At 73.1% G+C, this 49,324-nt stretch carries 52 protein-coding genes and 1 riboswitch; of the genes, 27 read left to right on the plus strand and 25 right to left on the minus strand.

Annotated features, from left to right (window positions below):
* The 7 genes from QR78_RS32325 to QR78_RS33760 form a co-directional block, all read right to left on the minus strand.
* The coding region (locus QR78_RS32325; RefSeq protein ID WP_048425709.1) for a twin-arginine translocase TatA/TatE family subunit at positions 1–163 on the minus strand (163 nt) is incomplete at its 3' end.
* A gap of 210 nt (positions 164–373) precedes the next feature.
* The gene (gene scpB, locus QR78_RS01475) at positions 374–1,021 is read right to left on the minus strand and encodes an SMC-Scp complex subunit ScpB (RefSeq protein WP_048425710.1); all 648 of its coding nucleotides are present in this window, start codon (positions 1,019–1,021) and stop codon (positions 374–376) included.
* Positions 1,018–1,797, minus strand: a complete 780-nt coding sequence (locus tag QR78_RS01480) for a segregation and condensation protein A (protein ID WP_048425711.1) — start codon at positions 1,795–1,797, stop codon at positions 1,018–1,020. The genes scpB and QR78_RS01480 overlap by 4 nt, the downstream gene beginning before the upstream one ends.
* 12 nt (positions 1,798–1,809) lie before the next feature.
* Positions 1,810–2,823 (minus strand): beta-N-acetylhexosaminidase, encoded by a 1,014-nt coding sequence (nagZ, locus tag QR78_RS01485; protein WP_048425712.1) that lies wholly within the window; start codon positions 2,821–2,823, stop codon positions 1,810–1,812.
* A gap of 250 nt (positions 2,824–3,073) precedes the next feature.
* Positions 3,074–4,435: an SPOR domain-containing protein gene (locus tag QR78_RS01490; RefSeq protein WP_048425713.1), complete on the minus strand. Its 1,362-nt coding sequence runs from the start codon at positions 4,433–4,435 to the stop codon at positions 3,074–3,076.
* Positions 4,436–4,619: 184 nt separating this feature from the next.
* The gene (gene argS, locus QR78_RS01495; RefSeq protein WP_048425714.1) at positions 4,620–6,377 is read right to left on the minus strand and encodes an arginine--tRNA ligase; all 1,758 of its coding nucleotides are present in this window, start codon (positions 6,375–6,377) and stop codon (positions 4,620–4,622) included.
* A gap of 336 nt (positions 6,378–6,713) precedes the next feature.
* Positions 6,714–7,010, minus strand: coding sequence for a hypothetical protein (locus tag QR78_RS33760; protein WP_125901012.1), 297 nt, complete (start codon positions 7,008–7,010; stop codon positions 6,714–6,716).
* Positions 7,011–7,500: 490 nt separating this feature from the next.
* Here QR78_RS33760 and serS point away from each other — a divergent pair, with 490 nt between their 5' ends.
* The 4 genes from serS to QR78_RS01515 all read left to right on the plus strand — a co-directional run bounded on the left by serS (position 7,501) and on the right by QR78_RS01515 (position 12,012).
* The gene (serS, locus tag QR78_RS01500; protein ID WP_048425715.1) at positions 7,501–8,817 is read left to right on the plus strand and encodes a serine--tRNA ligase; all 1,317 of its coding nucleotides are present in this window, start codon (positions 7,501–7,503) and stop codon (positions 8,815–8,817) included.
* Complete coding sequence (gene surE / locus QR78_RS01505) at positions 8,817–9,578, plus strand: 5'/3'-nucleotidase SurE (protein ID WP_048425716.1); 762 nt, start codon at positions 8,817–8,819, stop codon at positions 9,576–9,578. The genes serS and surE overlap by 1 nt, the downstream gene beginning before the upstream one ends.
* An 89-nt stretch (positions 9,579–9,667) precedes the next feature.
* Positions 9,668–10,279, plus strand: coding sequence for a protein-L-isoaspartate O-methyltransferase family protein (locus QR78_RS01510; RefSeq protein ID WP_048425752.1), 612 nt, complete (start codon positions 9,668–9,670; stop codon positions 10,277–10,279).
* A 155-nt stretch (positions 10,280–10,434) separates the two neighbouring features.
* Positions 10,435–12,012 carry a peptidoglycan DD-metalloendopeptidase family protein gene (locus QR78_RS01515; RefSeq protein ID WP_244276377.1) on the plus strand — a complete coding sequence of 526 codons (1,578 nt, stop codon included), beginning with the start codon at positions 10,435–10,437 and terminating at the stop codon, positions 12,010–12,012.
* An 83-nt stretch (positions 12,013–12,095) separates the two neighbouring features.
* On the opposite strand, the gene QR78_RS01520 is transcribed toward QR78_RS01515, so the two are convergent.
* The 3 genes from QR78_RS01520 to cobU form a co-directional block, all read right to left on the minus strand.
* Positions 12,096–12,857, minus strand: coding sequence for a prephenate dehydrogenase/arogenate dehydrogenase family protein (locus tag QR78_RS01520; protein ID WP_048425718.1), 762 nt, complete (start codon positions 12,855–12,857; stop codon positions 12,096–12,098).
* A 205-nt stretch (positions 12,858–13,062) separates the two neighbouring features.
* On the minus strand, positions 13,063–13,668 hold the full coding sequence (gene cobO / locus QR78_RS01525) for a cob(I)yrinic acid a,c-diamide adenosyltransferase (protein ID WP_048425719.1): 606 nt from the start codon (positions 13,666–13,668) through the stop codon (positions 13,063–13,065).
* Entirely contained in the window at positions 13,665–14,177 is a 513-nt protein-coding gene (gene cobU / locus QR78_RS01530) for a bifunctional adenosylcobinamide kinase/adenosylcobinamide-phosphate guanylyltransferase (protein ID WP_048425753.1), read from the minus strand. Before cobU ends, cobO begins: the two co-directional genes overlap by 4 nt.
* Positions 14,178–14,298: 121 nt before the next feature.
* Positions 14,299–14,502, plus strand: a riboswitch (cobalamin riboswitch).
* A 31-nt stretch (positions 14,503–14,533) separates the two neighbouring features.
* On the opposite strand from cobU, the gene QR78_RS01535 reads away from it, so the two are divergent.
* The 9 genes from QR78_RS01535 (at position 14,534) to cobJ (ending at position 24,267) form a co-directional block, all read left to right on the plus strand.
* The gene (locus tag QR78_RS01535) at positions 14,534–14,710 is read left to right on the plus strand and encodes a CbtB domain-containing protein (RefSeq protein WP_048425720.1); all 177 of its coding nucleotides are present in this window, start codon (positions 14,534–14,536) and stop codon (positions 14,708–14,710) included.
* Positions 14,711–14,794: 84 nt separating this feature from the next.
* The gene (locus QR78_RS01540; protein WP_048425721.1) at positions 14,795–15,562 is read left to right on the plus strand and encodes a CbtA family protein; all 768 of its coding nucleotides are present in this window, start codon (positions 14,795–14,797) and stop codon (positions 15,560–15,562) included.
* Positions 15,559–15,936 carry a DUF1636 family protein gene (locus QR78_RS01545; RefSeq protein ID WP_048425722.1) on the plus strand — a complete coding sequence of 126 codons (378 nt, stop codon included), beginning with the start codon at positions 15,559–15,561 and terminating at the stop codon, positions 15,934–15,936. The genes QR78_RS01540 and QR78_RS01545 overlap by 4 nt, the downstream gene beginning before the upstream one ends.
* On the plus strand, positions 15,933–16,967 hold the full coding sequence (gene cobW / locus QR78_RS01550) for a cobalamin biosynthesis protein CobW (protein ID WP_048425723.1): 1,035 nt from the start codon (positions 15,933–15,935) through the stop codon (positions 16,965–16,967). Before QR78_RS01545 ends, cobW begins: the two co-directional genes overlap by 4 nt.
* 320 nt (positions 16,968–17,287) lie before the next feature.
* On the plus strand, positions 17,288–20,554 hold the full coding sequence (cobN, locus tag QR78_RS01555) for a cobaltochelatase subunit CobN (protein WP_048425724.1): 3,267 nt from the start codon (positions 17,288–17,290) through the stop codon (positions 20,552–20,554).
* On the plus strand, positions 20,551–22,095 hold the full coding sequence (locus QR78_RS01560) for a hypothetical protein (RefSeq protein WP_048425725.1): 1,545 nt from the start codon (positions 20,551–20,553) through the stop codon (positions 22,093–22,095). The genes cobN and QR78_RS01560 overlap by 4 nt, the downstream gene beginning before the upstream one ends.
* Positions 22,092–22,724, plus strand: coding sequence for a precorrin-8X methylmutase (locus tag QR78_RS01565; RefSeq protein ID WP_048425726.1), 633 nt, complete (start codon positions 22,092–22,094; stop codon positions 22,722–22,724). The genes QR78_RS01560 and QR78_RS01565 overlap by 4 nt, the downstream gene beginning before the upstream one ends.
* On the plus strand, positions 22,724–23,515 hold the full coding sequence (locus QR78_RS01570; protein ID WP_048425727.1) for a precorrin-2 C(20)-methyltransferase: 792 nt from the start codon (positions 22,724–22,726) through the stop codon (positions 23,513–23,515). Before QR78_RS01565 ends, QR78_RS01570 begins: the two co-directional genes overlap by 1 nt.
* Positions 23,512–24,267, plus strand: a complete 756-nt coding sequence (cobJ, locus tag QR78_RS01575; protein WP_048425728.1) for a precorrin-3B C(17)-methyltransferase — start codon at positions 23,512–23,514, stop codon at positions 24,265–24,267. The genes QR78_RS01570 and cobJ overlap by 4 nt, the downstream gene beginning before the upstream one ends.
* On the opposite strand, the gene QR78_RS01580 is transcribed toward cobJ, so the two are convergent.
* Positions 24,240–24,995 (minus strand): cobalt-precorrin-6A reductase, encoded by a 756-nt coding sequence (locus QR78_RS01580; RefSeq protein WP_089504248.1) that lies wholly within the window; start codon positions 24,993–24,995, stop codon positions 24,240–24,242. The two genes, cobJ and QR78_RS01580, sit on opposite strands and share 28 nt — an antisense overlap.
* Here QR78_RS01580 and QR78_RS01585 point away from each other — a divergent pair.
* The 4 genes from QR78_RS01585 to QR78_RS01600 all read left to right on the plus strand — a co-directional run bounded on the left by QR78_RS01585 (position 24,994) and on the right by QR78_RS01600 (position 28,394).
* Positions 24,994–26,238: a bifunctional cobalt-precorrin-7 (C(5))-methyltransferase/cobalt-precorrin-6B (C(15))-methyltransferase gene (locus QR78_RS01585; protein WP_048425729.1), complete on the plus strand. Its 1,245-nt coding sequence runs from the start codon at positions 24,994–24,996 to the stop codon at positions 26,236–26,238. The genes QR78_RS01580 and QR78_RS01585 overlap by 2 nt on opposite strands.
* On the plus strand, positions 26,238–26,726 hold the full coding sequence (locus QR78_RS01590) for a cobalamin biosynthesis protein (protein WP_082172041.1): 489 nt from the start codon (positions 26,238–26,240) through the stop codon (positions 26,724–26,726). The genes QR78_RS01585 and QR78_RS01590 overlap by 1 nt, the downstream gene beginning before the upstream one ends.
* Positions 26,723–27,511, plus strand: coding sequence for a precorrin-4 C(11)-methyltransferase (gene cobM / locus QR78_RS01595; RefSeq protein WP_048425730.1), 789 nt, complete (start codon positions 26,723–26,725; stop codon positions 27,509–27,511). The genes QR78_RS01590 and cobM overlap by 4 nt, the downstream gene beginning before the upstream one ends.
* Before the next feature lie 349 nt (positions 27,512–27,860).
* Complete coding sequence (locus tag QR78_RS01600) at positions 27,861–28,394, plus strand: GNAT family N-acetyltransferase (RefSeq protein WP_158004004.1); 534 nt, start codon at positions 27,861–27,863, stop codon at positions 28,392–28,394.
* Between the two features lie 73 nt (positions 28,395–28,467).
* On the opposite strand, the gene QR78_RS01605 is transcribed toward QR78_RS01600, so the two are convergent.
* Positions 28,468–29,571, minus strand: a complete 1,104-nt coding sequence (locus QR78_RS01605; RefSeq protein WP_048425732.1) for a cobalt-precorrin-5B (C(1))-methyltransferase — start codon at positions 29,569–29,571, stop codon at positions 28,468–28,470.
* Between the two features lie 54 nt (positions 29,572–29,625).
* Between QR78_RS01605 and QR78_RS01610 the strand changes: the two genes are divergently transcribed.
* On the plus strand, positions 29,626–30,963 hold the full coding sequence (locus QR78_RS01610) for a cobyrinic acid a,c-diamide synthase CobB (RefSeq protein ID WP_048425733.1): 1,338 nt from the start codon (positions 29,626–29,628) through the stop codon (positions 30,961–30,963).
* Between the two features lie 28 nt (positions 30,964–30,991).
* Here the strand turns inward: QR78_RS01610 and QR78_RS01615 are convergent, their stop codons facing one another.
* Positions 30,992–31,417 (minus strand): helix-turn-helix domain-containing protein, encoded by a 426-nt coding sequence (locus tag QR78_RS01615; RefSeq protein WP_048425734.1) that lies wholly within the window; start codon positions 31,415–31,417, stop codon positions 30,992–30,994.
* A gap of 490 nt (positions 31,418–31,907) precedes the next feature.
* Between QR78_RS01615 and hmuQ the strand changes: the two genes are divergently transcribed.
* Complete coding sequence (gene hmuQ, locus QR78_RS01620) at positions 31,908–32,228, plus strand: heme-degrading protein HmuQ (protein WP_048425756.1); 321 nt, start codon at positions 31,908–31,910, stop codon at positions 32,226–32,228.
* A gap of 47 nt (positions 32,229–32,275) precedes the next feature.
* Here the strand turns inward: hmuQ and QR78_RS01625 are convergent, their stop codons facing one another.
* Positions 32,276–33,580, minus strand: coding sequence for an MFS transporter (locus QR78_RS01625; RefSeq protein ID WP_048425735.1), 1,305 nt, complete (start codon positions 33,578–33,580; stop codon positions 32,276–32,278).
* Positions 33,581–33,842: 262 nt separating this feature from the next.
* On the opposite strand from QR78_RS01625, the gene QR78_RS01630 reads away from it, so the two are divergent.
* Positions 33,843–35,339, plus strand: coding sequence for an undecaprenyl-phosphate glucose phosphotransferase (locus tag QR78_RS01630; protein WP_048425736.1), 1,497 nt, complete (start codon positions 33,843–33,845; stop codon positions 35,337–35,339).
* Between the two features lie 43 nt (positions 35,340–35,382).
* On the opposite strand, the gene QR78_RS01635 is transcribed toward QR78_RS01630, so the two are convergent.
* Positions 35,383–35,835 (minus strand): BLUF domain-containing protein, encoded by a 453-nt coding sequence (locus tag QR78_RS01635; protein WP_048425737.1) that lies wholly within the window; start codon positions 35,833–35,835, stop codon positions 35,383–35,385.
* A gap of 239 nt (positions 35,836–36,074) precedes the next feature.
* A complete protein-coding gene (locus QR78_RS01640; RefSeq protein ID WP_048425738.1) occupies positions 36,075–36,629 on the minus strand; it encodes a Fur family transcriptional regulator in 555 nt (184 codons plus the stop codon).
* A 195-nt stretch (positions 36,630–36,824) separates the two neighbouring features.
* Here QR78_RS01640 and QR78_RS34790 point away from each other — a divergent pair, with 195 nt between their 5' ends.
* The 3 genes from QR78_RS34790 to QR78_RS01650 are packed head-to-tail and all read left to right on the plus strand — an operon-like array spanning position 36,825 to position 38,718.
* Positions 36,825–36,986, plus strand: coding sequence for a hypothetical protein (locus QR78_RS34790; protein WP_158004005.1), 162 nt, complete (start codon positions 36,825–36,827; stop codon positions 36,984–36,986).
* Positions 36,986–37,855, plus strand: coding sequence for a zinc ABC transporter ATP-binding protein AztA (aztA, locus tag QR78_RS01645; protein WP_048425739.1), 870 nt, complete (start codon positions 36,986–36,988; stop codon positions 37,853–37,855). The genes QR78_RS34790 and aztA overlap by 1 nt, the downstream gene beginning before the upstream one ends.
* Before the next feature lie 38 nt (positions 37,856–37,893).
* Positions 37,894–38,718: a metal ABC transporter permease gene (locus QR78_RS01650; RefSeq protein ID WP_167349664.1), complete on the plus strand. Its 825-nt coding sequence runs from the start codon at positions 37,894–37,896 to the stop codon at positions 38,716–38,718.
* Between the two features lie 6 nt (positions 38,719–38,724).
* Here the strand turns inward: QR78_RS01650 and QR78_RS01655 are convergent, their stop codons facing one another.
* Together QR78_RS01655 and QR78_RS01660 are read right to left on the minus strand one after the other, a co-directional pair.
* Positions 38,725–38,904, minus strand: coding sequence for a DUF2256 domain-containing protein (locus tag QR78_RS01655; protein ID WP_048425741.1), 180 nt, complete (start codon positions 38,902–38,904; stop codon positions 38,725–38,727).
* 4 nt (positions 38,905–38,908) lie between these two features.
* Positions 38,909–39,775 (minus strand): methionyl-tRNA formyltransferase, encoded by an 867-nt coding sequence (locus tag QR78_RS01660; protein ID WP_048425742.1) that lies wholly within the window; start codon positions 39,773–39,775, stop codon positions 38,909–38,911.
* Between the two features lie 119 nt (positions 39,776–39,894).
* Here QR78_RS01660 and QR78_RS01665 point away from each other — a divergent pair, with 119 nt between their 5' ends.
* Positions 39,895–41,544 (plus strand): cryptochrome/photolyase family protein, encoded by a 1,650-nt coding sequence (locus tag QR78_RS01665; protein ID WP_179945833.1) that lies wholly within the window; start codon positions 39,895–39,897, stop codon positions 41,542–41,544.
* Here QR78_RS01665 and bcsS read toward each other — a convergent pair.
* The gene (gene bcsS, locus QR78_RS01670) at positions 41,467–42,150 is read right to left on the minus strand and encodes a cellulose biosynthesis protein BcsS (protein WP_244276451.1); all 684 of its coding nucleotides are present in this window, start codon (positions 42,148–42,150) and stop codon (positions 41,467–41,469) included. The genes QR78_RS01665 and bcsS overlap by 78 nt on opposite strands.
* A gap of 483 nt (positions 42,151–42,633) precedes the next feature.
* On the opposite strand from bcsS, the gene QR78_RS01675 reads away from it, so the two are divergent.
* The 3 genes from QR78_RS01675 (at position 42,634) to QR78_RS01685 (ending at position 44,656) form a co-directional block, all read left to right on the plus strand.
* Positions 42,634–42,903, plus strand: a complete 270-nt coding sequence (locus tag QR78_RS01675; RefSeq protein WP_048425743.1) for an usg protein — start codon at positions 42,634–42,636, stop codon at positions 42,901–42,903.
* A gap of 369 nt (positions 42,904–43,272) precedes the next feature.
* Positions 43,273–43,893 (plus strand): exopolysaccharide biosynthesis protein, encoded by a 621-nt coding sequence (locus tag QR78_RS01680; RefSeq protein WP_048425744.1) that lies wholly within the window; start codon positions 43,273–43,275, stop codon positions 43,891–43,893.
* A 133-nt stretch (positions 43,894–44,026) separates the two neighbouring features.
* On the plus strand, positions 44,027–44,656 hold the full coding sequence (locus QR78_RS01685) for a LysE family translocator (RefSeq protein WP_048425745.1): 630 nt from the start codon (positions 44,027–44,029) through the stop codon (positions 44,654–44,656).
* Between the two features lie 4 nt (positions 44,657–44,660).
* Here the strand turns inward: QR78_RS01685 and QR78_RS01690 are convergent, their stop codons facing one another.
* The 6 genes from QR78_RS01690 to QR78_RS01715 form a co-directional block, all read right to left on the minus strand.
* Positions 44,661–45,254, minus strand: a complete 594-nt coding sequence (locus QR78_RS01690) for a nucleotidyltransferase family protein (RefSeq protein ID WP_048425746.1) — start codon at positions 45,252–45,254, stop codon at positions 44,661–44,663.
* Complete coding sequence (locus QR78_RS01695) at positions 45,247–46,281, minus strand: molybdopterin-binding protein (RefSeq protein WP_048425747.1); 1,035 nt, start codon at positions 46,279–46,281, stop codon at positions 45,247–45,249. The genes QR78_RS01690 and QR78_RS01695 overlap by 8 nt, the downstream gene beginning before the upstream one ends.
* Entirely contained in the window at positions 46,278–46,976 is a 699-nt protein-coding gene (locus QR78_RS01700) for an XdhC family protein (RefSeq protein WP_048425748.1), read from the minus strand. The genes QR78_RS01695 and QR78_RS01700 overlap by 4 nt, the downstream gene beginning before the upstream one ends.
* Positions 46,973–47,296 (minus strand): XdhC family protein, encoded by a 324-nt coding sequence (locus QR78_RS01705; RefSeq protein ID WP_048425749.1) that lies wholly within the window; start codon positions 47,294–47,296, stop codon positions 46,973–46,975. The genes QR78_RS01700 and QR78_RS01705 overlap by 4 nt, the downstream gene beginning before the upstream one ends.
* 46 nt (positions 47,297–47,342) lie before the next feature.
* Positions 47,343–48,551 carry a vWA domain-containing protein gene (locus tag QR78_RS01710; RefSeq protein WP_048425750.1) on the minus strand — a complete coding sequence of 403 codons (1,209 nt, stop codon included), beginning with the start codon at positions 48,549–48,551 and terminating at the stop codon, positions 47,343–47,345.
* Positions 48,548–49,324 (minus strand): AAA family ATPase (locus QR78_RS01715; RefSeq protein ID WP_048425751.1); only part of this gene is annotated, 777 nt, incomplete at its 5' end. The genes QR78_RS01715 and QR78_RS01710, both read right to left, overlap by 4 nt.

Genomic DNA, 49,324 nt, shown 5'->3' on the forward strand with positions numbered 1-49,324 from the left:
CGGCGCGAGTATCTGGCACTGGATCGTCGTCGGCCATGCCCTTCTTGAAGGCCTTGATGCCCTTGGCGACGTCGCCCATCAGATCGGACACCTTGCCGCGCCCGAACAGCAGCATGATGATCACGCCGACGACGATCCAGTGCCAGATACTCGCGCCGCCCATGGTTCTCTCCCGCGCAGCGTCAGCTTCGCTGCCGCACTCGTCACGGGGCGTTCTCGCACGCCCCAAACCTCTGATCCCGCACGCTCATCGTCGCCGCACCGGCTGAGCCGAGCGCGTACGGTCCGGCCGGAACCTAAGGACGCGAAGAGGCGAAAACAAGCGTTTCCTCCGGCGCTTCCTCAGAGACGGACGGAATGACCACCGGGGATTTCATGCGATCGGCTCGCCCTCGCCGGACGGCGGATCGTCGTCCGGATCGGCGCCGTCGCCCGGCTGCGGCACCCGGAAGCCGGCCGGCAGCCGTCCCTCGATCAGGCCGAGGCCCTTCAGCTCGTCGAGGCCCGGCAGGTCGGAAATCGCATCGAGGCCGAAATGGTCGAGGAAGGCCGGGGTGGTGCCGTAGGTCACCGGTCGCCCCGGCGTGCGGCGCCGGCCGCGCAGGCGCACCCAGCCGGTCTCCAGCAGGAGGTCGAGGGAGCCCTTGGAGGTGGTGACGCCGCGGATCTCCTCGATCTCGGCCCGGGTCACCGGCTGGTGGTAGGCGACGATCGCCAGGGTCTCGAGGGCCGCCCGCGACAGCCTGCGCGGCTCGGGCGCGTCGCCCCGCAGGGCGCCCGCGAGGTCGGGGGCGGTGCGGAAGGCGTAGCCGCCGGCCACCCGGACGAGCGTGAGCCCGCGCGTCGCGTAGGCCCGGGCGATCTCGGCGACGACCGCCGGCACGTCGGTGCCGGGCGGCAGCCGGGCGGCGAGCGCGGCCGGCCCGAGCGGCACCGGCGCGCTGAAGATCAGCGCCTCGGCGAGGCGCACGGCCTGCGAGGGAACGGGCGGCTCGGTCGGGCGGGGAGGTCTTGCGCTCACGGCCCGGCCGCGCGGATCTGGATCGGCGCGTAGGGGGCGTCCTGGCGCAGGAGGAGCCGGCCCTCGCGGGCGAGTTCGAGCACCGCCGAGAGCGAGGAGGCGCGCACCGTGGCGCGGCTCTTCGGGTCGGCGAGGTACCGGGCGAGGCAGGAATCGAGATCGGTCCAGTCGTCCCAGGGGCCGATCAGGCGCTCCAGCGCGGTCCGGGCGTCGATCAGCGACCACACGTTGCGCGGCGGCAGGGTGACCTGCGCCCCGGCCCGCTCCTGGCACTGGCGGGCATAGGCGGCGATGAGGTCGTGCAGGGAGACGGCGAAGGACCCGCCCTCCCCCGCCTCGGGCTCCGGCAGGGGGGCGGCGCGGCCGAAGACGTCGCGGCCGAGCCGGGTACGCTCCGAGAGCATCAGGGCGGCGGCCCGGATGGCGTCGAGCCGGCGCAGCCGCAGGGCCAGGGCCTCGGCGAGATCGCCGGCCGCGGGCTCGGGGCCGCGGGGCGGGGCCGGCAGCAGCAGCCGCGACTTGAGGTAGGCGAGCCAGGCCGCCATCACCAGGTAATCCGCCGCCAGTTCGAGCCGCAGGCGCCGCGCCTCGTCGATGAAGGCGAGGTACTGCTCGACGAGCGCCAGGATCGAGATCCGGGCAAGATCGACCTTCTGGCGGCGCGCCAGTTCCAGCAGCAGGTCGAGGGGGCCCTCGAAACCGTCGACGTCGACCACGAAGGCCGCGCCCTCGGACGCGTCCTCGTCGATCTCGCGCGCGGTCTCGTCCGCCCTCATCGCCGCGTCCCGTCAGGCCGCGGCGGCGAGCCCGGCATCGAGGCGGGCGCGGGCTTCCATCGGGTCGAAGGACGCCGTGTCGGGGGCGAGGCGCGCCAGGGCGGCCTCGGCCCGGCGCAGGGCCTCGCCGGCGAGGGACGGCGCCGCCGCCACGACCTCCTCCATCTCGGCCCGGACGCCGTTGCAGTGCAGGCCGACGTCGCAGCCGGCCCGGAAGGCCGCAGCGGCGCGGTCGCGGAACCCGCCGGCGAGCGCGTTCATCGAGAGGTCGTCGGTCATCAGCAGGCCGTCGAACCCGATGCGGCCGCGCACGATCTCGCGGATCACCGTCGCGGAGGTCGTGGCCGGGTTGTCGGGATCGAGGGCGCGGAACACGACGTGGGCCGACATCGCCATCGGCAGGTCGGCGAGTGCCCGGAACGGCTGGAAGTCGTGGGCGTCGAGCTCGCCCGGGGTCGCCTCGACCACCGGCAGGGCGTGGTGGCTGTCGGCCCCGGCGCGGCCGTGGCCGGGGACGTGCTTCATCACCGGCAGCACGCCGCCGGCCATCAGGCCCTCGGCCACCGCGCGGCCGAACGCCGCCACCACCGCCGGCTCGGTGCCGTAGGCCCGGTCGCCGATGACGTCGTGGGCGCCCGGCACCGGCACGTCGAGCACCGGCGCGCAATCGACGTTGATGCCGACCGAGGCGAGATCGTGCGCCATCAGGCGGGCGCCGAGATGGGCGAGCGCCGGGCCGTTCTCCGGGCCGCCGGCGCGCAGGTAGGTCCGGCCGGCCGGGTAGGCGTTCCAGTGCGGACGGGTCATGCGCTGCACGCGCCCGCCCTCCTGGTCGATCAGGATCGGCGCATCGGCCCGGCCGATGGTCTCGCGGAGCGCCGCCGTGAGGGCGCGGACCTGCTCCGGGCTCTCGATGTTGCGCTTGAACAGGATGAAGCCCCAGGGCTGCGCCTCGCGGAAGAAGGCGGCCTCGTCGGCGCTCAGGGTCGGGCCGGCGCAGCCGAGGATCAGGGCAAGGCTCGTCATCGACGGCGATTCTCGTCGGTTCGGGGGCTGGAACGGGGAGCCCACCCCGCCCGCAGCCAGGGGCATCGGGGAGCGGGACGGGCGATTCGAGGACGCGGAATCTAGCGCGCTTTTCCGGTGCGGGGCTGTCGGCGGAGCGCCACAGAAGCGGGGTTTCCCCCGGCCCGGCCGAAGCGGGAAGCCTCCCTTCGGAGGCATCCGGCTCGGGCGCTCGACAGGCTCAGTTCTTGCCGGCTCAGTTCTTACCGGTTCAGTTCTTGGCGACGAAGCAGGCCGCGCCCGCCGACTTGAGCTTGCCGCACAGGCCGTCGGCGCTCTCCTTCGACATCGGCCCGACGCGGACGCGATAGATCGACTTGCCGTTGACCTCGGCCTGGCGGATCAGCGGCGACTGGTTGCCGAGCACGGCGGCGTAGCGCTCGCGGGCCTGCTTGAAGGCGACCTCGGCCTCCTTCTCGGTGGCGCGCACCGAGAGCTGGACCGAGAAGCCGCCGACCGGCGCCTGGGGCGTCGGCATCGCCTGGGTGGTGGTGGGCGGCTCGGCGGAAGCGACGCGCTGCGGCGGCCTGGGCGCCGGTGTCTCGGGCGCCGGGGCCTCGGCCGCCGCGGCCGGGGTCTGCGGGGCGATCGGTACGACCCGGGCGCTGCTGCGCGGCGTCACCGGGGCCGGGGCCGGGGTCGAGCCGGTAGCCTCGGTCGGCAGGGTCATGGTCGGGATCGGCGAGGCGGCGGCGCCTTGCGCCTGCGCGGCCTTCTGCTGGGCCTCCTGGGCGGCGCGCTGGGCCTCGGCCGGCGACGGCTCGGGCCGCACCGAGACGGTGCGCACCCGGCGCGGCTCGCCGAGCGATTCGGTCAGCGCGTTGCCGGGGGTGGCGGGCGAGGCGGAGGGGCCGGCCTCGGCCACGAGGGCCCGGGCCGCCTGCTTCACGTCGAGGGGCTGTTCCTCGCGGTTGACGATGCGGATCTGCCCATCCTTGGCGGTGGTGCCGCGCTCGTAGATCTGCTTGTTCTGGTCCGGGATCTCGACGCCGCCGGCATTCTGCGGCGCGACCTTGAGCGGCGCCTGATCGGCCATGACCAGGATCGGCGCGCCGGAGCGGCCGTGATGGAAGGCCTTCCAGGTCAGGGCGCCGCCGATCGACGCCGCCACGATGCCGAGCGCCGTGCCGACGAGGGCGATGCGCCGGCGGCCGCGGGGCCGCGGCTCGGCGGCGAGGGCGGGCTCCGCCTCGCCGGCCGCGGGGACCGGATCGGCGACGGCCTCGTGCTCGGAGGCGGCGAGGTACTGGTTGAAGGCCCCGGCCGGCGGGTGCGACGGGGCGGCCATCGTGGGCTCGGACCGGCCGGCGGCGAGGGCGCCCGCCGGTGCGGCGAAGCCCGCCTCGCCGTAGCTCGGCAGCACCGGCTCGACGCGGCCGCGGCTTTCCGCGTTGCGGGTCGCCTCCTTGGCTTCCTTGGCCTCGAGCAGGGCGCGGAACGGATCGTCCTGACCGACGATGCGGGCGAGTTCGGCGAGCGGATCGGGCCGCGCGCCGGGCTGGGCGGGGGTCGGCTGCCGATCGTGCTCGAAGCCGTCGTAGTCGACGGGAACCCGGGAAGCATTCGTCGTCATGGCAGCACCATCCTGTTCGCCCTCACGTCACCTCGCGGCGCTGCAGCAGGCCGGCTCGGCGACATCGGCCGCCCACCCCGATATGGGGAGGGCGGCCGGCAGATCCCATCGCTCGCGTCCCGCCGCGAAGGCGCCTTCGCACCCTCCGCGGCGTCCGGTCGCGCGCCGATCCCGGCGCCGAGCCTCAGCGCATCTCGTCGGGTGCACCGACGCCGAGGATCCCGAGATTGGACGCGACCACGCCCTTGAGGGCGGCGACGAGGGCCAGCCTCGCCTCCGTGGACTTTCTGTCGGTTTGATTAACAAACCGTAATTGCGGCAAGTCTTTGCCCTTGTTCCAGAAACTATGGAACGCGCTGGCCAGCTCGTAGAGGTGGAAGGCGAGGCGATGCGGCTCGTGGGCGGCGGCCGCCGCCTCGATCACGCGGGGCACCTGGGCGATCAGGCGCATCATGTCGAGCTCGCCCGAATCGGTGAGGCCCGACAGGTCGGCCCGCGCCAGGGCGGCCGGCGACAGGTCGAGATCGGGGAAGGCCTCGCGGGCCTGGCGGAACACGGATGCGGCGCGGGCATGCGCGTACTGGACGTAGAAGACCGGGTTGTCCTTCGACTGCTCGACCACCTTGGCGAGGTCGAAATCGAGGGTGGCGTCGTTCTTCCGGTACAGCATCATGAAGCGCACGGGGTCGCGACCGACCTCGTCGATCACCTCGCGCAGGGTGACGAACTCGCCCGCGCGCTTGGACATCTTCACCGGCTCGCCGCCGCGCAGGAGCCGCACCAGCTGGCACAGCTTGACGTCGAGGGCCGCCTTCCCGTCCGAGACCGCCTTCACGGCGGCCTGCATGCGCTTGACGTAGCCGCCGTGGTCGGCGCCGAGCACGTCGATCAGCTCGACCGCGCCGCGCTCGACCTTCGAGCGGTGATAGGCGATGTCCGAGGCGAAGTAGGTGAAGCTGCCGTCGGACTTCAGCAGCGGCCGATCGATGTCGTCGCCGAAGGCGGTGGCCCGGAACAGCGTCTGCTCGCGGTCCTCCCAATCCTCCGGCAGCTGGCCCTTGGGCGGGGGCAGCCGGCCCTCGTAGACGAGGCCCTTCTCGCGCAGGTCGGCGATCAGCGCCGCGACGGCACCGCCCTCGCCCCCGGCCTGGAGCGTGCGCTCGGAGAAGAAGACGTCGTGATGGATGCCGATGGCCGCCAGATCCTCGCGGATGCGGTCCATCATCCGGTCGATGGCGAAGTCGCGCACCAGCGGCAGCCACTCGGCCTCGGGCTTGTCGCGCAGCGTGTCGCCGTACTGCGCCTTCAGGGCCTCGCCGACCGGCACGAGGTAGTCGCCCGGATAGAGCCCCTCGGGGATCGTCACCGTCTCGCCGAGGGCCTCGCGGTAGCGCAGGAAGGCCGAACGGGCGAGCACGTCGACCTGGGCGCCGGCATCGTTGATGTAGTACTCGCGGGTCACGTCGCGGCCGGCCGCGACGAGGAGGTTCGCCAGCGCGTCGCCGAACACCGCGCCGCGGCCGTGGCCGACATGCATCGGCCCGGTCGGGTTGGCCGAGACGTACTCGACGTTGACCCCGCCCGGCACCGCGGCGCCGCGGCCGTAGGCGTCGCCGTCGCGCAGCGCCGCCCGCACCACCTCGCCGTAGATCGAAGGGTTCAGCCGGAGGTTGATGAAGCCCGGCCCGGCGACGCTGGCTTCCGTCACCCTGGGGTCGGTGCGCAGGTCGGCGGCGAGCGCCTCGGCGAGCGCCTTCGGGTTGGTGCGGGCCTCCTTGGCGAGGACCAGGGCGGCATTGGTGGCGAGGTCGCCGTGGCTCGAATCGCGCGGCGGCTCGACCACCACGCGGGCGCGGTCCAGCCCCTCCGGGAGGGTGCCGGCGCGGGTGAGCGTCTCGAGCGCCTCGCCGATGCGGGCCTCGAAGGCGGCGAAGATGTTCATGCGTTGACCAGTTCTGCAAAGTTCGGGCCGGCCGGGGCGGAGGGCCCCCAGCCTGCACGGGGCGCTCTTCTCACGCCGGGGCGGCCGGCTGCAAGCGGGGCTGAGATGGGATCGGGTCGCCACGCCGGACGCATGGCACATCGCTCCCCCGCAGCCGCATGGGAATGGTGGCGCGGAACCAGAGCCGCATCTCTCAAGGTCGCTCATGCGCCGCAGCGCGAGATTTTTCGTAAACGCCTTGCGCTACGTCGACAAGTTCATCGAACTGCACCGGTACGATTATTGATCTGTTGATTTGCGCTCAAAATGCGTTCCAGATCAGGGAAAAATGGTTAATCAATCGTTAAATATCGTGAAATCCCTGTTAAGACACCACAATGCATTATGCGGCACAATTTTTTTCTGAACCTTGAAGCAGGCGGCGAGAATGTTATCGTCTTTGCAGGCGACACACCCTTCCAGTCGCGACGGCTCCGTGGCGAGCGGAGCTTGTGGCGGATTTTGCCGGACGTCACCGAAACCCGCGAGGGCTTGAGCAGGCATGGCTGGAAGGGAGGTGAACGGCGTGATCGGATTTCCGATGATCACCGTCATCGTTGCCAAAAACCCGACCGGATGGTCTGTGACCATCACGATCGGGCTCTGGTAGCGGCCTAGCAAGTCGCCTAACGAGGGTCGCGGCTGCCACCGCGGCCCTCACTCGCTGAAGATAGGCCCGGTGGGCCATCCGATCAATTGTTTGACACGGCCATCGCGCAAGAAACATTTGGCTGCCAAATAACCGCTGGCTGAATTTGGTCGGCCGGTTTCTCTGGCTGGCAAACGGGACACCCAAATGAAGCGTCGGCACATCGACCTCAAGGGGCTTGCCTGCGCGTCGATCTCCCCCGAATCTCGTCTATGAGTGCACGGCGATCTCGGCACCGTGAACGGAGCGGCCGCGGCCGACGATACCGTTCATGACGACATGAAAAAGGGTTGGCTGTCGGCGCCAACGTGTGGGTTGGTCGTAGCCGTGGGCGGCAGGCTCCTCCCTTGTCGCGGCGTAGCCGATGCTGCAAAGCGTCCTGGCGTCATCGCCGGACTCTCCGGCCCTTCAGAGACAAACGATTCGGACCGCGCCATGCACGACATCCGGGCCATCCGCGACAACCCGGCGATCTTCGACAAGGGGCTGGCGAGCCGCGGGCTGGAGCCGCTCTCGGCCGAGCTGATCGGCCTCGACGATGCCCGCAAGGCCGCGATCTCGGCGGCGCAGGGCGCCCAGGAGAAGCGCAACGCCCTGTCGAAGGAGATCGGCGCGGCCAAGAAGGCGAAGGACGAGGCCCGGGCCCAAGCGCTGATGGCCGAGGTCGCCCGCCTCAAGGAGGAGGCGCCGGCGCTCGATGCCGCCGCCGACGCGGCGGGCAAGGCGCTCGCCGAGCGCCTGGCGGCGATCCCCAACCTCCCGGGTCCCGGCGTGCCGGAGGGCCGCGACGAGCACGACAACGTCGAGAAGAGCCTGTTCGAGGGCCGTGGCCTCGCGCAAGAAGGCCGCCAGCATTTCGAGCTCGGCGAGGCCACCGGCCTGATGGACTTCGAGGCCGCCGCGAAGCTCTCCGGCTCGCGCTTCGTGGTGCTCAAGGGCCAGCTCGCCCGGCTGGAGCGAGCGCTCGGCCAGTTCATGCTCGACCTGCACACGGGCGAGCACGGCTATACCGAGGTGGCGCCGCCGCTCCTGGTGCGCGACGAGGCGATGTTCGGCACCGCGCAACTGCCGAAGTTCCGCGACGACCAGTTCGCGGCGGTCCAGGGCACGCCCGAGATCGCCCAGGAGAGCGGCGCGCCGAACCGCTGGCTGATCCCGACCGCCGAGGTGCCGCTCACCAACCTCGTGCGCGAATCGATCCTCGCCGAGGACGAGCTGCCGCTCCGCTTCACGGCGCTCACCCCCTGCTTCCGGGCCGAGGCCGGGGCGGCGGGCCGCGACACCCGCGGCATGCTGCGCCAGCACCAGTTCAGCAAGGTCGAGCTCGTCTCGGTCACTGCGCCCGAGCGCTCGACCGAGGAGCACGAGCGGATGCTGTCCTGCGCCGAAGCCGTGCTGAAGCGCCTCGACATTCCGTTCCGGGTCGTCACGCTCTGCACCGGCGACATGGGATTCGCCGCCGCCAAGACCTACGACATCGAGGCCTGGCTGCCGGGCCAGAAGACCTATCGCGAGATCTCGTCCTGCTCGGTCTGCGGCGACTTCCAGGCCCGCCGGATGGAGGCGCGCTACCGCCCGAAGGAGGGCAAGGGCGTGGCTTACGTCCACACCCTGAACGGTTCGGGCGTCGCGGTCGGCCGCGCGCTGATTGCCGTGATGGAGAACTACCAGAACCCCGACGGCAGCATCACGGTCCCGTCGGCCCTCGCGCCCTACATGGGCGGCCTCACCCGCATCGAAGGACAGCGCTGATGCGCATTCTCGTCACCAACGACGACGGCATCCACGCGCCGGGCCTGCGCTGCCTGGAGGAGATCGCCGGGCAGCTCTCGGACGACGTCTGGGTCGTCGCGCCGGAGACCGACCAGAGCGGCGTGTCGCACTCGCTGTCGCTCAACGATCCCCTGCGCCTGCGCCAGGCCGGCGAGAAGCGCTTCGCGGTGAAGGGCACGCCCTCCGACTGCATCATCATGGGCATCCGCCATCTCCTGAAGGATCACGGGCCCGACCTCGTGCTGTCCGGCGTCAACCGCGGCCAGAACGTCGCCGAGGACGTGACCTATTCGGGCACCATCGCGGGCGCCATGGAGGCGACGATCCTCGGCGTGAAGGCGGTGGCGCTGAGCCAGGCCTACGGCATCGGCGGGCGCGCCAACGTGAAGTGGCACACCGCCGCCCGGCACGGCGCCGCGACGGTGCGGCGGATCCTCGATGTCGGGATCGAGCCCGGCATCCTGGTCAACGTCAACTTCCCCGATTGCGAGCCCGACGACGTGAAGGGCCTCGCGGTGGCGGCGCAGGGCGTACGCAATCAGGCCCTGCTGTCGATCGACGAGCGGATGGACGGGCGCGGCAACCCGTATTTCTGGCTCGCCTTCGCCAAGGCGCGGTTCGAGCCGGGCCACGGCACCGATTTGAAGGCGATCGCCGACGGCTTCATCTCGGTAACCCCGCTGCGCCTCGACCTCACCGACGAGCCGACGCTGACGCGCTACGCCCAGGCCCTCGCGTGAACGCCGCGCCGCCGGCCGGAGAGCCCGGGACGGAACCGGGTCGAGAATCGGGTGAGGCTTCGGCCGGCGCGGTCGAGACCGCGGCCTTCGTGCTGGGGCTCCGGGCCCGCGGCGTGCGCGACGCCGCGGTGCTCGGCGCGATGGAGCGGGTGCCGCGGGAAGCCTTCGCCCCCCTCGCCTTCCGCGACCTCGCCCGCCGCGACCTCGCCCTGCCGCTCCCCTGCGGCCAGACCATGACGGCGCCGAGCGTCATCGCCACGATGCTGGCGGCGCTCAACCCGCAAGGAGCCCGGGTGCTCGAGATCGGCACCGGATCGGGCTACGCCACCGCCCTGCTGCTGCGCCTCGGGGCGGCCGAGGTGGTGAGCCTCGAGCGCTACGCGACGCTCGCGCGCAACGCCCGCTCGCGCCTCGACGCGCTCGGCTTCGACGCCGCGATGGTGGCGCTCGCGGACGGCCATGCGCCGCCGGAGGAAACCGGCGGGTTCGACCGCATCCTCGTCAACGGCACGCTGCGCGACCTGCCCGACTCGCTGCTGGCGCGCCTGAACCCGGGCGGGCGCCTCGTCGGGGCGCTCACGACGCCGGCGGGGCCGCGCCTCGTCGCCATCGCCCAGGAGGCGGACGGCCCGTGGCGGCAGGTGCGCGAGACGCCGCTGCGCATCGGCCCGCTGACGCCCGGTCTCGCGGCGGCGCTCTGACGCGCCGACGCGTCCACTCCCGCCACGGCCCCGCTTGATGAGCCCGAAACATCGCCCCGCAACGGAAGCTTAACCTGAATCCTGTTTGAATCCCGGTCATAGGGTTGCGTGGATGTACGGGTGCGTCGATGCGGGATCGCGGGGCAGGCAAGGGGATGCGGAGGCTGTCGCGCTTCGCCCTCATCGGGCTGATCGGGGGCGCCACGGCGGCCTGCAGCACCGATGCGGTGCGGCTCGATCCGTTCTCGAACCCGTTCTCATCGAGCGCCAGCGGGGAACCCGGGGCCACCGGCAGCCTGCCCGAGGGTGAGGCGCTGACGGCGCCGGTGCGCTCGGCGCCGATCCAGTCGCGGCCGCTGGCCGCCCCCCTGGCGTCGCCGGTCACGAGCCGCCCGCTGGCCGCCGCCCCGGTCCTGACGCCCCGCGTCGCCGCCGCGGCGCCGGTGACCGGCGGCCCGGCCGGCTGGTCGCCGACCGGCGGCACCACCATCACGGTCGGCGCCAACGACAGCCTGAACCAGATGTCGACCCGCTTCGGCGTGCCGGCCGCCGCGATCCTCCAGGCCAACGGCCTGTCGAGCGCCGCGCAGGTCACCGCCGGCCGCCAGATCGTGATCCCGGTCTACCACGCCGGCGGCGCGGCGATGAGCGCCCGCACGGTGCCGCCGGCGCCACGGATGCAGGTCGCCGAGGCCCGCCCCGCCGAGACCCGCGCCCCCGAGCCGGTGCGTCGGGTGGCCGAGGTCGCGCCCCGTCCCGAGCCGGTCCGGGCCGAGCCCGCCCGCCGCGAGCCGGAACCGGCCCGCAAGGCCCCCGTCCGCCCCGGCCAGGCCGAGGCGAAGCCGGTGGCGCCCGCCGCCGCCGAGCGCGCCGCCAAGCTCAACCTGCGCAAGCCCGAGCCGCGCGAGGAGGAGGAGCGGGTCGCGAGCAAGTCGCAGGCGAAGGCCACCGCCAAGGTCGCTGCGCGCCAGCAGGACGACGACGAGGACGAGAAGGCCGCCGTGAAGCCGAAGGCCGCCAAGGTCGAGGCCCGGAAGCCCGAGCCCAAGGTCGAGCACAAGCCGGAGCCGAAGGTCGCCGAGAAGGCCAAGCCCGAGGTGAAGAAGGTCGCCGAGCTGCACAAGCCCGAGCCCAGGAAGATCGAGGCCAAGGCCGAGACGAAGCCCGAGCCCAAGAAGCCCGAGCCGAAGCCGGTCGAGGCCAAGGCCGAGATCAAGAAGCCCGAGCCGAAGAAGGTCGCCGAGGCGAAGCCGGAGCCGAAGCCCGAGCCGGCCAAGCCCGTGAAGGTCGCGGCCCTGCCCGAGAAGGCGCCCGAGCCCGCGCCGGCTCCCGCCCCGGCGGTCGCCCCGGCGGCGCCCGATCCGCAATCGACCTTCCGCTGGCCGGCCCGCGGCCGGGTGATCAACGGCTACGGCTCGAGCGGCAACGAGGGCATCAACATCGCGGTGCCGGAAGGCACGCCGGTCAAGGCCGCCGAGGAAGGCACCGTGGCCTATGCCGGCAGCGACGTGAAGGGCTACGGCAAGCTCGTCCTGGTGCGCCACGCCAACGGCTACGTGTCGGCCTACGCCCATAACGGCGAGATCGACGTGCGGCCGGGCGAGAAGGTGAAGCGCGGCCAGACCATCGCCAAGTCCGGCGCGTCGGGCAACGTGACCTCGCCGCAGCTGCACTTCGAGATCCGCAAGGGCGCCACCCCGGTCGACCCGATGCCGCACCTCGCGAGCAACTGAACGTCGATCGAGGGTGAGGAAGAGCGGGGCGCGCGAGCGTCCCGCTTTTTTCGTGACCGACATCCACTTCGTCGGAAAATGCTCTAGCGGGACGCGCCCTCCCCGAGTTCCGCGTCCATCCGCGCCGCCAGGGCGAAGAACCGCCGCCGCACCTCGGCCGAAAACGGGTTCTCGCGCTCGATCGCGTGGTAGACCTCCGGGGCGTCGTGCCGGACCATGCCGACCGCCTGCATCACCAGGTCGAAGCTGCGGGTCGTCATCCGGGTCGGCAGCGGCTCCATCGCCACCAGCACCTTGGCGATGAGGTGCGTCAGGCCCTGCACCGCCGCCGCCTCGCGGTCATGCGCCTCCGGCGTGGTCAGGATCACGGTGAGGCCGAGGGCGCGGCGCAGGAAGGCGCCGACCCGTCGCGTCCGGCCGCCCCGCACCGGGCAGAGCGCGATCTTGAGCCCGCGCAACCCGTCCCGCGCGCTCTGCGGCCCGAAGAGCGGATGGGTGGCGACGATGTCGATGTGGGCCGGCAGCCCCGCCCGCATGATCTCGGCCGGCCGCACCTTCACCGAGCCGACATCGAGGACGAGGGCGCCCGGCCGCAGGTGGGGAGCGATGTTCTCCACCACGGCGGCGAGGGTCGCGACGGGGGTGGCGAGGATCACCACCGGGCAGGCGGCGGCCTCGGCGAGCGTGGCGGGCGCGGCGCCCGTTTCCGCGATCGCACCCGCGGGCACGAACGGGTCGTGGACGCGCAAGTCGGCGTGCGGCCCCAGATGCGCGGCGACGAGGCGTCCGAAGGCGCCGAAGCCGATCAGGCCGATCGAAACGGGAGGATCGAGGGAAAACGGCACGGGAAGACCTCGGGGATGGGCGAGGTCGGCGGGCCTGGACCTTGGGGGGAAAGCCTCAACCGCCGACACGTCGCAGCGGTTGAGAAATGACGAGCACTCCGCCGCTTAAGGCTGCGGCGCGGGATAGAGTCCGGTCGGGAGGGCGCTGGTCATGGCCGAGCCTGTAGCTCCCGCCGGCCGGCGCCGTCAATCGGGCTCTGCCCCGTTAGAACTCGATACCCTCCTGCGCCTTCACACCGGCCGTGAAGTGATGCTTGACGAGGGTCATCTCGGTCACGAGATCGGCGGCGGCGATCAGCTCCGGCTTGGCGTTGCGGCCCGTCACCACGACGTGCAGGTCGGGCCGGCGCCGGCTCAGGGCCTCCACCACGTCCGCCAGCGGCAGGTAGTCGTAGCGCAGCGCGATGTTGAGCTCGTCGAGGACGAGGAGCCGGATCGCCGGATCGGCCATCAGCGCCTCGGTCGTCGCCCAGGCGGCGCGGGCGGCGGCCACGTCGCGGTCGCGGTCCTGGGTCTCCCAGGTGAAGCCCTCCCCCATCGTGTGCCACTCGACCTGGTCGGCGAACCGGTCGAGGGCGAACCGCTCGCCGGTCTCCCAGGCGCCCTTGATGTACTGCACCACCCCGACCCGCCAGCCGCGGCCGAGCGCCCGCAGCATCAGCCCGAAGGCCGCCGTCGATTTGCCCTTGCCGGGGCCGGTATGGACGATGAGCAGGCCCTTCTCGATGGTCTTGCCCGCCACTTCGGCGTCCTGGACCGCCTTGCGCTTCTCCATCTTGGCGCGGTGGCGCGCCGCCTCGTCGTCGCTCATTGCGTCTCTCCCTTGATCGTCATGGGCAGGCCCGCCACCACCAGCACCACCCGGTCGGCGAGCGCGCCCAAGCGCTGGTGCAGGCGGCCGGCCTCGTCGCGGAACCGGCGGGCGAGCGCGTTCTCGGGCACGATGCCGAACCCGACCTCGTTCGAGACCAGCACCAGGGGCCCGGGCGCCGCGGCGCAGGCCGCGAGCAGCGCCGCGACCTCGGCGGCGAGGTCGGCCTCCTCGTCCAGCATCGCATTGGTGAGCCAGAGCGTCAGGCAATCGACCAGCACCGGCCGGCCCGGCGGCGCCCGGCGGATCGCCCCGGCGAGATCGCGCGGCGCATCCACGGTCTCCCAGGGCGGCGGTCGGCGGGCGCGGTGCAGGGCGATGCGCTCGCGCATCTCGTCGTCCCACCCCTGCGCCGTCGCGACGTAGAGCCAGGGGCCGGCCCGCGCCGAGACCAGCCCCTCGGCATAGGCGCTCTTGCCCGAGCGGGCGCCACCCAGCACCAGGGTCAGGCGCGGCGCGGCGCGGGTCTCGTCCGGCACGGAACTCTCCTCGGGCGCGGGGGTCGGGTGGAAATCCATCGAATGGGGGGTGTCGGGGGACGGGGCGGCGATTGCAAGCCCGCAGGCGAGCCGCTAGGGTCTTCGCGACGGTGCCTCGGTCACGAGGTGAAAAGGGAACGCGGAAACCGGGATCGTTCCGGCCTGCCGCGGCTGCCCCCGCAACTGTGAGCGGACGATTACGGCCCGCCATCGGCCACTGGAGCGATCCGGGAAGGCGGTGGGCCGGTGTTGAGAGCCCGCGAGCCAGGAGACCTGCCGTCATCCTTTCCTCTCGACGCCGCCGGTGGGGCGGCAGGAGTTTCGTCATGGTCGCGATCACCCGTTCCCTCTCCCCCGCCCTGGTCGGCGAGCGCCTGAGCGCCGTCCTCCTGGCCGCCACCCTCGGCGTCGGTCTGCTGTTCGTCTCCGGCTTCGCGCCCGTGGTCGCCCTGCACAACGCCGCGCACGACTGGCGCCACTCCGCCAACTTCCCCTGCCACTGACCAGGGACTGACCGAACGCGGCTGCGCGGCCTGCGCCCTTCACGGGGTGCGGGCCCGTTTCCCGTTGGTCGTGCAGGGGATCCCATGACGAAACGACTGCTCGCCGCGGCCCTGGTCGCCGGCTTCCTGGCCGCCTGCGTGGCGTCCGTGCTGCAATTCGCCCTCACCTCGCCGCTGATCCTGGCGGCGGAGAAGTACGAAACGGCCGAGACCGCCGGGCCGGCTCTCGCCGGCAGGGCCTTGTCCAACCCGCTGATCGTGCTGGCCCATGCCGGACACGACCAGGCCGGCCACGACCATGGCGGCGAGCCGCAATGGCAGCCCGCCCCCGGCCTGCCGCGCCTCGCCTTCACGGCCCTCGCCACCCTGGTGAGCGGCGTCGGCTACGCCTTGCTGCTCGGCGCCGTCCTGGTCGCGACCGGCCGCACCGTGACGCCGGGCGAAGCGCTCAAGTTCGGCATCGGCGGCTTCCTGGCCGCCGGCCTCGCTCCCGCGATCGGGCTGCCGCCGGAACTGCCCGGCATCGCCGCGGCGGGCCTCGAATCGCGCCAGCTCTGGTGGGTGGCGACCGCCCTCGCCACGGCGGCCGGCCTCTACCTGATCGCGATCCGCCGCGGCCCGGCGGCGATCGGCATCGGCCTCGCCCTCCTCGTCGCGCCGCATGTCTGGGGCGCGCCGCACGGGCCGGAAGAAATCTCCGCCATGCCGCCGGTCTTCGCGGCGCAGTTCGCCGCCCGGTCGCTCGCCATCGGCTTCGCCTTCTGGGCGGTGCTCGGCCTCGCCTTCGGCTGGGCCTGGGGCGCCGTGGCAGGGCGGACGGGGCATCCCGTCCGCAGCGGGGTGGCGGCATGAGTGATCCGGTTGTCCTCTACGTCTGCACCACCTGCCGCGACGCCGCCGATCCGGCCGACGGCCCCCGCGCCGGGGCCCGCCTGCATGACGCGCTGGCCGCAGCGCTGGCCGCCCGGCCCGGCGCGCCGGTCACGATCGAGCCGGTGGAATGCCTCTCGGTCTGCAAGCGGTCCTGCACGGTCGCGGTCGCGAGCCCCGGCCGCTGGACCTACGTCTACGGCGACCTCGACCCGGCGACCTCCGCCGACATCATCCTCGACGGCATCGGCCTCTATGCCGGGACGCCGGACGGAATCGTGCCCTGGCGCGAGCGTCCGCAGGAGTTCCGCAAGGGTGTCGTCGCCCGCATCCCTCCCGCGCCGGTGAACGCATGACCATCCTCAACAAGATCCCCTGCACCATCGTCACGGGCTTCCTCGGCGCCGGCAAGACGACGCTGGTGCGCCACGCGATCGAGCACAACGACGGCCGGCGGCTCGCCATCATCGTCAACGAGTTCGGCGATGTCGGCTTCGACGGGTCGCTGCTCGCCGAATGCGGCATCCCGGGCTGCGACGCCGATGCGGTGGTGGAGCTGCCGAACGGCTGCATCTGCTGCACCGTGGCGGACGACTTCGTGCCGGCGCTCAACAAGCTCCTCGACCGGCCCGACCCGCCCGAGCACATCCTGATCGAGACCTCCGGCCTCGCCCTGCCCAAGCCCCTCGTCCAGGCCTTCAACTGGCCGGCGATCCGCTCGCGGGTCACGGTGGACGGCGTGGTGGCGGTGGTGGACGGCCCGGCGGTGGCGTCCGGCGCCTTCGCGGACGATCCCGACGCGCTCGCCGCCCAGCGCGCGGCCGATGCCAGCGTCGACCACGAGAACCCGCTGGAGGAGGTCTTCGAGGACCAGCTCCTCTGCGCCGACCTCGTGGTGATGAACAAGTCCGACCTCCTCGACGAGGGCGAGCGGGCGCGCGTCCGCGCCGAGGTCGAGGCGCACCTGCCGCGTGCCGTCAAGCTCGTCGAGACCGCCCACGGGGCGCTGGATCCCCGCGTGCTGCTGGGCCTCAACGCGGCCGCCGAGGACGACCTCGCGGCCCGGCCCTCGCATCACGAGACGGAGGAAGACCACGATCACGACGACTTCGAGAGCGTGGCGATCCCCGTCGCGGCCGCGGGCTCGCCCGAGGACCTCGCCGCCCGCGTCGCCAAGGCGGCCGAGGTTGCCGGCGTGCTGCGCATCAAGGGTTTCTGCGCCGTCGCCGACAAGCCGATGCGCCTCGTCGTCCAGGGCGTGGGCCGCCGCGTCGCGCACCACTACGACCGTCCCTGGCGCCCGGCCGAGCACCGCGACGGCACGCTGGTGGTGATCGGGCTCACGGGCTTCGACAAGGCGGCGGTGACGGCGGCGCTGAAGGGCTGACGGAAACGGTACGCCGGTTCCGGCGTACCGGGTCTCGCAGACTGCGACGGGCCGTCCATGCCGGGAAGAAGCGCGGATCGTCCCCTCTCCCCGTCCGCGGGGAGAGGAGGGACCCACGCTTTACTTTCGAAGCGCGATGCCTGACGCCATGGCGTCGGGTTGAGGCCGAACCTCGACTGTCGAAACCCCCAGCCCCGGAGGGCCATCCCATGTCGGAGCCGGCGCCGCGGCCCTGGAGCGTGCAGGAGTTCTTCGCCGGGCGGGAAAACCGAGTTGACCGCGAAGAGTGGGTCAGCACGCGCCTGAGGATCTAGAGGCCGATGCACCTCCTCCGCGTCGATACGGTCTCCCTCGACGAGGGCGAGGCGGCGGTCGATCTGGGCCAGGCGCCCGGCGACATCGTCGCCCTCTCCTTCACCGATTCCGACCTCGCCGGGCTCGCCGGCGCCTATGCGTCGCTGTCCGGCGACTGGCCGAGCCTGCGGCTCGCCAAGATGGCGCAGCTGCGCCACCCCCTCTCCGTCGACCTCTACGCCGACGCGGTGATCGCCCGGGCGCGCTTCGTGCTGGTGCGCTGCCTCGGCGGGATGGATTACTGGCGCTACGGCCTCGAGCGGCTGGCCGAGACCTGCCGGGCCCACGCCATCCCCTTCGTTGTGCTGCCGGGCTGCGACCGGCCCGATCCGCGGCTCGCCGCCATCTCGACCGTCGCGCCGGATCTGCGCGACGCCCTCGACGGCTATGTCCGGGCCGGCGGCGTGGAGAACCTGCGCGGCCTCCTGACCCGGATCGCCGCGGAGCTCGGCCGGCCGGTCGTCGCCGGGCTGCCCCGGGCGCTGCCGCGGGGATTCGCCTGGTGCCCGGGCTGCGGCCCGCTCGACGCGCTCGGCCCAGCCTCGCCCCTGCCCCGTGCCCTGGTCCTCGTCTACCGCTCGGCGATCCTCGGCGGCGACACGGCGCCGGCTGCCGCACTCGCCGCCGCCCTGTGGGAGCGGGGTCTTGCTCCCACCATCGTCGCCGTCGCGAGCCTGAAGGACCCGGAGGCGGTGGCGGTCGTGCGCGAGGCGGTGGCCGCGCACCGGCCCGCCGTGATCGTCGCCGCGACCGCCTTCTCGGCCCGGGATGAGGCCGGATTCGTCCTCGACGCCGCCGATTGCCCGGTGATCCAGGCCTTCACGGTCGGCTCGGGCCGGGACGCCTGGGCGGCCTCCGCCCGCGGGCTCAACGCCGCCGACCTCGCCATGCAGGTGGCCCTGCCGGAATTCGACGGGCGCCTCTCCGGTTTCCCGGTCTCCCACAAGGAGGAGGCGCCGGAGGTCGAGGGGTTTCGCGAGCGCCGGGCGGTGCCGGATTTCGCCGGCATTGCCGCCACCGCCGACCGGGCCGCCGCCTGGGCCCGCCTCGCCGGCATCCCGCGGGGGGAGCGCCGCCTCGCGCTCGTCCTCTCCGACTACCCGGCCCGGGGCGGCCGGGCCGGGTTCGCGGTCGGGCTCGACACGCCCGCGAGCACGAGGGCCATCCTCGACCTGCTCCGCCGCGAGGGCTACGCCGTCTCTGACATTCCCGAGCCCGACGCCTTGATGCGCCGCCTCACCGAGGACGCGCCGGGCCTCGCGGTGCCGCTTCCCGCCTACGAGGCCTGGCGCGCCCGGTTGCCGGAGGGAGCGCGCGCGGCGCTCGCCGCGGAATGGGGCGAACCCGCCGACGATTCGGCCTGCCGGGACGGCGCCTTCCGGTTCCGGGCGGTGCGGGCCGGCCGCGTGCTGGTGGCGCTCCAGCCCGACCGGGGCCACAAGGGCGACCGGAAGGACGGCTACCACGATCCCGACGCGGTGCCCTGTCACGCCTATCTGGCGTTCCACCTCGCCCTGCGCGCCGAGGCGGATGCCCTGATCCATCTCGGCACCCACGGCACCACCGAGTGGCTGCCCGGCAAGGCGGCGGCACTCTCGCCCGCCTGCTGGCCGGCCCTCGCGGTCGGGGCGCTGCCGGTGGTCTACCCGTTCATCGTCGACGATCCCGGCGAGGCGGCCCCGGCCAAGCGCCGCATCGGCGCCGTCACGATCGGCCACCTGCCGCCCGAAACCGCCGCCGCCGGGCTCGACCCCGAGGCCGCGACCTTGCGCGAACTGGTGGAAGAGTATTCCGCCGCCACCGTGCTCGATCCGCGCCGCGCCACCTTGATCGCCCGCGGGATCCTGGAGCGGGCCGGGGATGCGGGGCTGCTTGCGGCGGCCGGCATCGACCGCGACACCCCGATGCCCGACGCGCTGGCCGCCCTCGACGCGCATCTGTGCGACCTCGCCGAGGTGACGATGCGCGACGGGCTGCATGTCTTTGGCGAGGCGCCGGAGGCCCATCCCGATTGCGGCCCGGCCGAGCGGGCGGGACTGCTCGCAGCCCTCGACGGGCGCTTCGTGCCGCCGGGCCCCGCCGGCTCGCCGGCCCGCGGCCGGGCCGACGTGCTGCCGACGGGGCGCAACCTCGCGACCCTCGATCCCCGTGCCCTTCCGACCCGGGCCGCCACGATGCTCGGCGACAAGGCCGCGACGGAGGTGGTGCGGCGCTATCTCCAGGACGAGGGCGAGTACCCGGCTCGCCTCGTCATGGACCTGTGGGCGTCCCCGACCTTGCGCACCGGCGGCGAGGACGTGGCGCAGGCGCTCGCGCTGATGGGCGTGCGCCCGACCTGGGACCATGCCTCGACCCGGGTGACCGGATTCGAGGTGCTGCCCCTCGCCCTTCTCGACCGGCCGCGGATCGACGTGACGGTGCGGGTATCCGGCGCCTTCCGCGACACCTTTCCCGACACCCTGGCGCTCCTCGACCGGGCCGCCCGGGCGGTCGCCTCCCGCGAGGAGGAGGACGCCGACAACCCGCTCGCCGCGGCCCGCCGCCGGGGCGAGGCGCCGGCCCGGGTCTTCGGCGCCGCGCCCGGCCGCTACGGTGCCGGCACCGCGTCCCTCGCCCTCGACGGCCAGTGGTCCGGGCGCGGCGACCTCGCCCGGGCCTACCTCGACGCCACCGCGGAGGCGACGGGGGCGGAGGACGCCGATTTCGCCGCCCGGGTGGCGGCGGCGGACGCCTACCTGCACGCCTTCGACGTCGCCGAGCGCGACCTTCTCGACGGCGATGCCGGCGCCGACGCGATGGGCGGCTTCTCCGCCGCCGCGGTCTCGCTCGGGGCGGCGCCGGCCCTCTACAGCCTCGATACCAGCCGGCCCGAGGCACCGAAGGCCCGCACCGCCCGCGAGGACGTCGCCCGCCTGGTGCGCGGACGCCTCGCCCATCCGCGCTGGATCGCCGCGCAGCTCCGCCACGGCTGGCGCGGCGCGCAGGAACTGGCGCAGGGGTTGGACGCCGTGTTCGTCATGGCCGCCGCCACCGACGCGGTCGCGGATGCCGAGCTCGACCGGCTCTACGACGCCTATCTCGGCGATCCGGAGGTGCTGGCTGCGATCGAGACGGCCAATCCCGGCGTCGCCGCGGCGCTTAAGTCCCGCTTCGCCGCGCTACGCGACCGGGGCCTGTGGCGCAGCCGGCGCAACTCGCTTGCCGCCCTGGAGCCGCGCGAGGCCGCCGAATGAGCGTCGATCCCGCTCCCCGCCGCGGCTGGTGCCCCGGCCTCGCCCGGCCGATGCCGACCGGCGACGGGCTCCTCGTCCGCCTCCACCCGGTCTCCGGCCGGCTCTCGGCCAGGCAGGTTCGCGCGGCGGCTCGCGCGGCCCGCGAGGGCGGCAACGGCCTCCTCGACGTGACGGCGCGGGGCAACCTGCAGATCCGCGGCGTGACCGTGGAGAGCCACGGACACGTGGTCGACATCCTCGCGGAAGCGGGCCTTGGCGACGCGCGCCACGACGGCGGCCCGCAGCGCCTGACCCTCGACGCGCCGCTCGCGGGGGCGGATGTCCTCGCCGTCGTCGCGGCCGTGGAGGCGATCGGCCGCGAGGTCGCGGGGCTGCCGGCCAAGACCCTGGTGGCGGTGGAGGACGCGGCCGGCGGGCTCGGGCCGGTCGAGGCGGATGTCTGGGTGCGGGTGGCACCCGACGCAGAGGGCCGCCTCACCTCGATGTCGCCGTATCGGGCGCGAGTTCTCTCCTCTCCCCGCGGGCGGGGAGAGGGCTTCACCCCCCTCGTCGGGGGTGAAGCGAGCGCAGGCGCAGCCGAAGCGGGGGTGAGGGGGTCTCGACGCGTGAGACTCCTCCGGAGATACCCCCTCACCATCGGCTGCCGCCTCGTTTCGCCCCCGACGAAGGGGACGAAACCCTCTCCCCGCCCGCGGGGAGAGGAGATGCGCACCGGGCGGCGAGCGGTGTCGGAAGGCGCCGAAGACACACTTTTTCCGGCGCTCCAACTCGCCATCGCAACCCCGGCCGCCCCGCTCTGGCTCGCGCCGATGCCGGGCCCCGCCGCGCTCGCCATCTTACGCACGCTCCTGCTCGGCCTCGCCGCCTCGGGCGCCCGCCGGATGCGCGCGCTTCCCGACGCGGAGCGCGACGCCCTGCTCGACGGCCTTCCCCGGGGCGATGCGCCGCCGGCCGGCACCGTGCCTCCCGCCGGCCTGCACGGCCGCACGCTCCTCGCCGAACTGCCCTTCGGCCGCGGCGAGGCTGCCCTCCTCGACCGCCTCGCGGGGTGGAGCGAGCTTTACGGGGACGGCCACCTCGCCCTCACGCCGAGCCGGGGCATCGCCCTGACGGCGCGGGACGAATCCAGTGCCGCGCGTTTGCGCGACGAGGCCGCGTCCGCCGGCCTGATCGTCGATCCCGCCGACCCGCGCCGCGCCGTGGCCGCCTGCCCCGGTGCGCCGGCCTGCGCGTCGGGCGGTACTCCGGCGCAGGGCGACGCGCCCCGCCTCGCCGCCGCCTTCGCGGCCTTCTCCCGGGAGGGCGCCACGGCCCACGTCTCCGGCTGCCCGAAGGGCTGCGCCCATCCTGGCCCCGCGACGCTGACCCTGGTCGGGCGGCCCGACGGGCGCTACGGGGTGGTGCTGGACGGCCAGGCCGGAACCGACACCGATCGCGTCCTGACTTTCGGTGCCGTGCTGGAGCGGCTAGAGAGCCTTCGCGATTTGTCCAGCCCATGGGCCGAGACCGGCCTCAGAGACGCCTTCCGGGAGCCCGCATGAACCCGCGCCTCGACTACATCCGCGACGGCGCCGCCATCTACGCGCGCTCCTTCGCGATGATCCGCGCCGAAGCCGACCTTGCGCGCTTTCACGGCGCCGCCGAGCGGGTGGCGGTGCGGATGATCCATGCCTGCGGCATGACCGATCTCCCGGCCGACATCGACCTGTCGCCGGATTTCGCCGAGGCCGCCGAGGGCGCCTTGCGCCGCGGCGCCCCGATCCTGTGCGACGTCCGCATGGTCGCCGACGGCGTCACCCGATCCCGCCTGCCGGCCGGCAACGAGGTGATCTGCACCCTCTCCGACCCGCGGGTGCCGGAACTGGCAAAGACCCTCGACACGACCCGGAGCGCCGCCGCGATGGAATTGTGGCGCGACCGGCTCGCCGGCTCGATCGTCGCCGTCGGCAACGCCCCGACCGCGCTGTTCCGCCTGCTCGAGATGCTGGACGAGGGCGTGGCGCCGCCGGCCGCGGTGATCGGCATCCCGGTCGGCTTCGTCGGTGCCGCGGAATCGAAGGACGCGCTCGCGGCGGACGGGCGCGTGCCGTTCCTGGTGGTGCGCGGCCGGCGCGGCGGCAGCGCCATGGCGGCGGCGGCCGTCAACGCGCTCGCCAACGAGGTCGAGTGATGGACGGCCCGTCCGATTTCCTCAAGGCCGACCCGGCCGAGATCCCCTCCGCCCCGACCGGCGCGGTCACCGGCACGCTCTACGGCGTCGGCATGGGGCCGGGCGACCCGGATTACCTCACCGTGCGGGCGGTGCGGGTGCTGGAGCGCGCCCACCACCTCGTGCATTTCTGCAAGGCGGGCAAGCGCGGCAACGCCCGCACCATCGCCGACGCGGTGGTGCGGGACGCCGCACGCGAATGGCCGCTGCCCTACCCCTACACCACCGAGTTGCATCCCGAGGACCCGGCCTACGTGGCCGCGCTCGCCGCGTTCTACGACGAGGCGGCGACCCGCCTCGCCGAGGTGCTGGGGGCCGGCCGCGACGTGGCGATCCTGTCGGAGGGCGATCCCTTCTTCTACGGCTCGTTCATGCATCTGTGGCGCCGCCTGAAGGACCGCTTCCCGGTCGAGGTGGTGCCGGGCGTCACCGGCATGTCGGGCTGCTGGACCCGGGCCAACACCCCGATCACCTGGGGCGACGACGTGCTGACGGTGCTGCCTGCCACCCTGCCGCACGCGACGCTGGTGGCGCGCCTCAAGACCACCGACGCCGCCGTGGTGATGAAGCTCGGCCGCCACCTGCCCAAGGTGCGCGCGGCTTTGGCCGAGGCCGGGCTGATCGGCCGTGCGGTCTATGTCGAGCGCGGCACCATGGCGGGCGAGAGCGTGACGCCGCTGGCCGAGAAGCCGGACGACACCGCGCCCTATTTCTCGATGGTGCTGGTGCCGGGCGAGGGCCGCCGGCCGTGAGCGGGTCCGTCACGGTGATCGGCCTCGGGCCCGGCGATCCGCGCTACCTCACGCCCGCCGCGCAGGCGGCGCTCGATGCGGCGCAGGACCTCATCGGCTACTTTCCCTACGTCGCCCGGGTGCCGGAGCGGCCGGGCCTGACGCGTCATGCCAGCGACAACCGGGTCGAGGTCGACCGGGCCCGCCACGCCCTCGCACTCGCCGCCGCCGGCCGGCGGGTCGCCGTGGTGTCGGGGGGCGATCCGGGCGTCTTCGCCATGGCGGCGGCTTTGTTCGAGGCGCTGGAGGCCGGCGATCCGGCCTGGCGCGCGCTGTCCATCACGGTCGAGCCCGGCATCACCGCGATGCTGGCGGCGGCGGCGCGGATCGGCGCGCCGCTCGGCGGCGATTTCTGCGCCCTCTCGCTGTCGGACAACCTGAAGCCCTGGGAGGTCATCACCGCGCGGCTGAACGCGGTACTGGCCGCCGATCTGGTGATCGCGCTCTACAACCCGATCTCGCGGGCCCGGCCCTGGCAGCTCGGCGTGGCCCTCGGCCTTGCCGCCGAGCACCGCGCACCCGAAACCCCGGTGATCCTCGCCCGCGCCGTCGGCCGGCCCGACGAGGCGATCCGCATCCTGACGCTGGCCCAGGCGCGGGCGGCGGAGGCCGACATGGCGACGCTGGTGATGATCGGCGCGAGCGCGACCCGGCTGATCCCGCGGGAGGGGCAGGCCCCCTTCGTCTACACCCCGCGCTCGGTCGCCCGATGAGCGTCGAGCCAGGCCAGCACGTCGTCGATCCGCGAGACCTGCGCCACCTCCGGCAGCGCGGGCTGGCGCACGATGACCACCGGCAGACCCAAGGCCCGGGCCGCTTCGATCTTGCCGTAGGTCGCCGCCCCGCCGGAATTCTTCGTCGCCAGGACCTCGACGCCGTGGGCGCGCATCAGGGCGGCCTCGTCCGCGGCGCCGAAGGGCCCGCGGGCCTCGATCGGCGTCACGTCGATCCCCGGCAGCGCATCGCCGACCGGCTCGATGGTGCGCACGAGGTAGCGGTGCTGGGGCGCGGCCGCGAAGGCGGCGAGTTCGAGGCGCCCGACCGTCAGGAAAACCCTTTTCGGCACCTCGCCGAGCGCCGGCACGGCCTGCGCCACGGAATCGACCTCGCGCCAGTCGTCGCCGGGCGCGCGGGTCCAGGCCGGGCGCCGCACGGCGAGGAGCGGCACGCCGGCCGCACGGCTCGCCGCCGCGGCATTGCGCGAGATGAGTCTGGCGAAGGGATGGGTGGCATCGATCAACGCCGCGATGCGGTGCTCGCGGAGATAGGCTGCCAGCCCTTCCGCTCCGCCGAAGCCGCCGATGCGGGTGCGCACCGGCAGGGCCAGCGGCGCCGTGGTGCGCCCGGCGAGCGACAGGGTGACGTCGTGGTCCGGCCGGTCGGCGAGCCGCCGCACCAGAGCGGCGGCCTCGGTGGTGCCGCCCAGGATGAGGATGCGCATGGCCGCCTTGTCGCCTGAGGTCGCCGCCGTGTCGAGCGCCGCCCCCTGGCTCGCCATCGTCGGCATCGGCGAGGACGGGCGGGCCGGCCTGTCGCCGGCCGCGAGCGCCGCCCTCGACGGCGCCGGGCTCGTGATCGGCGGGCGACGCCACCTGGAACTGGCCGGCCCGCTCTCCGCCGAGACCCTGGCCTGGCCGAGCCCGCTCTCGGACGCGTATCCGACGATCCTCGCCCGGCGCGGGCAGCCGACCTGCGTGCTCGCCACCGGCGATCCGTTCCATTACGGCGTCGGCGCCGAGCTCGCCCGGCTGGTGCCGGTGGAGGAGATCGCGGCCTATCCCCAGGCGTCCGCCTTCAGCCTCGCCGCCGCCCGGCTCGGCTGGCCGCTCGCCGAGGTCGCGTGCGTGACCCTGCACGGGCGGGCCCTGGAGCGGGTGATCCCGCATCTCCAGCCCGGCGCCCGGCTCCTGGTCCTGACCTGGGACGGGTCGACGCCGGAAAAACTCGCGGCCTTGCTGACGGCGCGCGGCTTCCCGCGCTCGCGCCTCACCATGCTCGAAGCCATGGGCGGCCCCCGCGAGCGCCGCCGCAGTGCCCTGGCGGCCGCGTTCTCGGAGCGCGGCATCGACCCGCTCAATACGGTCGCAATCGAGGTCGTGGCCGAGCCGGACGCTCGGGTGATCCCGCTGGCGCCCGGCCTCGACGACGCCTGGTTCGAGAGCGACGGCCAGCTCACCAAGGCGGAGATCCGCGCCGTCACCCTGGCGGCCCTGCGCCCGCGCGCCGGGCAGGTGCTGTGGGATGTCGGTGCCGGTTCGGGCTCGATCAGCATCGAGTGGTGCCTGCGCCATCCGGCGAACCGCGCCATCGCGATCGAGGCGCGCGAGGACCGCGCCGGCCGCATCCGCCGCAACGCCCTCGCCCTCGGCGTGCCCGACCTGCGGGTCGTGGTCGGCCGCGCCCCGGACAGCCTCGCCGGGCTGCCGGCCCCGGATACGGCCTTCATCGGCGGCGGCGTCTCCGATCCGGCCCTGGTCGCGGCGGTGCTCGGCGCCCTGCCCCGCGGCGGGCACCTCGTCGCCAATGCGGTGACGCTGGAGAGCGAGGCCCTACTGCTGCGCATGCACGCCGAGCACGGCGGCACCTTGCGGCGCCTCTCGGTCGCCCGGGCGGAGCCGGTCGGCCATCTCACCGGCTGGCGCACCGCGATGCCGGTGACGCAATGGGCGCTGGCCAAGCCGTGATGGGCCTTGTCATCCACGCCCGGGTCCCGGGCTCGGCCCCGCCGCCCGCGCTCCAGCACGGCCCCGGCCGCGCCCCCGCTCCCGCGACGCCGCGCGCGCTCGTCGCGGGCATCGGCTTTCGCCAGGCCACCTCGGCCGAGGAGATCCTGGGTCTGGTAGCCGAGGGCCTGCGCCAGGCCGATCTGCCGGGCGCGCATCTCGCGGCGCTCGCCACCGCGGAGGACCGGGCCGGCGATCCGGCGATCCGCGCGGCGGCCCAATCCCTCGGCGTGCCCCTCGTCGCGATCGGGGTCGAGGCCCTGCGCGAGGCCGGCCGCCGGGTCGTCACCCGTTCCGTCCGCATCGAGGCCCTGCGCGGCGTCGGCTCGCTCGCCGAGGCTGCCGCCCTCGCGGCATCCGGCCCCGAGGGGCGCCTTATCCTGCCCCGCATCGCCTCGGCGGGTGCCACCTGCGCGCTCGCCGCCAGCGGAGACGCCCTGTCGTCATGATCCACTTCATCGGTGCCGGCCCCGGGGCCGCCGACCTCATCACCGTGCGGGGCCGCGACCTCATCGCCCGCTGCCCGGTCTGCCTCCATGCCGGTTCGCTGGTGGCGCCCGAGATCCTGTCCTGGTGCCCGCCCGGCGCCAGGATCGTCGACACCGCCCCGCTCTCCCTCGACGCGATCATCGACGAGATGGCGGCGGCGCACGCGGCCGGTCACGAGGTGGCGCGGCTGCATTCCGGCGACCTCTCGATCTGGAGCGCGGTGGCCGAGCAGACCCGCCGCCTCGACCGGCTCGGCATCCCCTACGACCTCACCCCCGGCGTCCCCTCCTTCGCCGCCGCCGCCTCGGTGCTGGGGCGCGAACTGACGGTGCCGGAACTGGCGCAATCGGTGGTGCTCACCCGCACCAGCGGCCGTGCCTCGGCGATGCCCGATACCGAGCGCCTCGCCGCCTTCGCGGCGACCCGGGCGACGCTCGCCATCCACCTCTCGATCCATGTCGTCGCGACGGTCGCGGCCGAGCTGATCCCGCATTACGGCCCGGATTGCCCGGCGGCGGTGGTCTTCCGGGCAACCTGGCCGGACGAGCGGGTGCTGCGCGGCACCCTGTCCACCATCGCCGATCAGGTCGCCGCGGCGGGACTGGAGCGTACGGCGCTGATCCTGGTCGGCCCGGCGCTCGGGGCGACGGAGTTTCGCGAGAGCGCGCTGTACGCGGTCGATTACGACCGGCGGTTCCGGCCGGGCGGAGCGGTGACGGTCCCCGCCGGCCCCCGGTCGACGTGATCCGGCTCCCGGCCGTTGTGGGTTTCACCACAGTACACGACATTGAAGTAAGTGGAGGCCACCACGCGGGCGTTCCACCCCCTTTCCCGGACGACTGGAGCGTCAGCGGAAGGAGATCCGGGATCCAGCAGAGGACATGCCGCGAAGCGGCTCAACCTGTTGCACCGTCGCAGACAATGAGACGCTTCGCGGCTTTTCGTGCTGGATTCCGGATCTCCTTCCGCTTCGCTTCAGTCGTCCGGAAAAGGGGTTGGTTTGCAATGGGTCATGGAGCCTGGCTGCACGGTTCCCGGACAGGGTCGTGTACCGTGGGGTTTCGCAACTCCGTCCGGAGACATCGTGTATGCGGATGAGAATCGCCACCGACGCCGATGCCGCCGTGCTCGCTCGGATCCATACAGCGAGCTGGAGAGCGGCGTATCGAGGGATCCTCGATCCGGACTTCCTCGCCGGTCCGATCGAGCAGGACCGTCTGGAAGCCTGGACCGGCCGCATTGGGCCGCATCATCCGCAGGTGACCGCTCTCATCGCCGAGGAGGCCGACGGGCCGGTCGGTTTCGTCTGCGCGGTCGGAGCGGAGGATGAGCGTTGGGGAACGCTGATCGACAACCTCCACGTCTTGCCCGAGGCGAAGGGGCGAGGCTTGGGGACGGATCTGCTCGGAGCCGCGGCCGAGTGGTCCTTGCGCGCCTACCCCGCGTCAGGAATCTACCTGTGGTGCTTCGAGCAGAACGAACCGGCCCGCCGCTTCTACGAGCGGCGCGGCGGCGTGATCGCCGAGAGGAGCCGGCACTCCGTTCCCGGCGGCGACCGGCCGGTGATTCGCTACCATTGGGCCGATCCCATCGTTATCGGCCAATCCGAGTCGAAAGACCGTGCCTGACGCGACGTGAACCGATGGGGCGGACTAGATTCGAATCCTGATCGTCGGTCCGTCGGTGCGATGACAATAGGTCTCACCCCACCGGGTGAAACGGCGCCCGCCCGACCAGACCGCCCTCCCGGTCGAACACCACCACCTCGAGCGAGCTGCCCGACCCTGCCAATGCCCGGGCGGCGGTGGCCCAGGCGTAGCGGGCGACGAGATCGGCGAGCGGCAGGTCGCTGCCTTGCGCGAGCCGCAGCACCTCGAGGGCGGTGTTGGCGCCGGCTGCCCGCCGGGCGAGGTCCGGGGTGCCGCCGGCCTCGACGACCCGCTCCGACAGCCAGGCGAGATCGACCGGGCCGGAGCGCGAATGCAGGTCGAGGAGGCCGTGTCCGAGCTTCGCCATCTTGGCGATGCCGCCCGCCACCGTGACCCGCGGCACCGGATGGCGGCGCAGGTATTTCAGCATGCCCCCGGCGAAGTCGCCCATGTCGATCAGCGCCTGGGGGGCCAAGCCGTGCAGGCGTGCCACCGCCTCCTCGGAGGTCGAGCCGGTGGCGCCCGCGACGTGGTCGAGGGCGCCGGCCCGGGCCACGTCGACCCCGCGATGGATCGAATCGATCCAGGCCGCGCAGGAATAGGGCACCACCACCCCGGTCGTGCCGAGCACCGACAGGCCGCCGAGGATGCCGAGCCGGGGGTTCAGGGTCTTCTGGGCCAGCAACTCGCCGCCCGGGATCGACACCTCGACCACCACGTCCGGCGGCCCGCCGAGGCCGGCGGCGGCCTCCAGGATCGCGGCTGCGATCATCCGCCGGGGGGCCGGGTTGATCGCCGGCTCGCCGACCGGCAGCGGCAGCCCGGCCCGGGTCACCGTGCCGACGCCGGGGCCGGCCCGGAACGCGATGCCGGAGTTCGGCGCGCCCCGCCGGACCGTGGCCAGCACCAGAACCCCGTGGGTCACGTCCGGGTCGTCGCCGGCATCCTTCACCACGCCCGCGAGCGCGCCGTCCGCGACGGTCGCGGTCCGGGCGAGCGCGAAGGCAGGGCGGGCGCCGCTCGGCAGCGGGATCTCGACCGGGTCCGGGAAGGCGCCGGTGACGAGACCGGCATAGGCCGCCTTGGCGGCGGCGGCCGCGCAGGCGCCGGTGGTCCAGCCGCGGCGCAGGGTCTCCCGTGGTCGTGTCGCATCCATGCGGCGTGGTATCACCCCGCGGCGGCGCGGTGAATGTGCGCCGACCGTGAGACGATGGAAGCTTTCGTGACCCCACGCCCCGCCCGCGGCCTCCTGATCGCCGCCGCCCGTTCCGGCTCCGGCAAGACCACCGTGACCCTCGCCCTGCTGCGGGCCCTGCGCCGGCGCGGGCTGGCGGTGGCCGGGGCGAAATGCGGGCCGGACTACATCGATCCCGCCTTCCACGCCGCCGCGACGGGACGCCCGAGCTACAACCTCGACAGCTTCGCCATGGACGGTGCCCTGCTCGACGCGGTGGCGGGCCGGGCCGGCGAGGCGGCCGAACTGGTCCTGGCGGAGGGCTCGATGGGGCTGTTCGACGGCGTCGTGGCGGAAGAGGGCCGCAGCGGCGCCAATGCCGACATCGCCGCCCGCTACGGCTGGCCGGTGGTACTGGTGCTCGACGTCTCGGGGGCGGCGCAATCGGCCGCCGCGACGGCCTTGGGCGTGCGGGCCTACGACCCGCGCCTCCAGCTCGCCGGGGTGATCCTCAACAAGGTGGCGAGCCCGCGCCACCGCCGCCTCGTCGAGGTCGGCCTCGCCCGGATCGGCGTGCCGGTCCTCGGCGCCGTGCCGCGGGAGGCCTCCCTGGTGCTGCCCGAGCGCCATCTCGGCCTGATCCAGGCCGGCGAGACCGCGGACCTGGAGGCCCGTCTCGACCGCCTCGCCGATCTCGCGGAGGCCTCGATCGACCTCGACGCCGTGGCGGCCGCCGCCGGCGGGCATGTCCCGGCACCCGGGACCGGGCTCCTGCCGCCGCCGCCCGGGCAGCGCCTGGCGGTGGCGCGCGACGCCGCGTTCTCGTTCGTCTACCCGCATCTGGAGGCCGGCTGGCGGGCGGCAGGGGCCGAGATCGTGCCGTTCTCCCCGCTCGCCGACGAGGCGCCGCCCGCAGGATGCGACGCCTGCTGGCTGCCCGGCGGCTACCCGGAGCTGCATGCCGGCCGGATCGCCGCGGCGTCGCGCTTCCTCGACGGGTTGCGGGCCTTCGCCGAGACGAGGCCGGTCCACGGCGAATGCGGCGGCTACATGGTGCTGGGCGAGAGCCTGGAAGATGCCGAGGGCGCGACCCACCGCATGGCGGGGCTCCTCCCGGTCGCGACCTCCTACGCCCGGCGCCGGCTGCATCTCGGCTACCGGATCGCCACGCTCGTCGGGCCGGGCTCCCTCGGGCCGGCCGGCCAGGGCCTCGTCGGGCACGAGTTCCACTACGCGAGCGAACTCACGCCTCAGCCGGGGCCCGACGAGGCCCTGGCCGAGGTCACGGATGCGGAAGGGCGCCCCCTGGGTCTTGCCGGACACCGGCGCGGCCGGGTCAGCGGCAGCTTCTTCCACCTCGTCGGGCTGCGCTGACGGCAGCCCGGAGGGGGTCGCGGGGCGCCTACTCGGCGGCAGTCGCCGTCGCGGTCGCCTCGGCGCTCGCGGCGGCGGCCGAGCGGCCGAGGCGGGCGGCCGAGCGCACGATCGCCAGCACCTCGCGGCGCAACTGCTCGTCCTCGATCTGCACGTAGGCGCGCAGCAGCTCGATCGCGCCCTGCGCGCTCAGGAAGCCGAAGACGTTGTCGTCGCTGCCGTCGCCGCCGGTCTGGTCCTCGAAGAAGGCCGAGACCGGGACCTCGAGCAGCCGGGCGATCTCGCGCAGGCGGCCGGCGCCGACGCGGTTCTGGCCCTTCTCGTACTTCTGGACCTGCTGGAAGGTGACGCCGACGGCATTGCCGAGGGCGGTCTGGCTCAGTCCCTTGGCCTTGCGCAGGGCCGTGATCCGCACTCCGACGAGCCGATCGACCTCAGTGGTTTGCTTGGGCATCGGTCCTCAACGTCTTGGTTCTGGCCTGTCGGAGGCTCCGTCCCGGTGACCGGGCTGCCGCCGTCCCGCGTCATCCATGCCCGCGGGCCGGCCGGGGCGGTCTCGCGCCGGCAGCCTCGCGGCTCCCATTCGGGCCGGCAGCGAAGACGCCTCGCCTCCGGTCCACCCTCTCGCCTCCCCGGCTCGTCCCGGTCGATCCGCCGCGTCGGGCGTTTCCGGTGAGCCGAATGGCCAATCATTCCGTTCGCCCGTGCCGTTTCTAAGCCGGTTCGGGACGCGCATGCGGGTCTGACATGCAACCCAACGCACGTCTACACGCTCCGAGTGAATTCCCCAAGGGAACAGAGGTTAGAAAAATTACTGAGATCCCACCTAACTGCAGGTCGCGGGGCGGTGCTTCCGGGGCAGACCCGGACGGGTCACCTTGCCGGCGGCGACCGAGCCACCATCTCAACGGCCGAACCCGCTGGAGCCCGGAGGAATGCCCGCCATGTTCATCGCGATGAACCGGTTCAAGGTCTACAAGGATGCTGCGCAGGACTTCGAGCAGGTCTGGCTCGGGCGCGACAGCCACCTGGGCGAGATGCCGGGATTCGTCGAGTTCCACCTGCTGCGCGGGCCGGAGGCGGAGGACCACATCCTCTACGCTTCGCACACGATCTGGTCCTCGAAGGCCGATTTCGAGGCCTGGACCCGTTCCGAGCAGTTCCGCAAGGCTCATAGCCGCGCCCCGGGGACGAAGCCGCTCTATCTCGGCCACCCGCAATTCGAGGGGTTCGAGACGATCCAGACCGTCGCCCGGAACGACTGAGTTCCGGTCCCGGAGCGGGGCTCGCGCCCCGCTCCCGCGTCGCCGTCTCAGGCGGCGCGGGGCGCCTCGAGCCGCGGCAGGAACGCCGCCATGAGGCCCACCGCCGGCAGGAAGGCGCAGAGGCCGTAGACGTACTCGATGCTGGTCCGGTCGGCGACCTCGCCCAGCACCGCGGCCCCCAGGCCCCCCATGCCGAAAGCGAAGCCGAAGAACAGCCCGCCGACGAGGCCGACCCGGCCGGGCAGCAGCTCCTGGGCGTAGACCAGGATCGCCGGCATCGCCGAGGCCAGGATCATGCCGATCGGCACCGTCAGCGCCACCGTCCAGAACAGGTTGGCGTGGGGCAGCGCCAGGGTGAAGGGCAGGACCCCGAGGATCGAGCCCCAGATCACCACCTTGCGGCCGAACCGGTCGCCGATCGGCCCGCCCGCCACCGTGCCGGCCGCGACCGCGCCGAGGAACACGAACAGGTAGAGCTGCGATTCCTGCACCGACACGCCGAAGCGGTGGATCAGGTAGAAGGTGAAGTACGAGCTCAGGCTCGCCATGTAGAAGTACTTGGAGAAGATCAACACCAGCAGGACCGCGATGGTGGCGACCACCTTGCCCCGCGGCAGGGTCCGTCCGCCGGCCCCGCCCTTGCGGGGACGGGCCGCCCCGGTGCGCAGCCGCTCCCGGTACCAGCGACCCACGCCCGACAGCACCACGAAGCCCGCGAGCGCCGCGACCGCGAACAGCGCGACGCTGCTCTGGCCGAGCGGCACCACGATGAAGGCGGCGAGCAGCGGGCCCAGCGCCGAGCCGGCATTGCCGCCGACCTGGAACACCGACTGGGCGAGGCCGTAGCGCCCGCCCGAGGCGAGACGGGCGACCCGCGAGGCCTCGGGGTGGAAGATCGCCGAGCCGAGGCCGATGCAGCAGGCGGCCAGGATCAGGAGCTCGTAGGTTCCGGCATGGGACAGGAGCAGCAGGCCGCAGAGCGAGAGCAGCATCCCGGTGGGGAGGGAGAACGGCATCGGCCGCTTGTCGGTGACGAGGCCGACCACCGGCTGCAGCAGCGAGGCGGTGAGCTGGAACGCCAGGGTGAGCACGCCGATCTGGGCGAAGTCGAGGGCGTAGGCCTGCTTGAGGAGCGGGTAGATCGCCGGCAGCAGCGACTGGATCATGTCGTTGAGGAGGTGCGACAGGCTCAGGCCGCCGAGCACCAGGGCCGCCGGGCCGGCCGCGGCCGGAGCGATGATCGTCGTCGCCGGCGCGGCCTGCGGCGGTCCGGTCACCGGCGCCGCGACGGCCTCGAGGTCCCCGCTCTCTCCCGTCGCGCTCGCTCGCGCGCCGCTCGCCGTCGCATCCATCGCCTGAGGCCTCCCCGGGCGGCCGTCACGCCGGCCGTCTCGCGCCGCGCCACCTGTCGGACCAGGGGTTACGGCCGATCGTCCCATACACCCGCCACGGGGCTGCGTCCCGTCGCGGGCCGCAGGGCTGGAATGCCCCCGGTCCCGGGCTTGCTGTCAGTCCCTTCAAGCGCCGGTGACGGGCCCCGGGATGTGCGATAACGGCACATGTCCACCCGGTCCGTTCCGAGTCGGCACAGATGCGGTCACGGGTCATCTCGCCATGCGACACGAACGGTTCCCGGAGGACGGCAACGCCCATCTCGCCTCGTCCGAGGCGCGGGCGGTCTGGAACGCGCTCCTGCCCCGGCGCGGCCGTGCCCTGCTGCGCCTCGCGATCGCGGGCGGCGCGGCGCTCGCCGAGCTCGTGGCCGTGGCCCTCGCCGGGCTCGCCTGCGAGATGGTCTACCACCTCGTGTCGTACGAGCGGCAGCCGGAGCTGGGCCCGTCCCTCGCCGTCGGGCTGTTCCTCGGCCTGTTCGTGGTGCTGCCGAACATCGCCCGGGGCGAGTACAGCATCGAGAACTACCTCGCCCGCGCGCCGCATTTCCGGCGGATCGTCAGCCTGTGGCTCGCCGCCTGGGCGGTGGTGCTGGTCCTCGGCTTCCTCAGCAAGACGACCGGCGACCATTCCCGCGTCGCGGCGCTCGCGACGTTCCTCACCGGCCTTCCGGCCCTCGTCGCCACCCGGCTCGTCACCGTGGGGCTGGTGCGCCGGCTGATCACGCCGCGCTCCGATTCCGCGCGCCGCATCCACCTGATCGGCTACGAGGAGGACGTCGCGAGCTTCTACGCCACCCACGACACCGCGGCGCTCGGCCTGCGGGTGATCGGCGTCAGCACCCTGCGCGACGCGCCGGAGGGCGGCGACCAGGAGGCGCGGCGGACCCAGCTCTCGGAAGATCTCGATCTCAGCGTCTCGGTGGTGCGCTTCCTGCGCCCGGACGACGTGTTCGTGCTCGTGCCCTGGGCCGAGGTCGAGGACCTGGAGGCCTGCGTCGACGCGTTCCTGCGGGTGCCGGTCGCCCTGCACCTGCGCCCGGGCCGGGTGATGGACCGCTTCAGCGACGTGCGGGTCGGCCGGGTCGGGCTGCTCACCGGCATCAATGTCGGCCGTGCGCCGCTCTCCCCACTCGAGATCGCGGCCAAGCGGGCCTTCGACCTCGTGGTCGCGTCGCTGGCCCTCGTCGCGCTCTCGCCGCTGCTGCTCCTCATCGCGATCCTGATCCGCCTCGACAGCCGCGGCCCGAGCCTGTTCCGGCAGAAGCGCTACGGCTTCAACCAGGAGGCGTTCTCTGTGTTCAAGTTCCGCAGCATGCGGACCGAGGCCGGCAGCAGCTTCCGCCAGGCGACCCGGGACGACGACCGCATCACCCGCATCGGCCGCATCCTGCGGCGCACCAACCTCGACGAGTTGCCCCAGCTCCTCAACGTGATCCGGGGCGACATGTCGCTCGTCGGCCCCCGTCCCCACGCGGTCGCCCACGACCGCAGCTTCGAGCGCCGCATCGCCCTCTACGCGCGCCGCCACAACGTGCGGCCCGGCATCACCGGCTGGGCCCAGGTGAACGGCCTGCGCGGCGAGACCCTGACGGACGCCGACATGCAGCGGCGCGTCGAGCACGACCTGTTCTACATCGACAACTGGTCGCTGTGGTTCGACCTGCGGATCCTGGTGATGACGGTGGTGGCCCGGAGCGCGTTCCGGAACGCGTATTGAGAGGGCGAGGACCCGCCGCCGCCGGCGGCGGGCCCGGATCCGCTCAGCTCGCGAGGCGCCGGCCCTGGCGACGGCTCTCCTCGAAGGCCTGGAGGTCGAGGGCGAGGCCGACGACCTGGTCGGACTTGAGCCGGGTCGGATCGATCGGCCCGCCGAAGCCGTGGCCGAGGTAGATCTCCTGGACGTCCGGCGTGCGCATGGCGCCGCCCATGGTCCAGTTCGGGAAGAGCCGCGCCGCGACGTCGCGCACGTTGAGGATCGTCGCGCCCGCGTGGCGCGGGTCCCGGGCGATGCGGTTGTAGGTCTCCGTCACCCTGGCGCGCTCGCCCTCCAGGATCTGCACGAACCATTGGCTGTCGAAGATCAGGAACCCGGTGATTCCGTCGCGGCCGTTGTTGCGCTGGGAGGCGGAAAGGATCTCGCGCATGTTGGTCAGCATGGCGCGGTCGCCGCCCGGAACGGTGTTGCGGCTGTAATAGACGAGCTGATGGATCATCGACGCTTCACTCCACCGGCCCGAGGCGGATAGCGCTCGCAGGAGCGTCCGGGGCCGTCATCGTGCGCCGAACACGGCTGGCGTGTCCGGCGAAGCCACGAACATGGGGCGGAGCGATCAAGAGACGACACGCCGTCTCTCGGCAGCATTAACGGATCATGCCGATCGATGAGCGAAGTCGATCCGTGGATCTTAACATGGAGCAAGTACTGCAATACGCGGAACGACGGCGTGCCGGATCACTCGGCCTCCGCCTTGCCCTGGCACGCCCCGCACTCCCCCTCGATCTCGACGATCCGGCTCGCCGGCTTGAAGCCGGCCTGGGCCAAAGTCCGGTCGAGGCTGCGCTCGATCTCGGCCGAGGTGGTCTCGTCGACGTTGCCGCAGCGGCGGCAGATCAGGAAGACCGCGCTCTCGCCAGCGCCGTGGCCGTGCTCGCAGGGGACGAAGGCGTTGCGGCTGGCGATGCGGTGGACGAGGCCGTGCTCGGTGAGGAAATCGAGGGCGCGGTAGACCGAGACCGCGGCGACGCGCTTGCCCGGGACGCTCAGGCGCTCGGCGATGTCGTAGGCGCCGAGCGGCCGGCCCTCCTCGGCGACCACCTCGAGGGTGCGCCGGCGCAGGGCCGTGAATTGCAGCCCGCGTGCCTGCGCCAGCCGCTCGGCCCGGGCCACGAGGTCGCCCGCCCTGGCGGGTCCGTGCGCGCAGGCGCCGTGGTCGTGAGCCCCGTGCGTGCCGGCGTTCTGCGTCCGGTCCTCGTGCGCGTGATGCCCGCAGGTTCCGTGCTCGTCCATACCCTGCTCGTCCATGCGCTCCCCTCCCGCCGCCATCCTCAGGACGATGGACTACCTCAACCCGGCGGCGGTTGACAGGTCCGGCCTGTTACAGTGTAACGCTCGGCGCTTGGGCGGCATCCGGCCGTCCTCATATGGGGTTCGCGACGGCGCCCGCCGAGGGCGTGCCCCGGATCCCGAAGCGACGAATCGCCGATGCCGCACGATCATGGCTCCGCCGAGCGGGCCGACGCCGCCGTTCCGCGCCGCCTGCCGGCGCCGTTCTCCCTGCTGCGGCAGGGGGTCGGGCCGCGTCTCGCCCTGGCGGCCCTGCCCGCCCTCGTGGTCTGGGCCCTGATCGGCTGGGCGATGGCGTGATGGAGCGTCTCACCACCTCCGCACCGGGCGGCACTCTCGCGTTTCGTGGCCTGACCCTGGGCTATGCCCGCCACCCGGCGGTCCATCACCTCGACGGCGCGATCCCACCCGGCTCGCTCACCGCGGTGGTCGGGCCGAACGGCGCGGGCAAGTCGACCCTGCTCAAGGGCATCATGGGCGAGATCCGCCCGCTCGAGGGCGAGGTCGTGCGCGCCGGCCTCGCCCGGCACGACATCGCCTACCTCCCCCAGGCCGCCGAGATCGACCGGGCCTTTCCGATCGGGGTCTTCGACCTCGTGGCGATGGGGCTGTGGCGCCGGGTCGGGCCGTGGCGCTCGCTCAAGCGCCATCGCGACGCCGTCGAGGCGGCCCTGGCGGCGGTGGGACTGACCGGCTTCGAGCGCCGGCCGATCGGCACCCTGTCGGGCGGCCAGCTGCGCCGGGCGCTCTTCGCCCGGGTCCTGCTCCAGGATGCCCGGGTGATCCTGCTCGACGAGCCCTTCGCGGCGATCGACGCCCGCACCACCGACGAATTGCTCGCCCTGGTCCATGGCTGGCACGGCGAGGGCCGGACCGTCGTGGCGGTGCTGCACGACCTCGACCAGGTCGCCCGCCACTTCCCCGAGACCCTGCTCCTCGCCCGCGAGGCGGTGGCCTGGGGCGCCACCGCCGGGGTGCTGACGCCGGACAACCTGCGCCGCGCCCGCCGGCTCTGCGAGGCCTGGGACGAGGAGGCGCCGGTCTGCCGGGTGCCCCCGGCCCGGCCCGGCCCGGACGCCCACCCCCAATCCCACGACCACGGATCTCCCGATCCCGCGCCGCACGACCACGGGTCGCACGGCCGCCACAGCCATGGGCACGCCGCGTGATCGATCTCCTGACGGCGCCCTTCGTCGAGTTCGCCTTCATGCGCCGGGCGCTCGCCGGCTGCGTCGCCCTGTCGGTGGGCGCCGCCCCGGTCGGCGTCTTCCTCACCCTGCGGCGCATGAGCCTGATGAGCGAGGCGATGAGCCACGCCATCCTGCCGGGGGCCGCGATCGGCTTCCTGTGGGCCGGGCTGTCGCTGCCGGCGATGACGCTCGGCGGCCTCGTCGCCGGCCTCGCGGTGGCGATGCTCTCGGGCTTCGTCGCCCGCTCGACGGTCTTGCGGGAGGATGCGAGCCTGGCGGCGTTCTACCTGATCTCGCTCGCCGGCGGCGTGCTGCTGATCTCGGCCCGAGGCTCGTCGATCGACCTCCTCCACATCCTGTTCGGCACGGTGCTGGCGCTCGACGACGACGCGCTGGTGCTGCTCGGCGGCATCGCGACCGTGACGCTCGCGGGCCTCGCCGTCGCCTACCGGCCGCTGGTGATGGAATGCGTCGATCCGCTCTTCCTGCGCTCGGTCGGCCGGGCGAGCGGGCCGGTGCACTACGCCTTCCTGGCGCTCGTGGTGCTCAACCTCGTCGGGGGCTTCGCGGCGCTCGGCACGCTGCTCGCGGTCGGGCTGATGCTGCTGCCGGCGATCACCGCCCGGTTCTGGGCCCTCGACCTCAGCGGCCTGCTGCCGGCCTCGGTGATCCTGGCGCTGATGGCGAGCGTCGCGGGGCTGCTCGTCTCCTACTATGCCAGCCTGCCGACCGGCCCGGCGATCGTGCTGGCGGCGGGCGCGCTCTATCTCGCCTCGATGCTGCTCGGGCCCCGCGGCGGCCTGGTCTGGCGCCTGATGCCGGCCCGCCACCTCGAGGCGTGAGGGCCGTTATCCGGAGGCCCGTGGCGGTTGCGGCGGCTCGCCCCGGTGGGCCGCCCGCCGGCAGGCATCCGAGCAGTAGCGCACCTCGTCCCAGACCCGTTCCCACTTCTTGCGCCAGGCGAAGGGCCGGCCGCATTGGGCACAGATCTTCTGCGGCAGGTCGCCCTTGCGGCGCATCTTCGGCATCGGCTCAGCGCCCGGTCTTGTCGGCGTCGGCCAGCGGGATCGCGCTCCAGCGGGTGACCTGCACGTAGCCGTCCCGGGCCGCCACCAGGATCTGGCGGCGGTAGCTGTGCACCACCGTGCCGGGGACGTGGCGGTGGGCCTCGCTCCAGCCCTGGGCCTCCTGGACGAAGACCCGGCCGTCGTTGATCCGCGCCAGGGTCTCGATGGCACCGAAGGCCCGGACCCGGCGCAGGATCGCCTCGACCGGCTGACGGAAGTCGAGGGTGCGGTCGAGGTCGCTCACCCGCGGCCAGTAGGCGCCGTCCCCCTGCGGCTCGGCCTTGCGCCACAGGGCGGGCAGGTCGCGGGCGATCGGGCCGCGGGCGAGCCGCGCCGCCGCCATCTGGCAGCGGGCGAGCAGGGTCTCGTGGGTCTCGGCGCGCGACAGCGGGAAGAGATCCTGGGCCAGGATGTCGCCGGTGTCGAACCCGTCCTCGGCGAGCACGTGGGCGGTAACACCCCAGCTCTCGTAGGAATCGAGGATGGCGCGGAACAGCGGGTAGGGCCCGCGCCCGTCCGGCAGCGGCGAAGGGTGGACGTTGAGGGCGTAGCGCACCCGGCCCGGCCAGCCGGTGATCAGCCAGGGGTAGCCTGCCACCACCAGGGCCCAATCGCGGCCGTGCTCGGCCGACAGCGCCTCGATGTCCGACGCCCGCAGGCGCGAGAGCTGCATCGGCACCCGGTGGCGCCGCGCCAGGGCCACCACCGCGTCGTTCTGGTCGTAGATCCCGTCGCAGGGCCGGGTGAACAGCTTGATCGGCTGCCAGCCCGCCGCGACCAGGCCCTCGAACACCCCGCCGAGGAAATCGATGCCCGCGAAGGCGAATTTCACGTCACGGCTCCCTTCTCCACAGGCCGGCACCCGCCGCCGGTCCCCTGCGTCAGTTCGGCCCGGCCCGGCGCCCCCAGAACGCCCTAGCTAGCGTTATGGGCAGGCGGAAGGGAGCCGCAATGGCGCGCGAGACGATTCACGGTGCGGCCCGCCGCCGCCGATCCCCCTTGCGCCACCTCCGCCTCGTCCTCGGCGACCAGCTCCACCCGCGGCTCGCCACCCTCACCGACCTCGATCCCGAGGCCGACACGGTGCTGATGGTCGAGGTCGCCGAGGAGGCGACCTACGTGCGCCACCACAAGCAGAAGCTGGTGCTGGTCTTCTCGGCCATGCGCCATTTCGCGGCCGAGCTGCGCGAGCGCGGCGTCCGGGTCGATTACGTGGAGCTGGAAGACCCGGGCAATACCGGCTCGTTCACCGGCGAGGTTGCCCGCGCCGTCGCCCGGCACGCACCCGACCGGATCGTCGTGACCGAGGCCGGCGAATGGCGGGTCGAGGCGATGATGCGCGACTGGGAGGAGGCGTTCGGCCTGCCCGTCGAGATCCGGGACGATACCCGCTTCCTGTGTCCGCGTCCGGTCTTCGCCCGCTGGGCGGAGGGGCGCGAGGCCCTGCGGATGGAGACCTTCTACCGCGCCATGCGCAAGCGCACCGGCTTTCTGATGGAGGGGCGCGATCCGGTCGGCGGCCAGTGGAACTTCGACCACGACAACCGCCGTCGCCTGCCCGCCGGCCACGTCGTGCCGGAGCGCCGCCGCTTCGCGCCCGATGCCGTCACCCGGGCGGTGATGGCTCTCGTCGCGCGCCGCTTCCCCGACCATTTCGGCGACCTCGACGGCTTCGCCTGGCCGGTGACCCGGGCCGAGGCGCTGGCGGCCCTGCGGCACTTCCTCGACGATTGCCTGCCCGGGTTCGGCGACTACCAGGACGCGATGCGCGCGGGCACGCCGTTCCTGTATCACGGGCTGATCGCGCCCGCGCTCAATCTCGGCCTCCTCGACGCCGAGGAGGTCTGCCGCGCGGCCGAGGAGCGCTGGCGCGAGGGGGCGGCGCCTCTCAACGCGGTCGAGGGCTTCATCCGCCAGATCCTGGGCTGGCGCGAATACGTGCGCGGGCTCTACTGGGCCCGGATGCCGGACTATCCCGACACCAACGCCCTCGAGGCCACCCGCGACCTGCCGTGGTTCTACTGGTCGGGCGAGACCGCCATGGCCTGCCTCGCCGAATGCGTGCGCGACACCAAGGCCCATGCCCACGCCCACCACATCCAGCGGCTGATGGTGCTCGGCAATTTCGCGCTGCTCGCCGGTCTCGCCCCCGCCCAGGTCGAGGAATGGTTCCTGGTGGTCTATGCCGACGCCTACGAGTGGGTGGAACTTCCCAACGTCCACGGCATGGCGCTCTGGGCCGATGGCGGGCTCCTCGGCTCCAAGCCCTATGCCGCCTCGGGCGCCTATATCGACCGGATGTCGGATTACTGCCGGACCTGCGCCTACGACGTGAAGGCGAAGAGCGGCGAGACGGCCTGCCCGTTCAACTACCTGTACTGGAACTTCCTGATCACCCACGAGGAGCGCCTGAGCCGCAACCCGCGCCTCGCCATGCCCTACCGGACGCTTGCCAAGATGGCGCCGGCGCGCCGCGCCGAGGTGCTGGCGGATTCGGCCCGCTTCCTCGACAATCTGAACGCCTCAGAGGGGGAGCCAGGCGGCGAGCGTGCCGTAGGCGCCCGGGCGCCGGATCTGTTCCTCGTAGACCCAGCCGGCTGAGACCCGCAGGCGCAGATCGGCGGAGATCGCGGCCGGGAGCGCGACGTCGGTCGCGTGCAGGCCGAGGCTCCATTTCCGGTAGCCCGTGAGGTCGGCATAGAGCGCGGCCTCCGGCCCGAGATAGGCCGCGCCGAGGCCCATCCCCTGTAATCCCGGCATCCGCATTCCCCAGGACACCCGGCCCCAGACGCTGCCGCGGGCGGTGCCGGCGATGAGCGTGGCGGTGACGAGGGTCGCCTCGCTCGGCCGCGCCCATAGCTCCGCCTGGACCCTGGCCCCGAGCCGCGGCGCGGGCAGCCGCTTCGTGCCGGGGCTGTCCAGCACCTCGAAGGCGAGTTCCGGCCCGGCGAACAGCGCGACGACGCCCCACCCGTGCATCCACTGCCACCCGGCCACGGCACCGGCCTGGACGGTGTGACGCTGCGTCCGGGGCGGGCGCAGGCCCGCCGCGGCGCGCGGATCGCCCCACCAGTCGCGCTCGGTCCGCATCCCGTAGCCGACGGCCGCCAGGGCGACGAAGCCGCTTTGGTCCATCCCGCCGGGCGCGACCTTGGCACCGGCGCTGACGAAGGTGGACCGTCCGGCATCGAGACTGCCGAACAGCACCGTCCGCACCTCGTTCCGGCCGTCGGCGTGGAGGTCTTCGGCGCGGAGGTCGTCGGAGCAGCCGAGACAGGCGGCTGTCCAGATCAGAGCATGGCGAGCCGAAGGGAGAGGCACGTCGGCCGGATCCGTCATTGCGTGAATGGAAATATCTTTTCCATAGAACGCAACGTCAACCGGCGCGATCCGGCACTGCACAGTCGATGTCGGGCTCCATCCCTCTCTCGATTGTGTCGGATACATCCCCGCGGAAGGTGGGGCGCCCGACCGGCCACGAGGGACTCACGCACCCCGAAGCCGTCCGGTACCGTTCTCGACGGGACAAATTGTCAGCACTCGGCCAGATCGGCTGCCAGTACTTGAGATAACAAGGGTTTAGCGCCTCGTCCTGCTTGATCGTAACGATCGGTTAACCGCATCATCGCACCCTTGGTCGGCAAAGCGCTTCGCACCCCGAGAAGGATCTTCACCATACGAGGAGGTTCCATGGTCTCGAAGGAGTTCAGGCAGCAGATCGAGGGTTACGGCCTGACCACGGCCCACATCCTGTACCGCATCCCCGATCACCCCGGCGTCCTCCAGACCTTCGTCTGGCAGGAATACGACGTCGCCCCGCGCTTCCCGGTCCTCACCGGGTTCCTCGAATTCTGGAAGCGCGAGCTGGACGGACCGCTTCACTCGGTCCGGGTCGCGCATTCCCGGCTGATCAAGCCGGCGGAGTTCCGCGCCGTGAACGGCGTGCTGACCCTGCATTGAGCCGGGGAAGGGCCGAAGATTTTTTTCGGCCTCTGCCCTACGATTGCCTGCTTGGCCGTGTGTGAGACCGCAACAGCCGCGCCCGGACGGGCGCGGCGCTCACGTCGGTGAATCATGCACAGGCGCCTCCTCTCCGCCGCCGGCCCGCTTCGACGGCGGTTCGCGCCCCTTGCCGCCGGTCCGGCCCATCCGGACCGGAATGCGGCGTCGCACGCCCGCGGGTTGGCCCGCGCGGCGGAGTGGGCTAGAGGGGGCCGCGCGACCCCGGCCCGGGGCGCCGCGCCTGCGCCGGCGAGCGTCGCCTCCTCGTTCGAGGGGGCCGCGATCCCGCCCGGGAGCGCCTCCCCGGCACCGGACGACCAGAGCCCCGTGACGCAATCCGCCCGCACCTCCGAGATCCTGACGGTCCTCGCCGCCCAGGACACCGAGCGGCTGACCGTCGGCGAGATCGTGGCGGTCCTGCGCGACCGGGCCTTCGCGCTCCTCGTCGTGCTGCTCGGCCTGCCCAACTGCCTGCCGATGCCGCCGCCGATCCCGCTGATCTGCGGCCTTCTCCTCGCCCTCGTGGCGGCGCAGATCGCCGCCGGCATGTCGGCGCCCTGGCTGCCCCGCGCGCTGCTCGGCCGTTCGATCGCCCGCTCCGACCTGCAGCGGGCGGTCTCCCGCGCCGTGCCGCTGCTGCGCCGGCTCGAGCGCTGGTCGCGGCCGCGCCTGCGGGTGTTCGAGAACGACATCGGCATGCGCACCATGGGGCTTTTGCTCCTGGTGCTGTCCCTGGTGCTGATCGTCGCCGCCCCCCTGGTCGGCCAGATCCCGCTCGGGCTGGCGGTCACGCTGGTCGGCCTCGGCCTCGTCGAGCGCGACGGCATCGTGGTGGCGGCCGGCCTCGGCGTCGGAGTGCTCGGCGTGCTGCTCAACCTCGGCTTCGTCTACGCCGTCTTCACCGCGGTGGTGGGCCTGCTGAACCTCGGGGTCGCCGCGGGGGCGTGAGCCTCCGTCGCGAACGAGGGAAGAACGGTCCGGGACGGGGCGCTGCCGGGACCACGGTCCCGCCGCGGGCGTCGGCCTGGGATGGGATCGGCCGATTCCGGTCGAACGGCACCTCACATGCTGACGGACGCGGATGTCCCTCTCGATCAACCTCCCGCTGATCCTCGCGGCGGCCTTCGTGTCGAGTGCGAGCCCGGGTCCGGCAACGCTGGCGATCGCCGATACCGCCATGCAGGCCGGGCGCCGGACCGGCCTCGCCCTCGCCGCCGGGGTCGTGACCGGTTCGCTGGCCTGGTCGATCGCGGCGGCTCTCGGCCTCGCCGCCATCATGGCGTCGAGCGCCTGGACGCTCGAGGTGCTGCGCTATTGCGGCGGCGCCTACCTGCTGTACCTCGCCTACAGGTCGAAGCGTAGCGCCGTTCGGGGCACGACCGATCCGGAGCGGATGGCCGTCGAGGCTTCCCCCTCCCGGGCCTACGCCAAGGGGCTCGCCCTGCACCTCACCAACCCGAAGGCGATCCTGTTCTTCGGCTCGCTCTACACGCTCGGCCTGTCGCCGCAGGCCTCGCCCGCCGAGTTGGCCCTGGTGATCGTCGCCGTCGGCCTGCAGAGCACCGCGATCTTCGCCGGCTACGCCCTGCTGTTCTCGCACGGCCGGATCGCGCAGGCCTACCGGCGGTTGCGGCGCTGGTTCGAGGGCGCCTTCGCCCTGCTCTTCGCCGGGGCCGGCCTGCGGGTGCTGACGACGCGACTGCCGACCTGACCGGTCAGGACAGGTTCGCGAGCGCGGCCGGCGTATCGACGTCGATCAGGATTCCGGCCTCGTCCACCGGCAGTTCCAGAACATCGTCGCGCCGCGCCAGCAGCGGGCCGGCACCGCGGTCCCCGGTGAGGGCGGCGAGGCCGGGGTCGAGGAGACGGCGGTTGAGCAGCACCGGGTTGCCGCGCTGCCTGTCCCGCACCGGCACCACCGCGGCCGGGGCATCCGGCGCCGAGTGAAAACCCTCGGTGAGCCGCCGTAACAGGCCGGGGCCGATGCGCGGCATGTCGCCGAGGAGCACCAAAGCCGCCGCGACCTCGCCCGGCAGGGCATCGAGCCCGGCGCGCAGCGAGGTCGACAGGCCGTCCGCGTAGGCCGGATTCTCGACGAGCGTCAGCGGCAGGCCGGCCAGCGCCTCGCGCACCGCCTCGCCGGCATGGCCGAGCACCACGATCACGGGTCCGAGATCCGCCGCCACGGCGGCTTCCGCCGCATGGCGCACCAGCGGCTTGCCGTCGAGGAGGCTCAGGAGCTTCGGGCTCGCGCCGAAGCGGGTGCCGCGCCCGGCGGCGAGCAGCACCGTGCCGACCGGGTCACGCATCGTCGGCGCTCTCCCCGCCGTCCCGCGGCTGGGGCCGCGACACGATCTCCATCAGGAGCCCGCCGACCCCGAACCCGACGATGTCGTCGCGGGTGACGGGAAGCCCCGCCAGCAGCCGTTGCAGCACCCAGTCGAAGCCGTTCTCCTTCGGCGAGCGGGCGCAGCCCGGCGCCCCGATCACCGGCACGGGGGTCGCCGTGCCGGGGCCCAGCCGGCCGAGCAGCAGCAGGTTGCCGGGATCGACCGGCATGCCGAGATGGTCGACCACGCCGCCGGCCGCCTCGATTCCGGCCGGGATCACGTCGCGCCGGTCGGCGATGGCCGAGGCACCGAACACCACCGCCAGTTCCGCGCCGTCCCGCTCGATCGCGTCCCGCAGGGCCTGCGCCACCGCGGCGGATTCGTGCGCCACCCGGGCCTCGGCGACGATGCGCGCGCCGGCCGGGCTCAGGCGCGCGTCGAGGGTGCGCAGGGTCTTGTCGACGACGCTCGCCTTGAGGCCCGGCAACAGGGTCGAGATCGCCGCGACGCGGGTCAGGCGGTAGGGCGCGACCCGGATCGCCGGGGCGGCCACGGCGAGCGCCCGGTCGAGGACCGCGCCCGGCACCGCGTAGGGGATGATCTTGACGGTCGCCACCATCTCGCCGGGCACCACCGGCTTGAATGCCGCGAGGGTCGCGAGGGTCACCGCCTCGTCGATCCGGTTCACGGCGCCGATCGCCGCCTCGTCGAGGCAGAGCAAGCCCGCTCGCGCGGCGTGAAGGTTGGCCCGGCCGGTGAAGGGCGGCTCGACGCCGACGCCCGGTCCCGCGACGGCCGCAGCGAGCCGTTGCGCCGCCTCGTCCTCGCCGACGTCACCCGGTTCGAGGGTCACCGCCACCACCTCGGCGATGCCGGAGGCTGCGAGGCGGGCGGCGTCCTCGGCACCGATCGCCCGGCCCTTCTTCACCACGGCGTCGCCGGCCCGCACCGAATGGGCGGCGATCAGCCCGGCGGCCTCTCCGATCGGGACCGGGCCGAACCTCATGCGGGGGCTCGCCGCCGGTCCTGCCGCAGGCTCGCGATCACCTGGGCCAGCACCGAGACGGCGATCTCGGCCGGGCTGACGGCACCGATGTCGAGGCCGATCGGCGCGGCGATGCGGCCGATCTGCCCGCTCGTCAGACCCGCCGCTTCCAGGCGCTCGACGCGCCGCCCGTGGGTCTTCCGCGAGCCCAGCGCCCCGACATAGAAGCACTCGGCCCGGAGCGCCGCGATCAGCGCCGGGTCGTCGATCTTCGGGTCGTGGGTCAGGGCCGCCACCGCGGTGTAGCGGTCGAGGGGCGGCAGCTGCGCCAGGGCATCGTCGGGCCAGAGGGCCAGCAGCGGCACGTCGGGGAAGCGCTCCGGCGTCGCGAAGGCGGTGCGCGGGTCGATGATGGTGACGTCGAGATCGGTCGCCTGCGCCATCGGCGCCAGCGCCTGGCTGATATGGACGGCGCCGATCACCACGAGCCGCGGCGGCGGCACCTGCACGGTGAGGAACAGCGAACGGCCGTCGGCCTCGACGATTCCGCTCTTGCCCGACCGGAACCGGGCGGCGAGTTCGGCGGCCAGCGGATCGCCCTCGGCGTCGGCCTCGCGCACCAGGCGCTGCGTGCCGTCGGCGGTGTCGGTGACCAGGATGACGGCGCGGCGGGCGGCGCGCTCCCGGTTCATCTCCCGCAGGATGTCGAGCCTCACGCGACCGCCTCGACCAGCACGCGGATGCGCCCGCCGCAGGACAGGCCGACCCGCCAGGCCGTCTCGTCGGCGACGCCGAATTCCAGCACCCGGGGTTTGCCGTCCTCGATCACGTCGGCGGCCTCGGCGATGACCGCGCCCTCGACGCAGCCGCCCGAGACCGAGCCGAGGAAGTTGCCCTCCTGGTCGATGATCAGATGCGAGCCGACCGGACGCGGGGCCGAGCCCCAGGTCTCGATCACGGTGGCAAGCGCCACGCCGCGGCCGGCGTCGCGCCAAGCCTCGGCGGTGGCGAGAATGTCGGTATCGGTCGACAGCATCGGACAAACGTCTCCAGGGCCGTTAGCCCCTCACAGGAGGTAGGATCTAGCCGGCCTCGCGCAACCACGCCTTCGGCTCGCGGCCGCGCGGCTGATGCGCGCCGAGCGCGCGGCAGAGATCCGCCATCGCCGACAGGCTGTGGATCGGCCGGAAATCGTCGACATGGGGCAGCATCGCCCGGATGCCGCTGGCCCGGGCGGAAAAGCCCTCGAAGCGCAGCAGCGGGTTGAGCCAGACCAGCCGCCGGCACGAGCGGCGCAGCCGGTCCATCTCGTGGGTCAGGTCCGGCGTCACCTCGCGTTCGAGCCCGTCGGTGAACAGCAGCACCACCGCGCCGCCGCCGAGCACCCGGCGCGACCAGTGCCGGTTGAACAGGTGCAGCGCCTCGGCGATGCGGGTGCCGCCCTCCCAATCCTGCGCCCGGGCGCTGGCGCGGGACAAGGCCTCGTCGGGGTCGCGCCGGGTGAGTTCCCGGGTGATGTTGGTGAGCCGCGTCGCGAAGACGAAGCTGTGCACCTTCCGCTGCTCGCTCATCGCGTGCAGGAAGTGCAGGAACAGGCGCGAATACTCCGCCATCGAGCCGGAGATGTCGCAGAGCGCCACGATCGGCGGCGGCCGCTCCCGCGGCGCCCGGAAGGCGAGGTCGATGGCGCCGCCGGCCCTCACCGTGCGCTGGAAGCTGCGGCGCGGATCGATGCGCCCGCGCGCCCGCGCCTCGAACCGCCGTGTCCGGGTGGTGTCGTCGGGGAGCCGCAAGCTCGCGATGAGGCGGCGGGCCTGGGCCACCTCTTCCGCGCTCATCTGGGCGAAATCCTTGGCCTTGAGCACCTCGGCCTGCGACACCGACAGGGTCACGGTGGTCAGGTCTTCCTCCGTGACCTTGGGCTTGGGCCGCTCGGTCTTCGGCGACAGAGCCTCCTGCACCCGCAAGGCCCCGGCATTCGGGGGTTTCGGCGGCGCCTTGTCGGGGGCGACCGGCGACATCTGGGCGATCATCTTCTCGATGAGGTCGCGCCGGCGCCAAAAGAGCCGGAAGGCCTCGGCGAACAGGGCCGAATGCTCGCGCCGGCGCACCAGCACGGCGTGCAGCGTCCAGTAGAAGTCTTCGCGGCTGCCGATGGCGGCAGCCTCGACCGCCGCGACGGCGTCGATCACGTCGCCGGGCCCGACCGGCACGCCGGCGGCGCGGAGCGCCCGGGCGAAGTAGGCGATGTTGTCCGGGAGCCGGCCGGAGCCGGCGGGGCTCTCGCTCATCCGGCGGAGGACCGGACCTCGTCGAGGAGCGCCTTCGCCCGCCCGCCCTGCATCGCCTGGATGTCGTCCTGGTACTTCAGCAGCACGCCGAGCGTGTCGATGACGAGCGTCGGGTCGAGGGCGATCGCGTCGAGCTCGACCAGCGCCGTGGCCCAATCCAGGGTCTCGGCGACGCCCGGCGCCTTGAACAGGTCCTCCTTGCGAATCGCCTGCACGAAGGCGACGACCTGGCGCGACAGGGCCTCGGGCGCCTGCGGCAGGCGGCTGCGCAGGATCTGCAGTTCGCGCTCCGCGTCCGGGTAATCGACCCAGTGGTAGAGGCAGCGGCGCTTCAACGCGTCGTGGATCTCGCGGGTGCGGTTCGAGGTCAGGATCACCAGCGGCGGCTCGGGCGCGCGGATCGTGCCGAGTTCGGGGATCGTCACCTGGAAGTCGGACAGGACTTCGAGCAGGAAGGCCTCGAACGCCTCGTCGGTGCGATCCAGCTCGTCGATCAGCAGCACCGGCGCCCCGCCCGCCCCGGGCTCCAGGGCCTGGAGCAGCGGCCGGCGGATCAGGTAGCGCTCGGAAAACAGTTCGGATTCGAGCCGCTCGCGGTCGACGGCGCCGCCGGCCTCGGCGAGGCGAATCGCCATCATCTGGCCGGCATAATTCCACTCGTAGACGGCGGCGGCGACGTCGAGCCCTTCGTAGCATTGCAGCCGAATCAGCGACCGGCCGAGGGATTTGGCCAGCACCTTGGCGATCTCGGTCTTGCCGACCCCGGCCTCGCC

The organism is Methylobacterium indicum (assembly GCF_001043895.1).
GTDB classification, from domain to species: Bacteria; Pseudomonadota; Alphaproteobacteria; order Rhizobiales; family Beijerinckiaceae; genus Methylobacterium; species Methylobacterium indicum.

Coding starts and splice junctions, on each gene's coding strand:
- QR78_RS01640 (WP_048425738.1), bottom strand. CDS start 36,629: ATGGACGAGCACGGAACCTGCGGGCATCACGCGCACGAGGACCGGACG.
- QR78_RS01705 (WP_048425749.1), bottom strand. CDS start 47,296: ATGCTGTCGACCGATACCGACATTCTCGCCACCGCCGAGGCTTGGCGC.
- argS (WP_048425714.1), bottom strand. CDS start 6,377: ATGAACATCTTCGCCGCCTTCGAGGCCCGCATCGGCGAGGCGCTCGAG.
- cobN (WP_048425724.1), top strand. CDS start 17,288: ATGCACCTCCTCCGCGTCGATACGGTCTCCCTCGACGAGGGCGAGGCG.
- QR78_RS01605 (WP_048425732.1), bottom strand. CDS start 29,571: ATGGATGCGACACGACCACGGGAGACCCTGCGCCGCGGCTGGACCACC.
- cobW (WP_048425723.1), top strand. CDS start 15,933: ATGACCATCCTCAACAAGATCCCCTGCACCATCGTCACGGGCTTCCTC.
- QR78_RS01480 (WP_048425711.1), bottom strand. CDS start 1,797: ATGAGGGCGGACGAGACCGCGCGCGAGATCGACGAGGACGCGTCCGAG.
- QR78_RS01600 (WP_158004004.1), top strand. CDS start 27,861: ATGAGAATCGCCACCGACGCCGATGCCGCCGTGCTCGCTCGGATCCAT.
- QR78_RS34790 (WP_158004005.1), top strand. CDS start 36,825: ATGCCGCACGATCATGGCTCCGCCGAGCGGGCCGACGCCGCCGTTCCG.
- QR78_RS01610 (WP_048425733.1), top strand. CDS start 29,626: ATGGAAGCTTTCGTGACCCCACGCCCCGCCCGCGGCCTCCTGATCGCC.
- QR78_RS01535 (WP_048425720.1), top strand. CDS start 14,534: ATGGTCGCGATCACCCGTTCCCTCTCCCCCGCCCTGGTCGGCGAGCGC.
- QR78_RS01650 (WP_167349664.1), top strand. CDS start 37,894: ATGCGCCGGGCGCTCGCCGGCTGCGTCGCCCTGTCGGTGGGCGCCGCC.
- cobM (WP_048425730.1), top strand. CDS start 26,723: ATGATCCACTTCATCGGTGCCGGCCCCGGGGCCGCCGACCTCATCACC.
- QR78_RS01585 (WP_048425729.1), top strand. CDS start 24,994: ATGGCCGCCTTGTCGCCTGAGGTCGCCGCCGTGTCGAGCGCCGCCCCC.
- QR78_RS01675 (WP_048425743.1), top strand. CDS start 42,634: ATGGTCTCGAAGGAGTTCAGGCAGCAGATCGAGGGTTACGGCCTGACC.
- QR78_RS01625 (WP_048425735.1), bottom strand. CDS start 33,580: ATGGATGCGACGGCGAGCGGCGCGCGAGCGAGCGCGACGGGAGAGAGC.
- QR78_RS01665 (WP_179945833.1), top strand. CDS start 39,895: ATGGCGCGCGAGACGATTCACGGTGCGGCCCGCCGCCGCCGATCCCCC.
- QR78_RS01690 (WP_048425746.1), bottom strand. CDS start 45,254: ATGCGTGACCCGGTCGGCACGGTGCTGCTCGCCGCCGGGCGCGGCACC.
- QR78_RS01580 (WP_089504248.1), bottom strand. CDS start 24,995: ATGCGCATCCTCATCCTGGGCGGCACCACCGAGGCCGCCGCTCTGGTG.
- QR78_RS01615 (WP_048425734.1), bottom strand. CDS start 31,417: ATGCCCAAGCAAACCACTGAGGTCGATCGGCTCGTCGGAGTGCGGATC.
- QR78_RS01565 (WP_048425726.1), top strand. CDS start 22,092: ATGAACCCGCGCCTCGACTACATCCGCGACGGCGCCGCCATCTACGCG.
- QR78_RS01710 (WP_048425750.1), bottom strand. CDS start 48,551: ATGAGCGAGAGCCCCGCCGGCTCCGGCCGGCTCCCGGACAACATCGCC.
- QR78_RS01490 (WP_048425713.1), bottom strand. CDS start 4,435: ATGACGACGAATGCTTCCCGGGTTCCCGTCGACTACGACGGCTTCGAG.
- nagZ (WP_048425712.1), bottom strand. CDS start 2,823: ATGACGAGCCTTGCCCTGATCCTCGGCTGCGCCGGCCCGACCCTGAGC.
- QR78_RS01570 (WP_048425727.1), top strand. CDS start 22,724: ATGGACGGCCCGTCCGATTTCCTCAAGGCCGACCCGGCCGAGATCCCC.
- QR78_RS01545 (WP_048425722.1), top strand. CDS start 15,559: ATGAGTGATCCGGTTGTCCTCTACGTCTGCACCACCTGCCGCGACGCC.
- aztA (WP_048425739.1), top strand. CDS start 36,986: ATGGAGCGTCTCACCACCTCCGCACCGGGCGGCACTCTCGCGTTTCGT.
- cobO (WP_048425719.1), bottom strand. CDS start 13,668: ATGAGCGACGACGAGGCGGCGCGCCACCGCGCCAAGATGGAGAAGCGC.
- hmuQ (WP_048425756.1), top strand. CDS start 31,908: ATGTTCATCGCGATGAACCGGTTCAAGGTCTACAAGGATGCTGCGCAG.
- QR78_RS01515 (WP_244276377.1), top strand. CDS start 10,435: ATGCGGAGGCTGTCGCGCTTCGCCCTCATCGGGCTGATCGGGGGCGCC.
- QR78_RS01635 (WP_048425737.1), bottom strand. CDS start 35,835: ATGATCCATCAGCTCGTCTATTACAGCCGCAACACCGTTCCGGGCGGC.
- QR78_RS01630 (WP_048425736.1), top strand. CDS start 33,843: ATGCGACACGAACGGTTCCCGGAGGACGGCAACGCCCATCTCGCCTCG.
- QR78_RS01560 (WP_048425725.1), top strand. CDS start 20,551: ATGAGCGTCGATCCCGCTCCCCGCCGCGGCTGGTGCCCCGGCCTCGCC.
- QR78_RS01655 (WP_048425741.1), bottom strand. CDS start 38,904: ATGCCGAAGATGCGCCGCAAGGGCGACCTGCCGCAGAAGATCTGTGCC.
- QR78_RS01590 (WP_082172041.1), top strand. CDS start 26,238: ATGGGCCTTGTCATCCACGCCCGGGTCCCGGGCTCGGCCCCGCCGCCC.
- serS (WP_048425715.1), top strand. CDS start 7,501: ATGCACGACATCCGGGCCATCCGCGACAACCCGGCGATCTTCGACAAG.
- QR78_RS01685 (WP_048425745.1), top strand. CDS start 44,027: ATGTCCCTCTCGATCAACCTCCCGCTGATCCTCGCGGCGGCCTTCGTG.
- QR78_RS01540 (WP_048425721.1), top strand. CDS start 14,795: ATGACGAAACGACTGCTCGCCGCGGCCCTGGTCGCCGGCTTCCTGGCC.
- surE (WP_048425716.1), top strand. CDS start 8,817: ATGCGCATTCTCGTCACCAACGACGACGGCATCCACGCGCCGGGCCTG.
- QR78_RS01695 (WP_048425747.1), bottom strand. CDS start 46,281: ATGAGGTTCGGCCCGGTCCCGATCGGAGAGGCCGCCGGGCTGATCGCC.